We start from the raw sequence: 57671 nt of genomic DNA on the forward strand, positions 1-57671 counted from the left end.
GAGTAGCCTGCCGTCACTGCGAGGCCATGGGCCGAAGCAGTCCACGCCACAAGCCAAGTCCAACCAACGAAATGCCGTCGCCGCGAGGCCGTAGGCGGAAGCAGTCCGTTTCAGGTACCCGCTCACTTCAACCTCGCCAAACCTGGTCCTGTAATTCCATATTCAAATGCGGCGTTGACGTCCTCCCAAAGATCCCGCCACTGTGGGTTCAACCCATTAATTCTGTTGATTTTTGCTTTTCGCGATCCGGCCTTAATCAACTTCTCTATCCGTATCGCTTCAAGTTTACTGTGGTAGTATTCAAACCAAACTAACTTGTCCACGCTGTATCGTGCGCTGAAACTGTTGGGATAGTACTTCGTTTTGTGCTGCGCGATCCGTTTGCACAATTGAGACGTAACGCCCGTGTAGAGCACTGTTTTTCTTTCGTTTGTAAGGATATAGACATACATTTTCCGAAGGTAGGGGATGTCGCCCGGATGGGATTACGGTTTTTCCGTAAAACAATCCACAACTTTGGAGGTGAGATGGGTTTGCTTCGGCCGCTGGCCTCGCAAAGACGACATTTCGACCACACACAACTCGTCACGAGATCATTCTGCCCAACGAACTACCGTCACTGTGAGGCCATAGGCCGAAGCAGTCCACCGCAAGCCAAGTCCAAACAACGAACTGCCGTCACTGCGAGGCCGTAGGCCGAAGCAGTCCACGACACAAGCCAAGCCCAACCAATGACTTACCGTCACTGCGAGGCTATAGGCCGAAGCAGTCCACGCCACAAGCCAAACCCAACCAACGACGTACCGCCACCGCGAGGCCATAGGCTTAAGCAGTCCGTCCCCTATAACCCATAATTAGCGCGTCGCCGTCGTCCTAACTTCAACCGTTTGGAGCGCGACATGGACGGGTCAAGGACGGGTCATAAAGTATAGATACTGTATGGATACTGTATGGATACTGTATGGATACTGTATGGATACTGTATGGATACTGTATCACGAATGTATGAAAACGATTTGCACGCCTTATTCCATATAAGGATACCCGATGACGCCGATTGCCAATCCCTGCCTGACGAATAGCAAACTATCCGAATCGCAATCATGGTTCAGAGTCAGGGTTCAGGGTTGAGGGTTCATGGTTCATCGTTCATGGTTCGAAGTTTAGAATCCACGTCCCACTTCTTGCCTCTTTCCTCTCTCTTCTCTCCTCTATCTTCTTGCTTCTTCTCAAAAAAAAAATCCCCACTCGTTAAAGTGGGGATTCCGTGACCTCGACAGGATTCAAACCTGTAACCTTCTGAGCCGTAATCAGATGCGCTATTCAGTTGCGCCACGAGGCCTTGTTGCGGGTGCAAATATACGCAAATCCCCGACCGATGCAAATCATTTTTTCAAATAAATGCGCGGAAACACTCAGGAGGCTGAAAACCAATCACTCGCAAAACACCAAAAAAGCGGGCGTCGGCACTTCCACAGCCAAAAACCGAGCAGGCGACATCAGGGCGCTTCCCCTACACTTCCCTCCTAACCCAAAAATCCTATAAAAAACGAGGTCCTCCGTGTAAAGCGCTCCACCCACCGACCCGTTAACTTGCGTAAAAAAAGAAACCATGCCCTGGTACCACGGCGACTATCCACCCTCCTATAAAAACCAACCGCGTGCGCTGCGTGAAAAAGCCGTCGAGATCGCGAACGCCCTTTTGAAGGAAGGGATGGAAGAAGGCGTTGCCATCGCCACCGGACTCAAACGCGCCCGGGAAGCGATGCAAGCCGATGAGAAGGATACCAGAAACGACACAACGACGAAAAAGAAAAAGACGTAGTCCGGTACGAAGATGACGGGCCGTCAGTTCGTCGAGGAGGCTGTAAACGGTGTGTGCACTTTCCGCCCGTTCGTGCACACTCAAACACCGAACGCCGGCGCTTACACAAGCGGAAACCGGCCAGCAACACGACGGTCCGGACTACGAAAAAAGGCTGCCATTGGCAGCCTTTTTGCTTTTGATGGAGGTTTCGGGGAGTCCCTTAGCTCCTGAGCTCCTTAGTCCCTGAGTGCCTTAGTCATTGAGTACCTTAGCTCCTGAGTCCCTTAGTCGTGAGTCACGAGAAATACGCTCTCCTCATTTGCTAATGCCCTAAGCTCCGAGCTCCTTAGTCCCTGAGTGCCTTAGTCATTGAGTACCTTAGCTCCTGAGTTCCTTAGTCCGTGAGCCACGAGAGATACGGCCTCCTCATTTGCTAATGCCCTAAGCTCCGAGCTCCTTAGTCCCTGAGTGCCTTAGTCATTGAGTACCTTAGCTCCTAAGTCCCTTAGTCCCTGAGCCACGAGAAATACGCTCTCCTCATTTTCTAATCCCCTTAGCTCCTGAGCTCCTTAGTCCCTGAGTGCCTTAGTCATTGAGTACCTTAGCTCCTGAGTTCCTTAGTCCGTGAGCCACGAGAGATACGGCCTCCTCATTTTCTAATCCCCTTAGCTCCTGAGCTCCTTAGTCCCTGAGTGCCTTAGTCATTGAGTACCTTAGCTCCTGAGTCCCTTAGTCCCTGAGCCACGAGAAATACGCTCTCCTCATTTTCTAATTATCTCATTTTCTAATCCCCTCAGTTACTCAGTTACTCAGTTACTCAGTTACTCAGTTCCTCTAATTATCTCATTTTCCAATTCGCTAATTAACTCATTCGCTAATTACGCCTTCTTCAACGCCGCCCTCGCCTTCTCCAATTCCACCTTGGCCTTTTCCAACTCGTCTTTGGCTTTCAGCATCTCTTCCTTGGCGCGTTGCATTTCCTCGCGTTCTTTGGCTAATTGTGCGTCACGGTCGCCCTCCATCCGGGCACGGGCTTCGTCCATTTCCTTACGCATCTGTTCCATGCGCGGACGTTGTTTTTCGATCTCGATACGGGCCTTCTTCATTTGGAAACGCGCGTCTTCCATCGCCTTTCTCCGGATCTTGTCGGCTTTCATGATGTAGACATCGCCCTCTGAACCGTCACCGGTTTCGACCCGTATGCGGCCGTCCTCATCGATGACCTTGATGCGCGCCCGTACCTTCGGGTCAAGATCGGCCATGGCTTTGTCAAGGTCCTTAACATCGATCCGTTTTCCGTTGACGATGACGATGGGCTCTTCACCGTCCACATCCGTCACGGTCACGGAACTGCTGAAGCTGTCCGACCATTCCTCAAACTCAGGGGCCTCCGGGGCTTCTGGAGCCTCTGGGGCTTCGAACGCCTCTGGCGCTTCCAGTGCTTCCGGTGCTTCAGGAGCCTCTCCGAATGCGAAATCAAAATCGCCGGCATGGAAGTCCCTTGTATCGATGATCATCGGCGCACGACGGTCGCTGAAACCAATCCGGTCGTCGTCCTTATAGAAGAAGATCGGATGGATGGGTTCGTCACTGCTGATCTGCGACACGCCCTTACGGCCGTTTTTGTCTTTATACTCGACCTTGATGCCGGTAATCTCACCCCGACTGTTGCGTTTCACCTTCGATACCTTTACGGTAATACCGTGCTCTTTCCGGATAGCCTCGGTTTTCTCTTTGATCTCGGCATCGGTAGTGTTCTTGTCGATGACGAGTGTCAGTGGGTCGCCGATTTGGTTCAATACCATCGACGGTACCTCACGGGCGATGAGTTTCACCTGGAAACTGACTAGGAAAGCCGCCAGCAACGGCAAAATAAGAGCGTACTTCCAAAGATTCTTTTTGCTGGATTCGCGTTTGTTTAACATAACGATTCGTTTTTTGATTAATGATTGATAAAAGGGATTGGTAAGCGATAGATTGCGATACGAGCTGGCCACCCGCAACAGGGCAAACTGGTAGGCGCGGCGGTCTTCGACGACGGAAACAGCCCGTCGGTCGGCGATATATTCCAGGTTCTGGGCAATGGCTTTGCGGTACATCCAGATAACCGGATTGAACCAGAAAACAATGCAAAACAGGCGAGTAAACAGTACGTCAAATGAATGGTGTTCGCTGCTGTGCACCCGTTCATGGCTCAGGATGCTGCGGAATTCCTGTGCGGTATACAATGAGGAGTTCAACACGATGTAACGGAAAAACGAGAAGGGCGCGATTTCTTCCTCTACATCTACCAGGGCATACTCGGGGTGGCGTCGCACCTGCCGTTTGCGTAACAGGCGGTAGAGTGAAAAAAGCGTACACAACACGTGCAGCACCAACAGGCTGCCCACCACGACATACACATACCACATGACCGCCGTCCAGTCAACGGTCGGTGCGGCCACGGGTGCTGTCGCCTCAGTCGCTTGCGATACCTGTGATACGGGTACGGACTGCGGCACCTGAGAATCCATTGACACCGGAAGTGGTTCCATAACCGGCTGGGCCTGCACCACCTTTGGCAGGGCCACCTGAACGGGCTTCTTCACGGTGATTTCCCGTTGTATCGTGCAAAGCGGCAGTATCGTAGCAATCACGAGTCCGCTCAATAAAAACACCCGATTGAGGTTAAAAAATGTCTCTTTGCGAAGCAACAGGTGGTAGAACAGGAAAAAACCGGCGAGCAACCCGCCCGATTTGATGATGTAAAGGAGTAGTGGTTCCATAGCCTACTTTTTTTCGATCAGTGCCAGTATCTCCCGTAGCTCCTCCGCCGAAATCTTGTCTTCCTGCGCGAAAAACGACACCATGTTCTTATACGAACTGTTGAAATAGTTGTCGATCGCGGTTTTCATGAACTTCTTCCGGTAGTCTTCGATCTTCACGATCGGAAAATACTGGTGCGTATTGCCGTAGGCGTTGTGCGACACATAGCCCTTCTCCTCAAGGTTGCGGACAATCGTCGAAAGGGTGTTATAATGCGGCTGCTCGTGCTTGATCTCGGCCTGTATGTCTTTGACGAAGGCCTTCCCCAAACGCCACAAAATCTGCATGATTTCTTCCTCTTTATTGGTCAGGTTCTGCATGTTGAAAAGATTTACCCAAACGTATAACTATATTTTTAGTTACGCAACTAAATTTTTAGTTATTTAACTAAAATTTAAGGACTCGTGTTATCGCGAACTTTCGCCTCATCACGCTACCTTTACTATAAAAACCATCATGATGGATACGAACAACCTGGACGACCTGCTTGACGTCGAAGACCGGCAGTTGCGGAAACTGCATAAAATCGTGGCCGACACGATCCGCGAGGAAAAACTGATTACCGGAAAGCTGCTCCACGAACCCAAAGAGATCCTCACAGTGGGACAACGCGTCTCGGATCGCATTGCCCGTTTCGGCGGTAGCTGGAAGTTCATCATCTGGTTTGGCGTCACGCTTGCCATCTGGATTGCGTTCAATGCGGCCGGCCCCGGACAAACGCGCTTCGACCCCTATCCGTTCATCCTCCTCAACCTTATCCTGTCGTGTATCGCCGCCCTCCAGGCCCCGGTCATTATGATGAGCCAAAACCGCCAGGAGGAGAAAGACCGCATGCGAAGCGAAAACGACTACCTCGTCAACCTCAAAGCCGAAATGGAAATCCGCCGCCTCCACCAGAAAATGGACCTGCTGTTGGAGGAACACCTCAAAACGCTCTACGAAAGCCAGTCGTTACAGATGAAAATCCTGAACGAACTCAAAGAGAAACTGGCCGCGCACGAGAACAAAGACCTGAACGCTCCTGACCTTTCATAAAAAAGAGGGAAAAACAGAAAATACTGACATACGTCATCCTTTTGCTGGTACCGGTAGCTGAATTTTGCCTAATCGGGAGTAGTGGCTTCCGTGCTACGATAATGACAGTAGATTCTACCCTCCGGCGCCTGATACGGCAGCACATCCTGCGCACACCGCAACTGGATACCGCTGAAATAGCGGTTTCGGTCACGGATGGTATCGTGCGCCTGCGCGGACGGGTGGAAAACCCCCTGCTCGAACGTCTCGTCGTCGGATTATCCAAACAAGTGCATGGTGTGCGCGATGTCTACTCCGAACTTTCCTATGGTGCGGCCAACCCCGACTACCTGACCCGGCTGACCCTTGAAAAACGACTGCGGGATACATTAGAAGTGCCCGATGGCCGTGTTTCGGTGGTCGTGCAGGATGGTGTGGTGTCACTCAAAGGTATCGTACGCTGGAACTACCAGAAAGAAGCGGCCCTGGAAGTGGGACGCTCGGCCGGACTTCCACTCGAAGACGACATCGAAGTCAACCCGCGAAGTACGAATGACACCGATAAAGAAAGCGTATCAGACGCCCTGCGCCGCGACGGTCACATCAGTTGCGAGGATATTGAAGTCGTGGTATCCGGCCAAACGGTCATGCTCGTCGGCTCGGTTCCTTCCGAAGAGGAAAAAGAAACGGCCGAAGAGATCGTACGGACGATCCGTGGGGTCAAAGACGTGAAAAATGCGCTGTATGTGAAGTAATCACACCCGCTCGAGTCCGCGTCGGTTTTTCAAAAACAAGAGATTGCCCCGTTTTTCTACCAGTCCTTCGTCGGCAAAATCCGTAAGGGTACGACTGACGGTTTCCGGCGCGGTGCCCGACATAGCCGCAAGGTCGGAGCGGCTGGCGGCAATGCCCTCCCCTTCTCCTTTTTGTTTGGCATACCGCAACAGCGCTTCGGCAATCCGCTGTCGCACCGTGCGGTAGGCAATCTGCAACAGGTGCTCTTCACGGGCCTGCACTTCATTGGCCAGGATGCGGATGAAGCGTCCGGCGAGGTCGGGGTACTTACTGACCAGGTCTTCGCAATGGCTTTTGGGGAAGAACACCAGTTCGGCTTCTTCTATAGCGGTAGCGGTATCGGCAAAATGGCCTTCCGAAAACAACATATTGATGCCGGGGAAATCATCCGTGCCGTAAATACCCGTTACGATGTCGCGTCCTTCTTCTGTGAGGCGTGTGGTTTTCACCCGTCCGGAAAGAATGAGGTAGAAGCCTTTGATTCGGTCGCCTTCCTCATAAATGACTTCTTTCTTCTTGTATTTTTTGGGCTCGAGCTCGGCAATCGTCTGCCGAAAGGCATCGAGTCCCTGGTCTTTGGCGACAAGTTGGTTGAGTTCCGACAACGCCTTCGAGTAGTACTCCCGTTGGCGGTCGCGGCGCTTCAGGCGTCCGGTGACGGCATTCAGTAACTCGACATCGTCAAAGGGTTTGGTGAGGTAATCGTCCGCACCCAGTTCCATCCCTTTCCGGATGTCGGGGCGTTCGGTCTTGGCCGTGATGAAAATAAACGGAACGCCACAGGTCGCATCGTGTTGTTGCAACGCCTGTAATACATCATAGCCGTCGGATTCGGGCATCATGATGTCACTCAGCACCAGGTCGGGCGGTGTTTTGAGGGCTAGTTCGATACCGGCTTTTCCGTTAGGGGCGGTCAGCACGCGATACCCGGCCAATGTCAGGATTTCCTGGATGTTCTCCCGGATATCCTCATGATCTTCAATTACCAGTATGGTTGTCATATACAGGCAAAGTTAACGTAAATTCTGTTCCTTCCCCCGGACGGGAGACAAACGAAATCGTCCCGCCCATGAGTGCGGCATAATGTGACACAATTGAAAGTCCCAACCCCGTGCCCGGTATCAACGACGCATTCGCCGCCCGGAAAAAGGGTTCGAACAGGTGCACCTGGTCTTCTTCAGGTATGCCGATGCCCGTATCGCTGACGGAAATCGTACAGCCCGTTTCGGAAATAGCCGTGTGTATGGCGATACGGCCGTCAACCGCTGAATACTTGATCGCATTCGAAACGAGGTTCAGGATGCAGTTGCGTAACAGGTTCGCGTCGAGCTCGACGGTGGTGTTGGTGCCGGAATGCCGGGTTGTAACCTGCTGCTGTTCCTTGGCCATCATTTGCATTTCCTCTGCAATTTCGCGCGCCAGTTCTGGCAGGTTCACCGAAGAGGCCTGCACCTGTATACGGCCTGATTCGAGTTTTTCAAGATGGAGGAAGTCGTTAAGGATGGCGGTCAGGTGGCCCACCGCATTTTTGATCTTCCCGACATGTTTGGTGATCTCCGGACTCTCCAACGATTCGGCGTATTTCCCGATGAGGGAAGCCGACAGTTGCAGGGCGTTCAGTGGTGTGCGGAATTCATGTGACGCCATCGAGACGAAGCGGCTTTTCAGGCGTCCGAGTTCTTTCTCGCGTTCCAGCGATTCAATGATCTGGGCTTTTGCCTCTTCAAGGTCGTGTACGCTTTTGTGGAGCGACTCGGTGCGGCGCTCGACCAATTCTTCAAGGTCGGACGCGTATTGTTTCAATTGGGCCTCATCGGCTTTCTGTTGGGTGAGGTCGTGGATGAACCCGACATACAGGGTGACGCCCTGATACACCACTTCGCTGACGCCGAGTTTTACGGGAAAAAGGGTGCCATCACGGCGAACGGCCGTTACTTCCCGGCCGATACCGATGATGCGGGGCACATGGCTTTCGTGGTAGCGGCGCAGGTAATCGTCGTGGCGCTGCCGATCGGGTTGTGGCATCAGCATTGAAACGTTCTGCCCGATTACCTCCGACGGTTCGTATCCGAAGAGGCGACAGGCCGACGGGTTAATCGTCGACACGATGCCGCGGTCGTCAATGAAAATGATGCCGTCAATGGCATTGGTAACAAACCCTTTTAAGGCTTCTAAATTCTCCAAAATAGGTTATCAATCATAGTTAGGGGGAATTCCTGCTCAATCAGGCAACAGGCGCGTTACCTCGCTTTTTAGTACCGGCAGGTTGTTGACTATAATTCCCCAAATTACGTCATCGGACACGTCATCATAGCCGTGTATGATTCTGTTTCGTGCATCGACAATCTTCCGGGAGTTTGATATTGGGATTTCTGGCGAACGTTTCAATATCCGGGTCATCGCCTCACCGATTATCTCGATATTTCGCTCCACCGCCCGTCGCGTCTTCAAGTCACTGCGATATGCTTCGAATACCTTTCCATCGGGGAAAAAACTATCAATTTCTTCAATCGAAGTCTTTATATCGAACAGCCAGCTATTGATGTAATCATCCATAAATGAGACGCTTTGTACGGTCTACCGCGTTCCTAAAATACGGATTCTTGATCGCTTTATCCTCTACCAAATCTATAGGTCTTTCGAGGATTTTTTCCAGCGAAAATTTTAAATCGAAGTAGTTGTCAGAATAGTCCAACACCTGCATTTCCTCAAAATCCACAATAAGGTCTACATCACTATGCTCAGAAAAATCATCTGTCAATACGGATCCAAACGCATACAAACGACTTACCCTGTGGGATTGGCACAACGTTTTTATAGCATCAAGATGTTCGCGGATAAGTTTCATGTTGTCCAAATATACGAAAAACGGTATCAAGGAAACGACAGCACTTTAGAGTTGGTCGATCTCATCCTGGATATTCAACCGCGCCCTTCGTTCAAAACGGTCATAGAAGTACTCGGTTGAAAAAATCCGATCCATGGACAGGAAGTGCCTCAGGATTTTCTTCCGTCCCGTGTTGTAGAGCAAATCCGGAAAGACGCTGTACTCTTCCCGCACCCCATCCGCGTACTGACGGTATACATCAGGTGCGGCGCCCAGTACCGCCATATCGGCATCCAGCAGGAAGGCCGTATCACCGGATGCGGGCAGGTGCTCTTTGGTAGCAAGGATCATGGCGGCACAGGCTTCGATACGGTCGGCCGGAAACCCGATTGCCTGCAACCTTTGCCGGGCGAAACGTGCACTCTCGGCTTCGTTCTGCAACGAGGTAGGTTTATAAATGACGTCGTGGTAAAACAAAGCAAACAGCACCGCATCCCAGTCGTCGATCTGCGGACGGAGCGGCGTCAGTTCGGCTGCCATATTTTCCAGATGGGAAATCGTATGGTAGTGCCGTCCGGGTTCGGCATAATGGGAAAACAGTTCGAGCCACAGGTCGTTGGCCTGTTCCTTGTCGTCGGTATACCGTGATACCAGGGTCAGAAAAGTTCCGGTTAGCATTACCTAAAGGTACGGCGTGCCATAAAAAAACGCAAGCCAAATGGCGCAATTATCGCCTTGTCATTCTGCAAAAAACCCAGATTAACATGTAAAACCTTCACTTCCAGAATCCCGACCTTTATTTAAAACGCCATGTCCTCCCCCTCGTTCTCCCTGCTCCTCGCCCAACTCGACGCCTACAACCAGAAAAAATGTGAGCTCGACGAATCTAAAATCCGGGCTATTTTTGCGTATATCGGCCTGCAACCCGACGACTACCACCATGATCGCTGCTTTACCTGGGACCGGATCCTGATTTCCGTTCCCGACCAGGATAAATTCCTCGAATTGCAGCAGCTCCAACGCGTGTGCGACCGCATCGAATTCATCCTGAACCGCCACAGCGAGGCCTACTTCGTGTGCGATTACGACGACTGGCGCGCAGCCTCTTCCGGCAAAGACCAGACCGAGCTCGTCAACCTGCTCCGCACGGGTTTTGGTCGCTTTTCACAGAATTGATGCCGGCGGGTTGGAATGTCGGGATAAGAAACGTGCGGCATTACCTTTCGATTCTAATAAGCGGAAAACCAGCGAGAGCCCGTTCTTTCCTAGAAATCGTTTCATAAAAAAGCCCGGCGTGAACCGGGCCTTTCCACTATTGTTGCTCTTCCTCCGCGGCCTCGAAATTGATATTGTTGTAGGCGTTCTCGGTGAGTTCCACGTCGGCCTCTTTTTCTTCGGCAAGCGTTTCCTCCAACAAGGCGGCTACTTCCTCTTCACCCAAGGTGCGGGCAAAGGCGGCCAGTGTGCCATACGAAGCGATTTCATAATGTTCGATTTTCTGCGCGGCTGAGATGATGCCGGCGTCGCGCACAGGTCCGGGTTGGCTTTCTTCCAGGATGCTCTCTCCTTCTTTGATCAGCCCTTCCATTGCGTCGCATTTCTTACCGCGTGCCGTTTCGCCGAGTAGTTCAAATACTTTTTCGAGTCGGGCGATCTGGCCTTCGGTGACGGTCAAATGCCCTTCGAGTGCGCTGACGAGGTTCGCTGAACTGGCATTCTTTGCCATTTTGGGAAGCGCCTTTGTCAGGGCCCGCTCGGCATAAAGGATGTCTTTCAGTTCGTCAACGAATAATTCGCGTAGTTCCGCCGCGGCGGTTGATTTTGCTTTCACGCGACCGCGTGTGCCATTGTTTGCTGTTGTTGCCATTGGATGTTGTATTACTTTTTGGTGAAATTACGACGACCGAAGCGCCACGCTCTTACAGGATTGTTTCTACGTGTTGCAAGCACACGTTTAGGCCAACGGATCGAGTACGACCTTTACGCAGCCGTCTTCTTTGTTTTTGAAAATGTCATAGCCATGGGCCACCTGCGACAGAGGCAGCCGGTGGGTGATGATGTCGTCAAGACGCACCCTTCCTTCCGCTACATACGCCAGGAGCGGGTCGATGTATTTATGGGCCGGCGCCTGTCCTCCTTTCAATATAATCCCCTTGTCGAAAAACTGTCCGACAGGGAAATTATCATAGAACACGGGGTAGACGCCCAATACCGATACGATACCGCCACGTCGGACGGCGCTCATACAGGCTTCGAGTACTTTTACCGATCCTTTTTCAAAGTTGACGACCGATTTGACACGGTCCAGGAAATTACGATCGGGTTCGAATCCGACCGCATCCACCACGACATCCGCGCCGCGTCCGCCCGTATGGTCACGGATTTGTTCGATGACACTCTTTGATCCGTCTTCCCAAAGCAAGGTTTCGGCTCCGGTGGTTTCACGTGCTTTTTCCAGGCGATAGGCTTCCGTATCGACGATGAATACCCGACCCGCACCCCGAAGCCAGGCCGATTTGGCGGCCATGAGACCTACGGGTCCGGCACCGAAGATGGCTACGGTTTCGCCGCCTTTCACTTCTCCCCAATCAATGCCGGCATATCCCGTAGGGAAAATATCCGTAAGGAATAATACCTGTTCATCGGTGAGTTGTTCCGGCACTTTCCGTGGCCCCATGTTCGCATACGGCACGCGTACGTATTGGGCCTGGCCTCCATCGTACCCGCCGTATAGATCGGTATAGCCAAAGAGCGCACCTCCTTTTTCGGTCAGCACACCGCCCTCGGGTCCGTAATGGTCGGGGTTGCTGTTTTCGCAGTGCCCCGGAAGTTCGTGGTCGCAGAAAAAGCAGTGCCCGCACGCAATCGGAAAGGGAACAACCACTCGGTCGCCCCGTTTCAAGTGCGTCACGGCGTTGCCAACTTCTTCCACAATGCCCATGAACTCGTGGCCCATGACCATCGGACGCGGTTGGGGAAGCCCACCGGAGTAGATGTGTAAGTCGGACCCGCAAATGGCAGTCGCCGTTACTTTCAATATGATATCATCGTCGCTTTTGAGGATAGGGTCGTCTACCGTATCATAGGTAATTGCGCCCGGACCGTGCATCACTGCTGCTTTCATGTCACTTGGATTTTAAGGGTTTACGGACGGCGCTTTTTCGACGGGGCCGGCACCGTTGTCTTCGGCTGCGTAGACGGATCAATCGTGCCGTTTTTCAGTTTGCGGTTCTCCGGATTGGTATTCCGCGGATCGATCGGTGTTAGGGTGTCTTTGCGGGGAAGGCTGTCGGTGGGACGTTCGGGATACCGCGTATTCGGTGCCGGTTGCATTTTGGTAGCGGGACGCGTTTGACGCGTGGTGTCGGTTTGGGCGGATGCACCGCCGGCGGCCATCAGGAAGAGGGCGGCCATGATCAGTCGTTTCATATTAGTAGGGGTTTATTTGTTCATGTGGAAAGCCGTACCACCAGGAAAAGGCGGCGGCACCGGCAGCGAAGAAAAGGTGGGCAATGAATAACTGCAGGTAATACGACGGCCCGATGGGTGGACGCTGGTCCGGTATCCGTACAAAAATCATCCAGGTAAGGATGCCTGCGATGCCGGCCACGGTTCCGGCTATTGCCGCCGTTTGCAGCGAGAGTCCGTCGCGGAGCCAGTACCACTCGAAGGCCGTAGCGAAGAGGCATCCGGTCAGGAAATGCGCGAGCCAACCCCATACCCGTGGATAACTATCCCCTTCCATCCCCAGACGCCGGAAGATGATGGAGAGCAGGATGGGTTCTTCGTATAACTTCCGAAAGGCAGCGGAAACGAGATACGAGAAGGCCGTCATGAGGACGGTGCCGAAAAAGGCGGATAAAAGAATGCGGATGACATCCATACGACAGTGGGGGTAGGTCGTGTTGGTTTTCAAATGTCCGACGAACCGCGCCGGATGGCCTTACATGATGCCCGAGAAGGATTACAGCATTCGCCCGACGCTAACGGCACAAATTCCGTCGTTGTGCCGTATCTTTGGGAAACGCCACTATGATCCGAAAAGTTACCCATTTCGCCGGCAGCACGAATTTCAGCAATGCCACCAAAGTGACGCTGGCAGCGGTACTTCCGGTGTTGCTGCTCGGTCACTTCGGTTATACCGATATCGGGTTTAATATCGCCATCGGGGCCCTTCTCACCTATCCCAGCGACATCCCGAGTAATTTTCGGCACAAGGTCAAAGGCGTATTCGCCGCGGCGGTGCTGGTAGCGGGCAGCAACCTGTTGGTCAACCTGCTGGTTCCCTATCCGGCGCTGCTGTATCCGTTGCTGGCCGGCGGCGTGTTCTTCATGGCGATGATTTCGGTCTACGGGCAACGGGCCACGATGGTATCGTTTTCCGGCCTCCTGGCGGTGTCGCTCGCTTTCGCCCACGTGCATGAAGGCTGGGAGATGTGTGTGTATGCCGGGCTCTTGCTGGCGGGTGGACTCCTCTATCTTTCGATTTCCCTATTGTATGACGTGCTCTTCCCGCATCGGTATGTGCAACTACAGATCGCGGAATGCATCCGCCTGACGGCCAAATACATGAAATACCGGGGCGACCTCTGGACGCTGGGGGCCGACCGCGACACCATACTGGAACGGCAATTGCACCTACAGGTAGAACTCAATACCATACACGAAAACCTGCGGGAAATCCTCATCCGGACGCGATCGACATCGGGTATTTCGAGTGAAAACCGCCGGATGCTGCTGGTCTTTTCGTCCTGTGTCGACATCCTCGAACTGGCCCTTTCCACCGCCTTCGACCACTCGAAACTCCATCGGCAATTCGGGGACTTTCCCAAAGCCCTGGCCGTTTATCAGGACCTGGCCTATAACCTTGCCTCCACCCTGAAAAAACTCTCGAAGAGTATTTCCGGCAACCGCAATTATGTGTCGAAACGCACACTTTTACCGCGACTGGAGGCACTTGAAAGTGTGATTGCCGAATACGAATTGCGGTACGGCGACGAGGCGCGCGAAGGGGTGCTGATGCTTTCGAACATGCGGCATTACGCCGAGAAGCAGATCGAGAAGATCAAAATGATCGAACGCACCATCTCGACCAAAACCGACCTCGAGGTGAAGGAACGCGATCGTGGACTGGAGCGCATGATGGCGCCGGAGTATTACCCGTGGCGGACGTTTCGGGAAAACCTCAGCTTCTCCTCCAACTTCTTCCGCCATTCGCTTCGCCTGACGGTAACCGTGATGGCGGGTTTCGTCCTGGGGAAACTGCTGCTGTTTGAAAACGCGTATTGGATCCTGATGACGATAGTGGTCATCATGCGACCCGGTTATGGACTTACCAAACAGCGCTCACTTGACCGGCTGGCCGGAACCGTCGTGGGGGGGCTCATTGGCTTCGTCATCCTGAAAATCACGGGGGATGCGACGTGGCTTGGCTCGCTGGCCATCCTGTCGATGTTGCTGGGTTTTGCCTTTACGTCCATTAATTATAAGATAGGCGCCGGTTTTGTGACGATTTATGTGATTTTACTGTATGGCATCCTGGTGCCCGGAAGCAGCAAGTATGTCGAATATAGGATAATCGACACGCTGGCGGGGGCGGCCCTTGCTTTTGCCGCGAACCATTTTTTGTGGCCGTCATGGGAGTTCCTGAGCATACGTACCTACATCCGGAAATCAATCGAGGCGAATCGGGCCTATCTTGCCGAAATCGCGCAGTATTATATTACGAAAGGCGAAGCCACGCCGGCCTACCGTACCTCGCGTCGTATCGCGTTCGTGGAAATCGGCAATCTTATGGCGTCCTTCCAACGGATGACACAGGAGCCGAAATCAAAGCAGCGGCAATTGGCACCTTTGTATAAACTGGTCGAACTTAACCACTCGTTGTTATCGGCCTCGGCCTCGCTGGGCACTTACATCCAGACGCACCATACCGGCAAAGCGACGGAAGCCTTCAACGTCGTAATGTCTACCATCGGCCGCAACCTGGAAGCGGCGGTCGACTTTTTGGACGAAACTCCACAATTGACACATGCGCTGCCGGCCGAAAACCTCGAACTGCGGTTCACGGAACTGCGCGAATTACGCAAGCGCGAACTGCTGGAGGCGGGCCGACAGGAAAACGAATGGCTTTTACAGGAAAACCAATTGATTGTGGAGCAGTTGGTGATGCTCGTCAGCCTTTCGGAAGGCATCGTCAAGGCGGTGCGGAAAATCGACAATATTTAAGAGGAGGCCAATACGAGTCGTTTGATGGTCTCCGTCACACCAAACCCATTATTGTCTGACTCGGTGACATGCGAGGCTGCTGCCAGTATATCGGCATGGGCATTGCGCATGGCATAACTGAGTCGGGCTTCCTGCATCATCTGGAGGTCGTTCAAGTAATCGCCGAAGACCAACGTTTCCTCGCGACTGATCCCAAAATGCGCTTGCACATGACGGAGTGCCGTGCCTTTGTTGGCGGTTTTGTCGGTGATATCCATCCAGTAACGCCCGGAAATGACCACATTGAAATGAGGGGCAAATGCTTCGAACCGCGGCGCTGTATTGGTGACGATATCGCCAAAATCCGCTAATGTGAATTTCAACACATCGTCCTCAACCTGAAGGAGGTCGTCAACGATTTCGAGCGCATCATGATGGCGGATGACTTCGTCTACAAACCTGGGTTCGCGGCTTTCGATATACGCCGCTTTTTTACCCGACACCACCAGTCCGGCCCCTTCCACCTGGCGCCCGATCCGGATGAAATCATGCACGTGTTTGGGGTCGAGTGCAACGCGGAAAATCTCTGTTCCGGCATGATAGGCATAGCTGCCATTTTCGGCGATGAACACCGTGCGATCGGCAATCCGCTCGAATACTTTGGCGATGTTGTGGAACTGGCGTCCGCTGGCCACCGTAAACAGGATGCCTTTATCGACCAGTTGTTGTTCGACCTCCCAGAAATCAGGGCTGAGTCGTTTTTCGTCATCCAGAAGGGTACCGTCGAGATCGGTTGCAATCAGTCGTATCATAGTAGGAAGGCACATGAAAAAGGCCGGCGCAAAGATACAGACCGACGGTAGAAAAAGGGAATATCAAATCCTAAATAAATGTAACGGAAGGGTGTCGCCAGCGTTACCGACGGTTCAGGTAGTCCTGCAATAAAATGACGGCGGAAATCTCATCAACCAGCGCTTTGTTCTGCCGTTGTTTCTTCTTCAGTCCACTGTCGATCATCGTCTGGAACGCCATTTTGGAGGTAAACCGCTCGTCCATCCGCACGACGGGCATATCCGGAAACCGGGTCTTGAACTGGGTCAGGAAGGCTTCTACCCACACGGCGCTTTCCGATGCGGTGTTGTCCATCTGTTTGGGTTCGCCCAATACGACTTTTTCCACCTTCTCCTGAGCAAAATACGCCGCCAGGAAATCGAGCAGTTTCGGCGATTCGACCGTCGTCAGTCCGGATGCGATCAGTTGCAATTCATCGGTGACGGCAATGCCCGTGCGTTTATGTCCGTAATCAAGGGCGAGGATGCGCATTATTTTTTCTCTTTTTTAATCGCACGTTCGGGAATGCGTTCACCGTCGAGTTGCCGGATCCGGATTTCATGCCGTACCCTTTTTTTGCTCATCTCGTTGTACAAGGCGCCTCCCATTATTCCAAACGACACGGACATCGCACCTACTTGCTCCCCATTGGGTCCGACGATCACATCTCCTTCAAAATACAACTCGCCCTCCCTTTTGTAAAGTGTCTCCAGTTTTCCTTCGTGAACGATATACGCTATGCCGTTTTCGACAATGGCATACACTTGCTCCAATTCCATCGGTATGAAGTCGCCTTTAAAATCCTTATAGCTGATTTTCTTTAGTTTCCCTTTTGCATTCCGTTCCACCTGAAACGAGGTAGTTGAGGGCTCCATCATGCGAAGACGATCAAAAGAGGTGTAGAGGCCATCTACGTACTGGTCGGACGAATATAACGGTGACTTTCTTTTTTCATAGTCGTCGATGGCCTTTATATCGTCCCAGGAAATTACAGGATAATCGGACGAAGGGCGTGCCATGGTGGACGCAAGAAAATCGTTAACCACCCGACTGGCAACGACAATATTGACGTCAAACGGCTTGTCGGTAACAACAGCCGTAGTTGTGTCGATGGTAGCCAACAGGTGATAATCGGCTTTGGAACGGCCGTAGGCATACGCTTTGAAGAAAAATCGGGCGGTCGTCTTACCATCGCGCCATTCTTCAGAAAAACCAAAACGACGCACCTGGATAACAAGCGTGTCCGACGTTCCCTCCGCTTCTTTCAATATGTCGAAATTAGTGGCTATCCCTTCGGCCAATGAGGGGATGGGAAAATAATATCGGGGCTCGCGCAGTCCGCCGGGAAAGGTGTAACCGTAATTCGGGATAACCGGTGACTCGAAAGCCCGACACGCACCGTAGCTACTCTTTACCTTGTAACCCGGTTTGAAAAACGAAAAGTCGGCATTCTTCTGTGCCACGCAGGTACCGATTGAGAATAGAGCAAGCGCTGTTAGGAGATGGAAAAACCTGTACATCTTATTTGTTTTTACCCACCCGCAAAAGTAACGGAAAAACCACTTCCCTCGGCCCGTCACCCCATACTTCCAGAAGCGTTTGCCGGATTTGGTCAACGGGGTTTTCATTGAAATGGGCTTTGTATTGTGTCACGGCCGACCAGGTTTCGAGATAGCCCAGTATCTGTTCCGCGGTACGGCTGACCTTATAACTCATGGGCTCGCACGGAATTTCGTCGAAGGGGAAGGGAAGCGTACGGTATCCTTCATCGATCCAGTGGCGCTCCGGGTCCCAGAACGGCCCCACGACGTCATGGTAAAAAGGTCGGACGATGGCATCGGCTTCGGGAAAACTATGGAACAACTGATACCCGAGCAGGGCGATGATACCGCCCGGTTGCAGCACGCGCGTCGCTTCGTCATAAAACAGGTCGAAATCGAACCAATGCACGGCCTGTGCCACGGTCAGGAGGTCGAAGGAAGCATCAGGAAAATCAAGTCGCTCGGCCGGCATCACATGGTAGAGGATATTCAGCTCGTTGTGTGCATATTGCAGTTGGTTATGGCTGATATCCGTCGCATCCACATGATGGAAATGCGGGGCGAGTTTGGATGCCAGTTGCCCGTTTCCCGTTGCGACATCGAGCGCGCGTTCACGACCCGGTGTCAGGGCAAGGATGCGCGCCACGAGCGCCCCGGGATAATCCGGACGGAAGGCAGCATACCCCCCGGAAACGCCTGAAAAATGATCTTTCATACGAAAATGGTATACGGCAAGCTACGAAATTCTGCCCAGTCGAACGCACCAAAATCGCGTATATTTGCCGTAAAATTACAACTGCATGGACACACTCCGCTCCCTCATCGAAAGCGCCTGGGAAGACCGTTCCCTTCTCCAACATACCAAAACAACCGACGCCATCCGCACCGTCATCAACCTGCTTGACGAAGGCACCCTTCGGGTTGCCGAACCGACCGCAAAAGGGTGGCAGGTGAACGAATGGGTGAAAAAAGCCGTGGTGTTGTATTTCCCGATCCAAAAAATGGAAACCCTTGAAGCCGGCATCTTTGAATACCATGATAAAATGCCCTTGAAGCGCGATTATGCGGCGAAAGGCGTGCGGGTCGTGCCGAATGCCGTCGCTCGTCATGGGGCGTATATTTCGAAGGGCGTGATCCTGATGCCGAGTTATGTAAATATCGGGGCCTATGTTGACGAAGGTACTATGGTTGACACCTGGGCCACCGTCGGCAGTTGCGCCCAGATTGGTAAGAACGTCCACCTCAGCGGAGGCGTCGGTATCGGCGGTGTATTGGAACCGTTGCAGGCCGCGCCGGTCATCATCGAAGACGGGGCCTTCATCGGATCGCGCTGTATCGTTGTGGAAGGCGTGCGCGTGGAAGCCGAAGCGGTATTGGGCGCGAATGTCTGCCTGACCGCCTCCACCAAAATCATCGATGTCACGGGCGACACTCCCATTGAAATGAAAGGCGTGGTACCGGCGCGCTCCGTCGTGATTCCGGGAAGCTACACCAAATCATTCCCTGCCGGCGACTACCAGGTGCCCTGCGCGCTCATCATCGGCAAACGTAAACCTTCGACAGACTTGAAGACGAGTTTGAATGAAGCGTTGCGGGAGTATGATGTGGCGGTGTAATGAACAATGAACGATGTACAAGTAACAATGAGGGGTGGACAGAACGTTGAAAGCCGTCGGAATGAACTCGCTCATCGATCCTTGCTCCTGACTCCTAACTCCCAACTCCTTCCGTGAAAATCCTCGTCATACAGCTTAAAATGATTGGAGACGTCCTCGCGACCTCCATCATCTGCAACAACCTGCGGAAGGTGTATCCGGACGCGCGGATCGATTATGCGATCTATCCGTTCACGAAGCCGGTGGTGGAAGGAAACCCGAACATTGACCGGTTGGTGTTGTTTACGGAGGAGATGCACAACAGCAAACGGGAACTCCTACGGTTCCTGAAAACCATCCGGAAGGAGCGGTACGATGTGGTTATCGACGCCTACGGGAAGCTAGAGAGCAACCTGATGGCGCTGGCATCCGGGACAAAGACGAAAGTGGCCTTCCATAAAGGGTATACGTCTTTCTTTTATACCAAAACAGTCCGGGAACTGCCAGCACCCCGCACTACAGCCGGAACGGCGCTCGAAAACCGGATGAATCTATTGGGGCTCGTGGCACAACGTCCGGACTTCGATATCCGCCCCACTATCTGGCTGTCAGAGGACGATTTGGCGATGGGACGCGAGCGAATGGCTGCAGCCGGAATCGATCCGAACGCCACCGTTTATATGATTGGGGTCATCGGCAGCGGAAGGACAAAAACGTACCCGACGGCCTACATGGCCCAGTTGCTTGATACGATTGTAGTCCACACCCAGGCGACCTTACTTTTTAATTATATGCCCTCGCAAGCCGCGGAAGCACAAGCGATTTTCGATGCCTGTTTACCTGCAACACAGACACACATCCGACTGGACCTCATTCCGGGTAGCATCCGAGAATTTCTTGCGCTTACCGCACATTGCGATGCGTTGATTGGCAACGAAGGTGGTGCGGTGAACATGGCAAAAGCCATCAGCATCCCGACCTTCACAATTTTCTCTACGTGGATCAAAAAAGAAGCGTGGAGTTCCTTCGAAAACGGCAGCACCAATGTCTCGATACACCTGAAAGACGTTAAGCCTGAACTCTATGGCGACAAATCACCTAAGGAGATGAAGTCCCAGGCGCTGGAATTATATGATGCGTTCACACCCGACCTTATCGCACCCGTGCTGGTCGACTTCCTCCAAAAGAACAGAAAATAAAAGTTAGGAAGTCGGTTTTTCGCCTTTGACGATACCGAAAGGTGTCCAGTTGAGTTTACGCTCTTTCACTTCCTTCCGGATGGCCAGGTTGGCGGCGAGTCCTTCAGGCGTTTTATAGCCCCGTGCATGGTCCAAATGCAGGCAGATCGCTTTGTGGCGGATCTGGAGTCCACGGATACCATTGTTTTCCAAACGCTCACCGAACTCGCGATCGGGTCCACCGTACTTCATGCGTTCGTCGTAGCCGTTGATCGCAATCATGTCGTCGCGGAAAGCGGACGAATTGCAGTTATTGAACGAAGGATTAGTGGGTGTCACGGTGTCCAATACACTAGCCAGTGTGGCATCGGCCCGGAGTTTGAGCGTTTGTGAGAAACCGACCTTACCGAATTTCTTGAGCCATTTCACATCGAAACACCGTCCGGCGCGGATATCATCCGGTTCGATAGCAGTGCTGGCCTCCATATTCAGTTTACAGTAGCCCCCGGAAAGGAATCGTCCACGTTGTGCGTAACGGGCGTGTACTTCCACAAAATCCTTACGCGGAATGCAGTCGCCGTCGGTCATGATGATATACTCGTGCTGCGCCTCCATGATGGCTACGTTCAGGATTTCCTGCCGGCGATAGCCGAGGTCTTCGTGCCAAAGGTGGCGAACAGGGACTGGATAATGGGCGGCATACTGCTCGATCAGCTCACGTGTGGCGGGGCGTGACCCGTCGTCGGCAATGATTAGCTCGAAGTCTTTGTATGTCTGCACACTGTATCCGATCAAAACTTTCTCCAACCAATTCTCGGCGTTGTAGGTGCTGACGACTACGGAAATTTTCATAAATTTTGGCTTCGGGCTTTGCAAAAGTACTAAATAAATTATATTTGTTGCACAATTGCTAATGAATGGACTTAACCCGTAAGGCCCCCATTTCGGTTCTTATCATAACGCTGAATGAAGAGTCCCACATGAGGGAACTTTTGACTGATTTGGACTTTGCAGACGAGGTAATAGTAGTCGATTCATACAGTAAGGACAAAACGAAGGAGATCGCACAATCCTTCCCGTACGTCACATTTATAGAACACCCTTTCCAGAATTTCACGGCCCAACGGAATTTCGCGATCGATATGGCGCGAAACAATTGGATTTTGTTCATTGATGCCGACGAGCGTCTGACGCCCGAACTAAAACAGGAGATCCTGGAGACGGTCGAGCGCAACGAACCCGTAAACGCCTACCTGTTTTACCGGAAGTTCTTTTTCAAGCGAAAAGTACTTCATTTCAGTGGCTGGCAGACCGATCGTATCTTCCGGCTCTTCCGCAAAGACAAAGCGCGTTACACCGCCAAGCGCCTCGTGCACGAGAAACTCGATGTTGACGGACGCATCGGGGTGTTCCGCAACAAGTTGATACATTATTCCTACGCCGATTACGAAAGCTATAAAGGCAAAATGCTCACATACGGCAAGTTAAAGGCAAGGGAAAAATTCCAGAGCGGTTTCAAACCGACCTTTTTCCATTGGCATGGCCACGCGCTGTATAACTTCCTCTACCAATACCTGGTGCGACTGGGTATCCTTGACGGCCAAAAAGGATTCGTCATCTGTTACCTGAATGCCCTGAGCGTCAGGGAAAGGTACCGCGAGTTGCGGAAACTCTACCGCGACGATAAAAAATAACAGCCATGGCAGCGCAATTCGATCATTTCCTGATTACGCGGTTCAACCTTCGCAATCCGAAATGGGAATTGACGAAAAATCGCGAAACCCTGTTAACCGACCAGTGGATGACGGAGCGCCTGGCCCTATTCGCCAATTTTTGCCTGCCTTCCGTGGCGGCACAATCCAACAAAGATTTTCGCTGGCTACTGTTCTTCGACGACACCACGGCACCCGCTTTCCGACAGCAGATGGCCGAGATGACAGCCCCGCATCCGTTCATCGAAATCCACTATATAGCCGGAATGGCGGCGTTCTACGACAGCATCGCGCAACTCGTCGGACGCTCGGAAAAGCCCTACCTCATCACGTCCCGGCTCGATAATGACGATTGCATCCACCGCGACTTCATCGCAGAAGTGCAGCAGCAATTCGACCGCCAGGACTATCTCGCCATCGACGTCCACAAAGGCTATTCACTGCAGGTCGAGCCGGTTATGATGCTTGGCAAAAAAGAACACGTTTTCAATCCCTTTATCAGCCTTATCGAGAAAAACGAGCAGCCACGTACGGTATGGGCAAACGACCACAACCATTGGAAGAAAGAGTCGCGCGTGCGTCCCCTGACTCACCGTAGGCTGTGGATGTCAATCATCCACGAAAAGAACAAGGTGAATGAATTCGACGGATATGGAAATGTGGATTGGAACGACTTACGGCAACAATTCATCGTCTCAGAGGCCATCGATACACGCATTCAGCATACACTGTTACCGGTCTCGAAATGGCGCTTCCTCAGTTTCCGCAACCGCCTGTATGTCAAATGGGTGATGCTGAACAAACTGTTCAAAAAATCACTCGGACTCTACCGGGTCAAGAAATAGGTTTAGCTTTTGCGACTAGGATAACGGTCCAAAACCTCCTGCAATTCATCAATCATCTGCTTGGATATGACCTCTTTCGTAGAGGTCGCCATCAGGAAGCGGTAGCCGTTTTCAACGCAGCGGTTGCGCAATTCAGCGTCGTCCAGCATGCGCTCTACGTTGTCGGCAAAATCGACGGGATCGGCCACTTGGGCCAACAACCCCGTCACTTCATGTTCCACTATGGTGGGTATGCCACCGGCCCGCGTGGCTACGACTGGCACATGACAGGCATAACTCTCCAGGATTACACCACCTGTCGGTTCATTGTCAGACGTGAAGAGAAGTAGGTCAAATTCCGGTAAGACATCGGGAATATCGCGACGGAATCCGGTGAAAACAACGTGTTTTTCGATGCCAAGTTCGATTACCATTTCACGGATCTGTTTTTCGAGTCCGCCCTCACCCACCAATACAAAGGTCATCTTGCGCCCCCGTTTCAGCAATTCGGCTGCCGTCCTGACCCAGGTCGGTATGTCTTTCATCGGCTGGAAGGCCGAGATATTGCCTACGATCGCGTGATCATCGGGGATGCCGAATTCGCGTCGCAGCAGGCCGTCGGGTTGGGTTTTGGGGAAACGCGCCACATCCGTAACGCTTCCGACGATGCGAAGGCGTGAGTGGTCGCGTACGGCAAACTTCAGGATGTCGACCACCGGCTGTGAGACACAGATGATCTTATCGATACCTTTATAATTGTATTTCCACTTGCGGAAAAAATTGGTATCAACCCGTTCAATCATCGTACGGCACAGCACCAGCGGGATGTCAAGACCAAAGAACATCTTGGCCAGCACGGCGATGGTATGCGCCTTGCTGCTGTGTATGAAGACGATGTCGGCGCGTAACTCGCGGCACTTCTGGGCCAACACCTTCGCGAACTTCAGGTCGTATTCGGATTTGAAATCATACCCGAGTGCCTGCAATCCTTTTTCGCGCGACACCCGCAAGACGGCCGAGTCGTTACGGCAGACGATCCATTGATCTTCCACGTAGCCGAAATCGCGAAACGCCTCATAGAGGTAAATGATTTTTTGTTCGTGTCCGCGCCATCCGTCCGCGGCCGTAAACTGTAGTAATCTCATAGCATTCTTTGCACTGCAAAGGTACAAAATTACCTCGACGAAATGCGATGTTTTCGTTGGAACCGCCCTATTTCGGCAGGAATACAAGGCGTTTTTCATACTTTCGCAAGAAAAAGAACGTGGAGCTTATTTCCCAGGAAGTGCACAACGCCTTTGAGGTGATCCAAAACGGTGGCCTCATTCTCTATCCCACTGATACGGTGTGGGGAATCGGCTGCGATGCCACCCAACCCGAGGCGGTGGCGAAGGTATATGCCCTGAAGCAGCGGGCCGAGGCGCACAGCCTGATCTGCCTGGTCAACGGCGATCGCATGCTGCACCAGATTTTTCGGGAAATACCCGAGGTCGCCTGGCAGATTATGGATTATGCCGAACGACCTACCACGCTCATTCTTGACGAACCCCGCAACGTGGCGCCCAATATCATTGGGGCCGACAACAGTCTGGGCATCCGGGTGGTGAAGTCGCCTTTTTGCTACAAACTGATGGAACGGATGAAAAAACCGTTGGTTTCCACTTCCGCCAACCTATCCGGGCAAGCCACTCCGAAAAGCTTCAAAGAAATCAGTCCGGAAATTATCGCGGGCGTTGACTATGTCGTAAATTTGCACCACGATACAATCTCCGGACGTCCCTCCTCTATCATCAAACTAACCAAAGATGCGCAGGTGAAGATCATCCGGAAATGACGCATGAAAACAGGCACTTATTTCCTTCCGGCACTCGACACACCTTTATTTACACTGGTTTCGAAAGCCGCCCGTGAACTTGATCTCGACGCTTACGTTATAGGAGGCTTCGTTCGCGATTTACTTTTGGAGCGCGAAACCAAGAAAGACATCGACATCGTAGCTGTGGGAAGTGGCATTTCGCTTGCGGAAAAGGTGGCGTCGCTGTTGCCCCACAAACCGAAAGTACAGGTGTTCCGGAATTACGGTACGGCGATGTTGCGGTACCACGACACCGACATCGAGTTTGTAGGCGCCCGAAAGGAATCATATCGTGCCGACAGCCGGAACCCGCTGGTGGAAGACGGCACGCTGGAAGACGACCAAAACCGGCGCGACTTCACCATCAACGCACTCGCCTTGTCACTGAATGCCTCCAATTTCGGGGAATTGCTCGATCCGTTCGGCGGACTTTCCGATTTGGAAGCGAAGTGCATCCGGACGCCGCTCGACCCCGATATCACCTATTCAGACGACCCGTTACGGATGTTGCGCGCGATTCGTTTTGCCTCCCAACTCGATTTTACGATTGATGCGGATTCCCTGGCGTCCATCCAACGCAACAACGAACGTATTTCAATCATCTCGGGCGAACGCATCGTAGAGGAGTTGCATAAAATCCTGGTGACGAAACGTCCTTCACAAGGCTTCCTGTTGTTGCACCAAACAGGGTTGCTCGACCGCATCCTGCCCGAACTCACCGCGCTGAACAACGTCGAGGAGATCGAGGGACATACCCATAAAAACAATTTCTACCATACGCTTGAGGTAGTGGATAACATTGCTGCCCACACAGACGACCTTTGGCTGCGCTGGGCCGCCCTGCTGCACGATATTGGCAAGGCCCCGACACGGCGGTTTTCGAAGCGGCAGGGTTGGACGTTCCACGGACATGAATTCGTGGGAAGCAAAATGGTGCGAAAGATATTCGAACGCCTGCACATGCCGCTGAACCACAAGATGAAATATGTGGCGAAAATGGTGTCACTGAGTTCACGACCGATTGTGCTGTCACAGGATATCGTGACCGACTCCGCCGTTCGTCGCCTGGTGTTTGACGCCGGAGAAGACGTCGAAGACCTCATGGTGCTTTGTGAGGCGGATATTACGACCAAAAACCCGGCTAAATTCCGGAAATACCATAGCAATTTTAAGATTGTACGCCGTAAAATCACCGAAGTGGAAGAACGCGACCACGTGCGCAACTTCCAGCCGCCGGTGACCGGAGAAGAAATCATGGCTTATTTCAGCATCCCGCCGTCACGCGAGGTCGGCATCCTGAAAGAAGCCATCAAAGAGGCCATCCTCGAAGGAGATATCCCGAACGAGCATGGCGCAGCCTTTGATTTCATGCTCCGGAAAGCGGCCGCCATCGGACTAAAACGTTAACCCCATGAAACGCTTTACTTTTTTCGCCCGCACCTCCCTTATTTTAGTTTATCTGGTGATTGTGGCCGGGGCACTGGTGCGCATGACCGGCTCTGGAATGGGTTGCCCTGACTGGCCAAAATGCTTTGGTTATTATATTCCGCCTACCGACATCAAAGAGTTGACATGGGCACCGCATCGCGCTTTTGAAGACGGACAGGTGATCATACACGACGAAAAACTGCTCGTGGCGGAAGGCGATTTCACAACAGGTGACACCTTCGATGCTGCAAACTGGCGTCCGTATACCAAACACGATTACGCGATATTCAATGCGGCCCACACCTGGACCGAATACCTGAACCGCCTGGTAGGGGCTTTGGCGGGGCTCGCCGTCTTATTGATGGCGGTGTTTTCCTTCAAGACCCAAAAACGACGCATCATACTGCTGTCGTGGCTGACCGTTGGCCTGATGTTTTTCCAGGCGTGGCTGGGCGCACGGGTCGTCTATTCCGTCCTGAACCCCGCGAAGATCACGATTCACATGCTGGTGGCTCTTTTGATTGTGGCCGTTATTTTATATGTCATCCACCTGGCAAAAGACGCCGCGACCAGCCGTTTCCGCTACGACCGCAGTTTCCGTACCGCCCTTTGGATTGGGTTGGTACTGTCGATCCTCCAGATTGCAATGGGTACGCAGGTGCGACAGGCGGTGGATGCACAGGGAACGGAAGACTTCCTGGCCGATTCCGGACTCTTGTTCTACATCCACCGGTCGTTTTCGATACTTGTGTTGCTGGTAAACGGCCTGTTGTTGTATCGCAACCGCCTGCTGCAACTCGGACATTCGAAAGTGCGTTGGATCGTGGCGCTTATCCTGTTGGAAATTGTCACCGGGATTGCGATGTATTACTTCGATTTCCCGTTCAGTAGCCAGACCTTCCACGTCGTCGCGGCGGCCCTGTTGTTTGGTTTGCAGTTTTTCCTGTTGCTCGAATCAGGGAAAAAACCAAAAGCAGTTTCTACTACTTAACCGATCCAGGTTTTAAATTCCGATACGCGCTCCCGGGCTACGATGACCTCATCGGCTTTGTAGGATGGGAGTATCACTTTGAGGCGCGAATTCGAATAGAGCAGGATCTCGCGGATAGCTTTCAGTGGCAGGATGAATTTCCGGCTGACGCGGAAGAAATCGGTCGGGTCGAGTTCGCCTTCCAACTGCTCGAGGGTTTGGTCGAGTAAGTAATCGCGGTTATCGAAGGTGTGCAGGTACGTGCCTTTGTTTTCGCTGTAGAAGCATTCCACCTCCTCGATTCCGATCATTTTCAACTGTTGCCCAACCCGGATCGTAAAGCGCTTGCGGTATTCTTTCTGCGTTCCCCCGTCGAGTAATTTCCGGATGGCCTGTAGGTCGAGTGAAGCCGGCGTACGGCTGTTTTGCCGTTCTATGAACTTGTCGATGGCTTTCTGCAGGTCGTCTTCGTCGATGGGCTTGAGCAGGTAATCGATGCTGTTCAGCCGAAAGGCCCGCAGGGCATACTCGTCGTAGGCGGTGGTGAAGATAACCGCGCTTTTGATCTCCACCGTTTCAAAGATCTCGAACGACAATCCGTCCGATAACTGTATATCGAGAAAAATCAGGTCGGGATGCGGCTGTTCGCGAAACCAATCAATCGCTTCGGCGACGGAATGCAGCATATCTGATACCGGATAACCGAGTTTTTCGATCTTCCGTTGCAGCAGTCGCGCCGCCGGCTTTTCGTCTTCAATGATAAGGATTTTCATAGGGATCGTAAGGTATGGCGGGCTATTCCCACTTTTCGCGTTTTTCCTTCTCCATATATTTCCGTATCTGCTTCTCCTCCCAATTCGATCCGAAAATGAGGTTCAGTCCGAATACGCTGAAGGCATGACCGGCGAGGCCTACACCCCAAAAAATGGCAGTCGAGAAATTCCAGATGCGGAAGATACTCTGGTCTTCCGGCGTGTAGTACATATTGATGCCGATCAGGACGCAATTGATGATGATATAGACCACCAGGTGCCCGTAGAAACTCTTGATGCGTTTGACCTTTCGTTCCGCGATGCTATAGCGATCTTCCGGAAACGTGCTTTGAAATCGTCTTCTCATCATTCAAATGTTTTACGGCGACGTTCTTCCTGTTCCATGAATTCCCGGACTTTCCGTTCTTCCCAGTCTTTTCCAAAGGGCGAATAATTGAATACTTTCATGCCGTGAAAAAAGACCCCGATTCCCCAACCCAGCATCGGCCAGAAAAACCAAAGCTGGTCGGGCGACGTCATAAGGTTGATGACAAGGAAAAAGATGTTAAAGGCGATGTAAGCCGTGAGGTTTCCGTAAAAACCGCGGATTTCTTCCACGCGTTTCTTGGCGCGGCGGTATTTCTGTTCGTCTTCGTTTTGATAGGTTTCCATTGGTTCTAATATGTTTGGTTATGTATTATTTCCAGGTACGTGTTTGTTCTTTTGAAAGCAATTTTCGAATCTGCCGCTCTTCCCACCGCGCGCCGTAGCCGAAGATGGAAAACGTATGGAGGACGAGCCCCATACCCCATCCGCACACCGGAAACCAGAACCAGTAAAAGTCGGGCCCATAGCTGAGATTGATGTAAATCAACAGCGGAACGATACAGCAGTAGGCAATCAGGTTGGCGTAGAAGCCTTTGAGGTCTTCCACCCGTCGTTTCGCCCGGTAATACGCCGTATCGGTTTCAAAGGCATCGTCGAGGGAAAGGAAGGTGAGTTTCGACAGGATCGGAAGGCGTACACTAAAAAGCGTCTCCGTTTCCTGGATGGTCATCTGTCGGTCGGTCAGGATGGCATACCGCTCAACGATGTTGCGAAGGCCGACGCCTTTCCGTTCCGACAGCACCTCTTTCTTTTGCAGGCTGTTCTCGACGACCAGTTCATTGGCTTCGATGGAAATCCGGATGTGCAGCGGGCGTTTCTCTGATACGACGTTGTGTTTGACAGCGTTCTCCAACAGCAACTGAAGTGACAAAGGCACAACTTTTCCATCCGGATTTTCAATCTCCGTTGGCAATTCGAACGTAATGCTGTCTTCGAACCGCATATGCAGTAATTCCATGTAGGTGCGGGCAAACGACAATTCCTCTTCTACCGGCACCAGCTCTTTGTTGCGCTGGTCGAGTACGTAACGATAGACCTTTGCCAATGACGTAGTGAAGCGCTGCGCCATTTCCTGGTTTTCCTCGATCAGCGAACTCAATACATTGAGGCTGTTGAATAAAAAATGGGGATCGATCTGGTTCTTCAGGCTTTCGAACTGGGCGGAAGCCGTTCCGGCGATGATCTTCTGTTCTTTTACCCGGTGTTCCTGATAGGCTTTGTAAAGGGTAATGGCATAGACCGACAGCGTAATGACCAGCGTAATGATGAAAAAGAAAAAGTAGTTCGTTATGTGCTCTTTTGCCAGAAAGTCGTCGAATGACATCCGTTTGACCGCCACGGCATCGATAGAGCGGATGACGAACACGATACCCATCGACATCACCATAGAAGCTGCCACACCACTGATGATCGAGCGGGCGGAGAAACCGTCGCCGGTTCGCGCCACGGCCCTGAAAAGAAACGCATTGGCCATATAGATTACCACCGTATACACAAAGGTGTAGGTCAGGCTTTTTCCTAAATCGGCCACCGACGGAAGGGCCCCGTTAAACCCATAATCGACCAGTGTGAGGATCACGAACAGCGCCATCGACAACCATACGGCTTTTACGAATTGTCTTCTGTTGGAGTGTAAAGTGGCTTTCATATCAGAGCGCTATCGGATGAAACAGATTTATTTTTTGGCACACTGCGCCTGTGCTTCCTTGGCGCGGTCGAGTCCCCACTGCGGGTAAAACGGCACATCCGATTTGAATGTCGCAAACAGTTCGATCGCGCGGTCAATCTGCTGGCACATGGGGGTGATGTCTTTCCCGAAGTACTTGGCGCCACCGATTTCAAACTCGGCCTTACCAAATACGACGCGCGGGTTATTGGGCGCGAGCTTCTCTCCTTTTTCATATTCCTGCATCGCCATGCCCGAGTATTTCATGCCATTGGTCATGGGGTCGTAGACAATCCAGGCGGTGTAAATCAGTGCCTGCAAGACGTTGAGTTCGGCGTTGTCGGGCGAAACCAGAAATGCCTGGTCTAGTGCGTCCTGGGCTTTGGTCAGCAAGGCGGTGATTACTTCTTTGTCTTTGGTTTTGAAAGCCGAGGTGGCGTTGACCAAGCCGACATAATACGTAGGAATCCAGTTGCTCTTTTCGGCAGAGGCGATGCGCTCGAAAAGATCTGATGCCTCTTTGTCTTTTCCTTCGTCCCAAAGGGCAAAGGCTTTTTTCATGCCGTCCTGGTAACGGTCCTGTGCCGATGCGAGCAGGGTGCAGAGGAACAGGGTAAAGGTAATGATGGTACGTGTCATAATCGTTTGATTTAAAGGTTGTAAGTATGGTTCAAAAGTACGGTGTCTGTGCAATGGCTACTAATAAAGTGGGACGAAACGTCGTTTTTGGATGACCAACCGTCGTAACCGATGCGCATTTATAAATTATTCAACTGATTGCTTTTCTTGTCTTCGCTGATCGACCAAAAGAAGCCCACGAAAAAGAAGCGATCGGCCGTGGGTTCAATGGCCCGGCGTGGGAAACGTCCGGAACCATCGGCCGTGTTGGCGTACTGATACCCGAACACATTTGCCACATTGAAGAGGTTCGAAATCGAGAAGTAGAGTATCTTCTGCTGGCTCAACAAATACGCCCAACCGAGGCTGGTGTTGTGATACGGCCGGGTGCGGTCTGACAGAAAACCCGATTCATTAGGATTGGTGTACGGCCTACCCGACGTGTAACTATGGGTAATCCCGATCTGCGACCGCCATTCGCTCACAAAAAACTTCGTTACCAGCGAGAAATTGTGCTTGGTCGCAAAACCCGGCATGGTCTCGGTCGGATAATTCTGGTACTCCCGCTGGGTATCCAGAAACGAATACGACACCCAGTACTCGAGGTTCTTGATCAGCTTGCTGTCGCGCCAGAAGATATCGAGGCCTTTTGCATAGCCAAACCCGTCGTTGCGGAAAACCGAGTTCGACTGTGACGTTTCGGTATCATACGACACAAGGTCACGATAGTTTTTATAGTAGGTCTCGGCCCGAAAGGTACGCCCGTCGCGGGCATACTGGAAATTCAGGATATAGTGTCCCGACTTCTCCGTTTCAAATGCGTCCTCGTATTTCAGGTAGTCCTGACGGGGTGCTTGTGAGAACCGTCCATACGCCAGCGCAAACTGTCCGAAACGCGAGACTTTATACGCCAACGACGCCCTCGGTGACAGATCCGTCTGGTTGATGTAGTGGTTGTCTGTGGCACGAACACCCGCCTTGAATGCGAATTTTTTCGACAGGAAGACATCCATTTCCACATAACCCGCTGCGATGCCGCTGTCGTAGCCCGACTGGAAGGTACCACCGGAATTCCCCAAATACGACTCGTCGAACTTCGTACGGAAGTAGTCACCGCCGACCGTCAGCTTCACGCGATCGGAGAACTTCTTCTGGAGTTTCAGTTTCACCTGTCCGGCCGTTTCTACGTTCGACACGTCATCCAGGTTGATACCGATTCCGTTTCGGCTGTAGCCAAATCCGACTCCGGCGTGTATCGACCAGTTGTCCCACATAATGCCTTTGTAGACCGAATTGAAGTAAAAGTTATTGTTGGCCAAGTCAAAGCGCACTTTTTCGGGTTGGTTGATGTCGACCTGATTCAGGTCAAACCGGGCGGCATCGAACGCTCCGTAGACCTTGAGTACGCCGTCGTTGAAGTGGTGCCGGTACACCGCTTCTCCCGACAAACTCTCATACGGGCGGTTCCAGTCGACAGCCTGCGGTATCGCCACCTGATACGGCGCCAGGTTGATGTAGGCCGTATTAAGACTAAACGAATCTTTCTTCCATTTTTGGGTGTTGCCGACACCCAGGCCAACCGTCATCAGCGACACATCCGTTTTCTCCTGGTCGGGTTCATCAATCGTGTTCAGCAATAAGACACTTGACAAGGCTTCTCCGTATTCGGCAGAATAGCCGCCTGTAGAAAAGGAAATCCCACTGAACAAAAACGGCGAGAAACGCCCACGGGTCGGGATGTTGTTGGCAGATGCACCATACGGTTGCGGCACACGAACGCCATCGACAAACGTTTGGGTTTCATCGGCTTCCCCACCACGCACGAACAACCGACCGCTCTCGCCGACGGTTTGCGTGCCGGGGAGCGTTTGCAAGGCGGCGATAATATTTCCGGCTGAACCCGCTGTTGTGACGATGTCAAGCGGCTTCAACACCGATACGCGCGCTTTTTCACCGGCTTCCATGGTGCCCGCGGTAATCACAACGGCATCCAGAGCATTCACGCTTTCTTTCAGGCGAATGGATAGATTCGTAGCGGCCGCCACGTCAACTTCCAGGCTGAACGGTTCAAAGGTCAGGAACGTCACGCGGAGCAGTCGGGTTCCGGTTTCTGCTGTTGCAAACGAAAACGTACCGTCTGCGGCGGTCGAGGTGCCGTCATACGTTCCGTCGAGGAACACATTCGCCCCTTCCAACGGACGGCCTTTCGGGTCGGTAACCGTGCCGGATACCGTGCGTTGCCCGTAGGAGAAAAGAGAAACGAAAAAGAAAAGAGGTAGTAGACACTTCATGTGAGTTGGTTTGATGACGCAAAGTTGGTGTTTTGGCCACGCTTCCAAAAATAACGTTTTCCGAATTGTCTTTTTTTGGGGATGAATTGTAAATTGCTGCCCGAAACCAAACCAACACATGCAATCACGGTTCTTCTTATGGCTCACGCTGTTCGTGGGTACTCTTCAAGCGCAGGTCACCTTCGATCCGGGTGCCATCACCGACGCCTCCGGCAAGACGTTTACCTGTCTTATCCGCAATGAAGGATGGGTCAGCAATCCGGAGGATCTCACCTACAAAATAGGGGAAAATGGCGATGTTCGATCACTTACGCTGAGAGAGATAAAGGAATTCCATATCGACTCGATCGTCTCGTATGTAAAGGCAAAAGTAACCCTTGACATGTCTTCGCCCAATGTAGGGTACTATTCCAAGAAACGTGATCCGGAATGGCAAGACGCCGAAGTGTTACTGAAAGTATTGGTCGACGGCGATAAAGCGCGTTTATATGGATGGCGAAAAGGCAACGTACAACGGTTCTTCTACGCAACGGCAGCGGAGGGTCCCATCGTGGCGCTCGTCTACAAAAAATACGTCATCGAGGAAAAAACAGGCGTCAACAATCATTTCCGCGAACAACTGCGACAACTACAGAAAACGGTAGGGACCGACACCGATCTAAACGTCGACGAAATATCTTATGATACACGAGACCTGACCAAAGCCTTTGTCGTACTCAATGGCATATCGGCAAAAAAAATGACCAAAACAGAGAAAGGCGATTTCAATTTACGAATTGGAGCGGGTATAAGTCTGGCACATGTCGACTACCATTCTACTTTCGGAAGTGCCCAATTCGAGCCACATACGAATGCCTACTTTGCACTGGAAGCCGAATATATCTTCGGGTTCAACCGCCAAAAATGGGCCGCTTTCGCAGGTGTTGGCACTACGAGTTATAAACCCGTACCTGTAAGCGTGTTGGAAGAAAACGATACGCGCATGCACTATGACGCAGTCGAGGTTCCATTTGGTGCCCGCTATTACATGTATCTGTCTAAACGCTCACGACTGTCGCTGGACTTCGGTATAACAGCCGCATTCCTGCGACACGGCGAATTCGAGGATACCTATGGCGATCTACAGATGGAATCAAGCGTCAATGCCTTTGTGTCGGCCGGTTACCAATGGAGCGTACTCGGCCTCTATGTACGCTACAACGGCCAGCGTGAGCTGGTGGACTACAATAGCGATACCGTAAAATACAAAAGCGTTACGATGGTCGTTACGTATAAACTCTTCTAAAATATGAGATTACTATTACTACTACTTACGTGCGTCACGGCAAGCCTGTACGCCCAAGTACGCTATGAACCCGGTTACTTTATCGACAACAACGGCAAGCGCACCGATTGTCTGGTTCGTGATATCGGCTGGTTCTACAGTCCGAAGAAAATGGACTACAAACTGACAGAGACAGACGAAAGCAAAACCATCGGAATGGAAGAACTCCGCGCTTTTTCAGTCGGGGTAACAAAATTCGAACGCTATACGGTCGATATCGACGTATCCGGCTCGAGTGCACAGACGCTTAGCACCGAAAAGCAACCGAAATGGGAAAAACAAACCGTCTTTCTAAAGGTAGTAATAGAAGGCGAAACGACGCTTTATTCCTATACGACGTCAAGCACACAGCGCTTTTTCTATGCCAAAAAGGGCGAGACCCCTGTGCAACTGGTATATAAGGAATACCTGAAAGAGGATAATTCCATCGGTGCGAACAATTTCTTCCGGCAACAACTTTTTCTACTCGCCGGAAGCCCGGCATCAGATAAAAAGACCATTGAAAAACTGAATTACACCGAAAAAAGTCTTTCTGCTTTTTTCTTATCCCTCCAACCGCAAGCGGTAACAGCCACAGCGACAGTTGACCGGCGTAGTGCCGGGAAGACGAATTGGCAACTACGGCTCAAAGCGGGCGTGTCGTTTGCCCAGTTGAAAGGCTCAGACTACAATAAAACCTTTTCATTTTCAGCCGCCGCCGTGGTACCGGTCGTCGCATTTGATGCCCAATACACGCTCCCATTAGGGCGTAATAAATGGTCACTATTCGTATCGCCCAATTTCGAGCGGATCAATCAGGACAACGACTATACCCATCAGGCAAAAACGGTAAGGGTGAACAGCCATCTCAACAGGCTCCAGCTTCCTCTCGGCATGCGGCACCATTTCTTTTTCACGCAAACCGATGCCGTTTTTATTGGCGGGCAACTCAATTTCAATATCCCTTTCCGATCGTCCCTCGCCGTTGACGCACCGGGTTCCGTACCGGATCTCAACCGTTCCGCCATTGCTGTCGGCAAAACGATCTCATTTGGTTTGGGCGCCGGTTGTACGATACGAAAATGGTCGTTTGAAGCGCGTTACGAAACACCAAACAAGATTTCACGGCTTTGGGAAGATTGGAATATCGATTATAGCGGCTTTAGGTTACTGCTCGGATACCGTATCTTCTGAGTCGTTAAAGTATTGATAACCCGCTTCCGTCTCTCAGCGTGACGCTGTATCTTAGAAAACAAAAATCGCCATGAAGATTCCGTCACATTATCTTCCGGTCATGCCCTACCTCATCGTAAACGACGCACAGACGTTTTTCACGATGGCAGTAGAAGTATTCGGAGCCAAAGAGCAATACCTCTCGCGTCTCGGCGACGGCACCATCCGGCACGGTGAAATTCGCCTGCACGATGCGGTCATTATGTTTTCACAAGCCAATGAGAAATTTACCGCAAAGCCGGCCGGGATGTTTCTCTATGTTGAAAATGTCGACACGATATACAATAAAGGCCTCCAACACGGCGGCATTTCCCTGATGGCACCCATGACCCAGGAATACGGCTACACCGCCGGCTTCGAAGACCCTTATGGCAACCAATGGTGGATCGTCGAAGGCGCTTCCTCCTGATATCCCACACCAAAATCCCTCCACATGAAAAAGAACCTGTACCTCTACTCGACCCTCATCGCACTGGCTTTCGGCTGCAAATCGCCCAACGAGCAGGCGGAAGAAGCCCAAGACGACTTGAAAGAAGCCCAACAAGAACAGGCCGAAGCGCAATCGGAATACGACGCTACGCAGGCGACCGATACCTCTGATTACGCCAAATTGAAAGCCGGAACCAAGAAAATCATCGCCGACAACGAGCGCCGCATCGCCGAGTTCAAGGTCAAGCTCGCCAGCGAAAACGCCGAGAGCCGCAAGAAACTGCAAACGAAAATCGATACCCTCGAGGCCCGTAACGAGCGCCTATCCGAACAGCTTGACAGTTACAAAGCCGAGGGTGAGGCCAAATGGAAATCGTTCCGCAGCCGCATCGAGAAAAGCGTCGACGACATCGAACGCGACATCGACAACTATAAAAATAAAAAGGAGTAGGTTCATGAGATTCCTTTTACCCATTGTCGCCCTGACGGTACTGTTTTCCGCCTGCGGCAAGAAAGAGGCGTCAGTACCACCCGCCGAAAAGCCCTCCCGCAAAGCCACTTCGCTCCTGAATGCGGCCTCCTGGATGGAAGGCCGTTGGGAAAACCAATCGAAAGACGGTGTGTTGTCTGAAATCTGGCAAAAAGAAAGCGACTCACTCTTCAAGGGCGCGTCCTACTTCGTCGCCGGAAACGATACGCTCTTTGCCGAAAGCGTCGACCTGGTGCTGACACGCGATGGATACCTTGACTACATTGTTTCGGTTCCCGGACAAAACAACGAAAAGCCGGTTGCTTTCCGCCGCACGTCGGGCACCGAGACACAAATGGTGTTCGAGAATCCGCAACACGACTATCCGACCAGAATCGTCTATGAGCGCCGTCCGGGCGACAGCCTGGTGGCTACTATATCCGGTCACAAAAACGGCAAAACCGCGGCGGAGGTATTTCGTTTGAAGAAAGTAAAATAAGGGGGGCAGCTTTCCGGCTGTCCGCTTACGCCTCGGCCGCCCGGTGTTCCGGCAACGGGCTTTCGCGGCTTCCGTTGGTCGCCGCGCCCTCCCGGCCGTCACAACCGTCTGGCCTTCGTTGTGCCGCTTCCCATCCGGGCTGCATACTTCACAAAAAAAACCTCCGGAGTTCGCCGGAGGTTTTTTGCTTTTAGGACTTCTCTATGCTTTCGCAGGGATGTTCGCCAATATCTCAAGTACCAATTTCCAGTATTTCTGGGCGGACGAAATGCTGGCCCGTTCATCCGGACTGTGCGCACCACGAATCGTCGGACCGAAGGAAATCATGTCCATACCGGGGTAATTCGTCCCGAGAATCCCGCATTCGAGTCCGGCGTGGCAGGCCACCACATGCGGTTTGCTGCCGTTTTGCTTTTCGTATATCGACGTGACGATGTCGAGTATTTCCGATTGCACGTTCGGTGTCCAACCCGGGTACGAGCCCGAAAAGGTTACCTCGCATCCCATCAGTTCAAAAGCCGAGCGCAGGGCATTGGCGAGGTCGAACTTCGAACTTTCGACCGACGAACGCGTCAGGCATTGCACTGAAATCTGTCCGTTTCCGACCACCACACGGGCAATGTTATTCGACGTCTCCACCAAATCCGGCATATCCGCACTCATACGATACACGCCGTTATGCGCCGCGTAAATCGCACGCAGCAGGCCTTCCTGCACACCGAGATCCATGACTTTAGCCGGTAATTCCGACTTCTCGATCCGAATATCAAGATTCGGTTCTGTCGTTTTATATTCCGCCTTAATATCGTTGATGGTTTCCTGCATATCAAACACATACGCCTCATCATACATCGATGCGATGATTACCTTGGCCACGCTCTCCCGTGGGATCGCGTTGCGCAGGCTGCCGCCGTTGATTTCCGCTACCTGGAGACCGAAATTTTCAAATCCGTCGAACAGCAGTCGGTTCATGATTTTGTTGGCGTTGCCGAGTCCTTTGTGGATATCCATCCCAGAGTGCCCGCCGTTGAGACCTCTGACCGTAACCGTGTAACCCACCGAGTGTTCCGGGGTATCCTCCTCTTCATATTCCCGCACGGCCGTAACGTCGACGCCACCGGCACAACCGATGTCGATCTCGTCGTCTTCCTCCGTATCGAGGTTCAGCAGTATGTCGCCGGTGAGAATGCCGCCTTTGAGTCCGAGCGCGCCCGTCATACCCGTCTCCTCATCGATTGTAAACAATGCTTCGATGGCCGGATGCGGAATATCGGTGCTTTCGAGTATCGCCATGATGGTCGCGACCCCGAGTCCGTTATCAGCGCCCAAGGTCGTACCGCGAGCCCGCACCCAATCGCCGTCGACATACATGTCAATGCCCTGGGTATCGAAATCGAATACCGTATCGTTGTTTTTTTGGTGCACCATGTCGAGATGCGACTGCATGACGATGGTCTTGCGGTCTTCCATTCCGGGCGTGGCCGGCTTGCGGATGATGACGTTGCGGACGTCGTCTTCAAAGGTTTCGAGCCCCAGTTTCTCGCCAAACGCTTTCATAAACGCGATGACACGGTCTTCTTTCTTCGAAGGACGCGGCACGGCGTTCAGGTCGGCAAATTTATTCCAGAGGGCTTGGGGTTCGAGGTTGCGGATGTCGCTCATATAGAGGGTTGATGGTTGATAGTTCACGGTTGATGGTTCAGGGTTGATAGTTCGGGGTTGAGGGTTCAGGGTTGAGGATCAGGGTTGACGATTGCACTTTGCTCCTTTTCAACTTCTTTTCTCTTTCTTCTCGCTCCTCACTCCTTGCTCCTTCCTCCACAAAAATACTACCTTTACACCATGCCGCACAAAAAATATTGGTTGTCGTTATTCCTGGTGCTGCAGGTAGTGGTAGTCAAAACGCTTTCGTTTTTTCCGGAGGTGGTGGAGTCATTTTACAGCTGCGGACTCTACCCGTATCTCAGTTCGTTCTGGCGTTTGTTGTTAGGCTGGGTGCCCTTTTCGGTGGGGGACCTGCTTTATGGTATTTTGATCGTGACGGTCGTAAGGTGGCTGTGGCGCATCCGTAAAACCTGGAAAACGGATGGGAAAGCACACGTCCTTCGGATGGTGAATATCGTGTCGGTAGCATACTGCTTGTTTCATATCGGTTGGGGGCTCAACTACTACCGGTTGCGACTGCATGAGAAAATGGGGTTTGCGACCGAATATTCCGAGGCCGATTTGGCGGCGTTTACCGAACGGTTGATTGAGCGCACGAATCAGGCGCATCTTGCCGTCACGGGTGACAAAAACATAAAAGTATCGGTGCCTTATTCACAGGATACCATTTTTGACAGGGCGACGACGGCCTACGAAACACTCTCGGTCTCACATCCCTATTTTTCGTTTGAAAACCAAAGTACCAAGACATCGCTCATCAGCCTGCCCCTGACCTATATGGGATTTGCCGGTTATCTCAACCCGTTTACGGGCGAGGCACAGGTCAACCGCTTGGTGCCGATGTATAGCTTTCCGATGACGACCTGTCATGAAATGGCCCATCAGATCGGCTATGCGTCGGAAAGTGAAGCCAATTTCATCGGTTTTCTGGCGAATGTCTCGTCGTCTGATCCGTACTTTCAATACAGCGGCTATGCGTATGCCCTGCGGTATTGCCTTTCGGCGCTTGAAAAACGCAAGGAAGGCAGTTCAGCACCCTATCTGGTGAAAATCAACGCGGGCATCAGGGCGAACTATAAAGAGTCGCGCGACTTTTGGGACGCGCACCAAACCTTCCTCAACGACGGTTTTGAGGCCTTCTACGACACCTTTCTGAAAGCCAACAGCCAGGAAGACGGCATGGAAGGGTATAGTAAGTTTGTGGATTTGCTGGTGAATTATTATCGGACGAAGCCGCTGTAGACCGTTACCGCCGAACAGGTGTAGCGCTGTGCCTCAATTACATAAAATGATTTAATTATCAGCAACTTACGAAACGGTCCGTTCACCATCTGAAATCAGTTTTTCTACCCTCATCAGCGTTACGTAAATCCAAAACTTTAACAAAAGATGCGGTTTTCCCGTTTGCTCCATTCCTGGATTTTCCGTAAGGGATGCATCCGCCCCTTCCCTGAAGGCAAAATACGTTTTCCCGACGAGACCCTTTTACGGGAAAACCACCGAAAATGTTAAAAGTGGGGGGTTGAGGTTTTGGGTTTTGGGTTTTGGGTTATTGGATACTCCTTCTTAAGGGAGGCTATTGATAAACCGTCGTATACCCTTCTTTCCTTTTTCCTCCTCCCCTCTTTACTGTTTCCTCTTTCTTCTTTCTTCTTCTCCCCAACTCATGGTTCATCGTTCCCTGTTACTCGTTCATTCTCCCGCGTGAGGGATGGAAGCGGCAGCCCCTGACGGACCGCCCGACATTTTACACCGCAGCGGGGGCGACCGCAGGAAGCCCATGGCGCGGATGGCAAAATGCGGGGCGGGACAAAGGGCTATAGCGGACAGCCTGACGGCGCCCTGCGGGAAGTTGAATATAGAAATATACTGCATACTGCTACTGCATACTGCTACTGCCTACTGCAACTGCCTACTGCCAACTAAAATGGCGCCGGCACGCCCCACCAAAAAATCACATCTATTTTCGTAATTTCACCGCTGGCGTGTAACAAATGACCGGCGCGCCTTACTAACCCGACGTATGTCAGCAGAACTGGAGAAATCGTTTGTGCAGCAATTGCAGGCCAACCAGAACATTATCCACAAGATATGCCGGTTGTATACGAATGGAGAGGACGCCCACAAGGACCTCTTCCAGGAAATCACCATTCAGTTGTGGAAGGCCTTCCCGAAGTTCAGGGGCGAAAGTAAGTTTTCGACCTGGGCCTACCGTGTGGCGCTGAATACGGCGATTACGCTCTACCGCAAGAGTACCCGCAGCGTCGCTACGACGGAATACGACGGTACGCGGCATTTCATCCGACAGGAGGAATACAATTACGAGGAAGAGGAACAACTCAAGTTGTTGTATCAGGCGGTGCAGCAATTGAACGACATCGAGAAAGCACTCGTGTTCTTGTATCTCGAAGACAAAGACTACGCGGAAATTTCGGAAACATTGGGTATCACGGAGGTCAACGCCCGGGTGAGGATGAACCGTATACGTACCAAATTAAAAAAATTACTCAACCCCTGAAGTACACATGGAAGAGTTGGATTTATTAAAAAAAGCCTGGAAAAACGACCACGGGTTCACGGCGTTCGACGAGCGGGAGATCTATGCGATGCTCCACCGCCGATCGTCGTCGATCGTGAAGTGGATCCTGATTATCAGCATACTGGAGGTGGCCCTTTGGCTCGGACTTGGACTAACGGTTAGCCAGGACGATTATATGAGTAAAACGGTTCCGCAATGGATCAACGTTTCGTACATCGCCCTTAACGTATTGAATTATGGGGTCGTATTGCTGTTCGTTTACCTCTTTTACCGGAATTACCGGGCCATCTCAACAACAGCCTCTACACGCAACCTGATGTCGGCCATATTGAAGACCCGTCGGACGGTGCAGTGGTATGTGGGTTTCCAGTTGGGAATGATGGGGGTCGGACTGATCATCGGTATGGTGTTGGCGTATAACTATAACCCACAGACCGAGAAACTGCGCGAACTCCTCGGCGACGGCAACCACCAGGGATGGGCCATTGTCTGTGTATTTGCCGCCATCGTCTTCATGGCCGTATTCATCGGATTCGCCTGGCTGTTTTACCGACTGCTATATGGTATCCTGCTTCGAAAACTTTACCGTAATTACAACGAACTCAAACGCATAGATACACTATGAAACAGTTACTGGCCTTTATTGCCCTGGGCAGCAGCCTTTTGGCCAGCGCGCAGACGTTGGAGAAATCGCTCTTATGGAGGATATCGGGGAATGGAATCCAAACGTCGTATCTGTATGGAACCATCCACATGACGTGCGACAATACGCTTGACGACGCTACTAAAAAAGCCATTGCCACTACCAAACAACTGTATCTGGAGTTGGATATGGACGACCCCGGTATGATGCCGGGTATGATGAAAGGCATCAACATGAAAGACGGCGTAACGATGGACCGACTGGCAAGTGCTGACGACTATAAGCTGGTGGACGCCTTCTTCAAGAAAAAGATGGGCGTTGGCATCGATGCCATGAAAACGATGAAGCCCATGATGCTAAGCGCCATGCTCCTGCCCGCCGCATTGGGATGTACGCCAAAATCAATCGAGGAGGCGCTGATGACCGAAGCGAAAAACTACGGAGAGGAGACGTTCGGACTCGAGACGGTGGAAGAACAACTGGCTGTATTTGATGCGATACCCTACAAAATCCAGATGGAAGAGTTGGTGAAAACCGCGCGCGGCGACGGCCAGAACGACATGGACGAGTTAGCGGAACTGGTGAAACTCTATGGCGATAAAGACCTCGACGCCCTGGTAGCAGCCAGCGAAAAATCAGAAAACCGTACCACAGCCGAGTTTGGCGACGTCTTACTCAAAGACCGAAACAAAAATTGGATTCCCCGCATCCTGCGCCTTATCAAAGAAAAGCCGACGTTCTTCGGAGTCGGCGCTGCCCACCTCGGCGGACCTGATGGCGTTATCCGGCTGTTGCGGAAAATGGGGTATACGGTGGAGGCTGTTAAGTAGCGAATGTGAATTAGCGAATGGATGAATTAGCGGATTAGCGAATGAAATAGTAAGTCTCGGGAGATGGAATGTCAACCGGGACTTTTTTATTGTGGGAAGAGGGACGGATCGCGAGGATGGGACGTTACGTCAGCAAATTAGCGGATGTGGGAAGTAGCGTATTAGCGAATGAAATATCGAGTCTCGGGAGATGGAATGCCAACCGGGACTTTTTTATTGTGCGAAGAGAGACGGATCGTCGTGAGGATGGGACGTTAGTCAGCACATTATCGAATGTGTGAAGTAGCGGATTAGCGAATGGAAGATAAAGTCTCGGTACGTCGAATGTCAACCGGGACTTTTTTATTGTAGGACGAGGGACAGATCGTTGTGAGGAAGGGAGGTAATGTGAGCAAATTAGCTGATTACCGAATGGAACAGCGCGTCTCCGCAGACAGATTTGAAGCCGAACTTTTAATTGGTAGGATGATCAGTGAATAGCGGTATCATCAACGAATTCGCTAATGAAGTGACAGATCGCAGGCGAGCAACGTCGATCGACAGTTATTGTGCTTTAACGCGAGAAGTAGAATAAATAGCTGGCAAGAAGTGTACCATTCGCTAATCCGCTAATTCACACATTCGCTAATTCGCTAATCCACCTTCCACTCCCGCAACTTATCCAACTCTTTCTCCGTTTCGATCTCCTCCGGCGGAATCACTTTCAGGAACGACGGATGCTGCTCAATCGCAAACTCAATCTTTTCTACGATCGATTCGATGGATTCATTCTCATAATCGATCTGCAGCGGTTCCTTGATGACCAGCGATTGTAGGATGCCTTTCTTCTTGACCCGAAGTCCTTTTTTATCGAATGACCGCCGAAACCCATCGATTACAATCGGCACCACAATGGGTTTGTGTGCTTTGATGATATGCGCGGTCCCTTTTCGCACGGGTTTGAAGGATTTCGTCGTGCCCTGCGGAAACGTGATGACCCAACCGTCGTCAAGCGCTTCACGGATATTCTCGGTATCGTTCGGGTTGACCTCGCGTTTGACGTCCTGCCCTTTCGCCCGCCAGGTGCGTTCAACTGTAATGGCACCAACATAGGCCAAAATGCGTGGCAACAAGCCCGACTGCATCGTTTCCTTGGCCGCCACGTAATAGACATTCAACTTCGGACGCCACAGGTAACCGATGTTGCGGATGCTGTCTTCGCGACCGTTAAGCGACGCATAAAACACGTGGAACATGGCCACCACGTCGGCGAAATACGTCTGGTGATTCGAAATAAACAGCACATTTGTCGGAGGAAGGTCGCGGATAATCTCCGAACCTTCAATCTGTAACTCGTTGAATCCCCGATAACGACGATGCGTGACAGCGCCCACCACCAAAATCAGGATGCGCTTCAGGAAAAGAATGTGGCCGAAGGGGTTTCGCCTAAATAATGCCATAGTCGTCGGAGACAAGATTGCAAACTTACGAAAATCCGGCGTCGCGTCTCACAACTTCCAATACTTCCCGCAATTCCGCCAGCATCATGGCCGTGGCACCCCACACCATACGACCCGAGATCCGGAAGCCAGGCACCGGAATCGCGTTGCTGTAGGACGTATCCATTTGCGCGACCTCCATCGTTGCGGGATCGAGCAGAACGGCCAACGGCACTTCCAGCACCTCCGCCACCTCCGCCGGGTCTGCCAGAAAATCAGGGCGATCGGTGCAGTAACCCAAAAACGGATGCACGAGGAAATTACTGGGTGGTATGTAAATTTCAGAGAACTTGCGTACCACCCTAATCGCATGGGAAGGCACTCCTACTTCTTCAAATGTCTCGCGCAATGCTGTTGCCTCGAAGTCGGCATCGCTGTCTTCGCGTTTTCCACCCGGAAACGCCACCTGTGAGGAATGAACGCCAGGGTACGTGTTCCGTACGATCAACACGAAATGCGCCACCTCTTCTTTCGGATACACCAGCATCATGACCGCAGCCTTTCGGGTTTGGGTCGTGGCAGGGTCAAACGCCTTCATCATCCGGGCCCGCTCTAATGGTGCCATGCGTTCATGGGCATCGGCCCCGGGCAGCGTTTCTTTTTCTATCTTTGGAACGAGCCGAAGAAAAGACGTAAAATCCATAGTCTGAAATAGTGTCAGAAAGGTACGCTTTCCGGTTGAAAATGCCAATCGATGTACAGTAAAGAAGAAACGCAACGCCTGAAACGGGAATTCTGGACAGCCTTCGCCGAACGCTACCCGCGGAAGTGGTTGTTATACGACACGAAAATCAAGGATGTGTCGCTCAAGTTCCATGTCGACAACAAAAAAGCGATGGTGCTGCTCGACATCGAATCGCGGGACGACGAAAAACGCGCGGCCTACTTCGATAAGCTACAATCGCTGCAAAGCCTGTTGGAAAGTGACTTCGGCGACGATTTTGTATTTGAAAAGGACCATTACCTCGAAAATGGCAAACCGATAAGCCGTATTTCGACGACACGTAACGGACTCAGCCTCAGCCGTCGCGACGACTGGAATGCCATTTTTGACTTTTTTGCGGACCGGATGAACGCGCTCGAATCCTTTTTTCTCGAGTACGCAGATTACATTCGGGATATCTGACAAAAAAAAATGCACCTCCGATAAAAATCACGTAGAAATACGCATATACAGGTCAAAAACACGTTTTACCTTTGGACTGTACTTCTTACATAGTTCAATGGTGATGGAAGCTAACATAGTAAAGGGGTTTCTATGTTCCATGTAAATCCAACCTTAATACCATCGTCCTAACGGTGGTATTTTTTTGTGTCCTTAACTTTTTAGCACGTCGGTCATTGCCGTGTGGTAAAAACGGCTATTTTTGAGGAAAACCAAACAACATGAGATATTTCGCAGCCATACTACTCAGTATGTGCGCCGGTACGGTCTTCGCCCAAAAAGACTACACTTTTGTTTACAACACCGACTCTATCATCCACAAAGGCATTACGTTACACGATGCGGGCAACTACGCCGATGCCATAAAAGAGTACGAGAAAATTGCAAAACTAGACCCCAAGTACGCAACGGCACAATACGAAAAAGCGCTCGCACTGGCCCAAAGCGATAAGGGCGACGACGAAAAGGCCGTGCTCGAAACGTTATACCGGGAGGGGTATTTTCCGGAAAACCCCGATCTATACGTACTTTATGGCAGTTACCTGAGTGACGCTAAAGCCTATACCGAATCGGAAAAGATTTTCACGGAAGGTGCCAAGATTACCCCACGTTTCTCCCGTCTTCTATACAACCAGGCATTGTTGTATATCAGGATGGACAAACAACAGGAAGCGGTTGACATCCTCGAAGATATCATCGAGCACGATCCGCTGTATGCGTCACCACATTACATGCTGGGCGTACTGGCGCTCGAAAATGGCCGACCCACCGAGGCGACACTATCGCTACTGACCTACCTGATGATTGCCCCAACCGGACAAAACGCCGCGAAATCGATCAGCTTTCTCGATAAAAAGTTCAGCGAGAACTTCCTCGAGAAAGGGAAAGTCGTATTCTCAAAAACCGGCGATAATTTCGGTGAAATCGAAACCATCCTCCAAAACGGCCTTCCCCTTCGGAGCGCCTTTAAGGTAAAATCGGATTTCGACGAAAAGATCACACGCCAGGTCCAGGCGGTATGCGAATTCATGGCTTCCCAACCGGCTGGCGACGGCTTTTATGAGCGCACGTACGGTCCGTGGATCAAGAAAATGATGGATACGAACCAGTTCGAACCGATGAGCTACTATATGCTGCTGGTCCTGGAGGATGAATTGGGCAAAAAACTAAAATCCCAGGAAAAGAAAATCGTCAATTTCGCCAAAAAGAACCTGACGGATGACCTCGTCCCACTCATGACAACCGTCACTACCGATTTCTACGGCACAGGCCAGGCTATACGTTATGTTTATCAGGACGGACACCCTATTTTCGCGGGCCCCACCAAAGACGGAAAACTCGATGGAAAAGTGATGGCGTTCAATTCGTTTGGCGGTAAGTCGGGCGATTTGAATTTCAAGGGAGGAGACTTCGACGGACTCCAACGTTACTACGACTTAAAAGGACGTTTGACCGTAGAGAAAAACATGAAGGACGGTAAAGCCAACGGCAAGTGGACGAACTACTATGATAATGGGGAGATATCGTTGGCACAGGAGATGAAAGACGACAAGCGACATGGTGCGTTGACCAGCTTCCTACCCAACGGAGGCAAACAATGTGAGGGCAACTTCGTGGATGGTAACCGCGAAGGTGTCGTAACCTGTTACTACGCGGACGGAACGATCGAAAGCAAAGCGTCCTATAAGAAAGATATGCGCGACGGCCCCTTCACGTCTTATAACGAGGTGGGCGATATCAAGGTAACGACGTCTTTCATTGAGGATGAATACGACGGAAAATACGTATCCTACTACGATGGAAAAGCCATCGAAAGCGAAGCAGTGTACGCCAAAGGCAAAATACAGGGCGAACTGAAGTCGTATTACGAAAACGGCAAGGTAAAGGCCGTCACCACCTACGTCAACGGAAATCCTTCGAAATCGGAAAGTTACGACCCGAACGGCGTATTGTCGCAAACCACGGCCTTCAACGACAAAGGAGAGACACAGGTGGTCACCTACTACGACGACCACGGCGAGCGCTACTTCGACCATAATTTCAAGTCCGACGACCTGAAAGCCGGCGTCCAGTATACCCGCAACAACCCAAAACCGGTACCCGTCAGCCTTTCCAAAAAGCCCTTCATCATCAAAGACCTCGACGGACACGTGCTCACCAAGGGCGAATACGAAAAAGGGATGCGCACCAAAGTCTGGGAATACACCGATCGTTTCGGGAACCTGGTATCCAAGATTCCATATAAAAACGGCGACATCGACGGTGTACTCTATTTTTATAACGACGACGGCTCGCTGGCCTCTATTGAAGCGCGCGATAAAGACGAAGTAAGCGGTATTGACGAGGGCTACAATTATGGCGTCCTCTCCTCTGTCGAGCATTACGAAGCCGGAAAAACAAATGGGCCTGCGACCTTCTATAATCCCGACCGATCTATCCGCCGCGAGCGCTTTGACGAAGCAGGCGAAACCCTCCGTGATGTCGAATATTGGTCAACGGGAAAAATGCGTGAAAACGACTACCTGATTGAAGACGAAGTATACAAGCGGGATATCTTCAATCCGTCGGGCGAAAAGGTAACCACCGTCGACTTCCGGAAAATGAATGGTAAATTCTCCTACCGCTATACCCCGAAAAGTGAAGGCTACGACATAACACTGGTCAACGGAAGTTTCCACGGCCCGTTCAAAACCACTGAGCCGGACGGCAGCATAATCGTTGACGCCCAATTCCGGAATGGTCGCCTGAATGGCACTTACAAGCGAAACGGACCCGCGAACGTTCCCATGAATGAATACGCGTACTACAACGGTCTCCTACATGGTGAGGTCCGGATGTATGACCTGAACGGCAACCTCCGCACGATACACCATTATACCTACGGCAAAGCCTATGGAGCGGTGCAGCGTTTCTACCTTAATAAGAATAAGTTATTTGAATATACGGAATTCGACGGCAAGCAAACCGGCGAGATCACCTATTATAACCAAAAAGGCGAACCGATCCTGAAAGTATACGACACGAACGACCATCCGGAATACTACATCCGGTTCGGCAAATCCGGACAACTTGACGAAAAGGTTGAGATCAAAGACGGTACCGCCGATATTGTCTCTGTCTATCCAAACGGAAAAACAGCCGCCTCCTTCCGTTATATCAGGGGGATGATTGACGGAAAATATGCGATATACAATGCCGATGGCAAACCGGCCCTTGAAGCAGACTATAAAATGGGATTGTACGAAGGAAAACGCACTGAATACTACGCAAACGGAAAACCCGCCCGCATCGAGCGTTTCGTCAACGGCGACCTTGACGGACTATACGAAAGCTTTGGCGAGGACGGAAAACTGCGCCTTCAGGCAAATTACAAAAACGACAACCTGCAGGGCGATGTGCTGATTTACACAAACGGTGTCGTCACTAAAACAAAAAAATATGATTCGGGTTTCCTTGTGGAGGTCAAATAACAACGTGCTATACAGCTTTTTGCTGCTTGTTGGAAGCGTTTCCTATGCACAGGAACCGCTCGAACAACTGCGAAAACAATACGAAGGTTTCAACGAAGTCGTGCTCGATGATTCGCAGGTCTACGACATTTCGATAGAAGACCGCAAATTGAAAATTCTGCTCGACAACCGCTATGAGTCGATGATCCTGTCGGAAACGGGCATCGGCAATAACGAAGAGTCGTTTTCGTATTCCGACCTCGTAAAACTCAAGCGATATGAGGCCTGGTCGGTCATTCCGAACAACGGCAAAGAGAAGAAAATAAAAGTAACGCAGGTCACGGAAAAAGGGGCCCGGCAAAGTTCGGTGTTCTATGACGATGTGCGCGAGCGACGCCTCGTGTTCCCAAACCTCGAAGCCGGAGCCAAGAAAGTATACGAATACCAGACCGAGTTCACCGATCCCCATCTGTTGCACAAATTCGTCTTTGGCGGCGGACTGCCCGTACGACAATCCACACTGGAAATCAGGGCAGAAAAGGATATCGAAATCGGGTACAAGGTATTCAATGACCCTGACAACCGTATCGAGTTTACGACCACCGAGAAGAAAGGAAACAAGATTTACCGGTGGACGTTGCGGGATGTAAAACCCATGAAGTACGAGGACAATACACCCGGCTTCCTCTACGTGATGCCCCACATCAATGTTTTCGTGAAGGAATATAAGGTCGACAACAAACGTATCGACGTACTGAACGACACAGATCGCCTGTTTGCCTATTACCAGGGATTTGTGAAAGACCTCAACAAAACGGAAGTGCCTGCGCTGAAAACACTCGCGCTCGATATCACAAAAGACTGCGCGTCGGATGAGGAAAAAGTGAAGGCTATTTTTTACTGGGTAAAAGACAATATCAAATACATCGCTTTCGAAAACGGCTACGAAGGGTTTATCCCCCGGGAAGCGGGCACCGTATTCGAACGCCGTTTTGGCGATTGCAAAGACATGGCCAGCATCATTACCTCCATGAGCCATTACGCCGGTGTACCCGATGTATCGATTGCCTGGATCGGTACGCGGTCGATTCCCTATACCTATTCCGAACTCGCCACACCTGCGGTAGACGACCACATGATCGCCGCATATCGAAAAGACGGCACCTACCTTTTCCTGGATGCTACGGACAAAGACACGCGATACGGCATCCCAACCGCATTTATCCAGGGGAAGGAAGCCTTGGTAAACAAAGGTGACAGCTATGAAATCGTGACCGTGCCCGTCGTGCCCGCTGTGCAAAACCGCATTTCCGAAACCGTAACCCTCACGCTTGAAAAAGACAAACTCTCCGGCTCCGGAAAGGTGTCGTATGAAGGCTATAGCCGAAGCCACCTGCTCGCACAAATCGGCGACGCCTCTAAAAAGACGCGGTTCGACATGATAAAAGGACTCGTGTTGAAAGGCAACAACAAATTCCAGTTGAAGGAATTCACGGAAGCGAACCTTGCCGATCGCGAGAAACCCTATGTCATCGACTATAGCTTTGACCTTGACAACTATGTCGTGAAAGCCGATAACGACATCTATATCAACCTTTGCCTCGACAAATACTATGAGCGGGCGGATATCGAAAAAGACCGCGTGAGTCCCTACGAGTTCGACTTCCTCACGGCTACCCAATCGCGCTATGAACTGGCGCTGCCAGCGGGCTATACCGTACAATACGTTCCGAAAGACCTGCTGCTCGACAACGACCTTCTGGTGGCTTCGTTGAAATACCAGACAACGCCCGGAAAAGTGACGCTTGACCTCAACATCCAACAGAAAAAGATGTTGTTTACGAAAGACGATTTCTCGAAATGGAACGACATCGTCAAAACCCTTCGAAAAAACTATACCGAATCGATCATCCTCACCCAGAAAAAATGAAACGACTTTTGTTCGCCGCCGTGCTGATAGCGGCATCCTGTTTGCCCGTTATGGCCCAGGATTATTCCTTTACTACCTATGACTGGGTACCGAAACCCGGCGTCATCTCCATCCCCGAAAAGTATAAGACGGAAAAAGAAGCCATTCTGGACCGCCATGTAAAAATTGAACTGTCCGTTTCCGGCAATGTGGCGAAACAATACTACCTCTTCCACGAACAGCGTTTCGTGAACTCGCCCGATGCCGTCGAACGAAACAACCGCATCTACATCCCTTTCAACATAGACGAAAGCGTGCTGGCGAACAAAGCGCGTGTGATCCTGCCAAACGGAAAGGTCATTGTGCTCAAATCGGACGATATTAAAGAAGAAGTCGATGAAGAACGCGGCGTCAAACTGCACTATTTCGCTATAAACGGACTCGAACAAGGCGCCATTATCGAGCGACTGTTCGTGTTGGAAGAAGGTCCTGAATTAAAAGGCAAAACCGTCCGATTGCAGGCAGAATACCCTATTGCGGCACTCGACTTCCAGTTCATCTATCCCAAACACCTGAAGTTCAAGACGAAATCCTACAATGGCGTAGCAGAACCCGTGGAAGATACAGCCAGCGTAAAAGAAAAAGTCGTATTGGGAATCAAAGACACCGACATCGCCGGATTATCAGAAGACGAAGCGTACTCCAACCTCAGCGCCAACGTCCGGATGTGGCGCTATAAGCTACAGGCCAACTATGCCAACGGCGCCAACAATATCAATAGCTTCAAGGAGTTCGCCACGAACCTCTACGAGCGGATGAACCCCGAGTTTTCAAAGAAAGACCAAAAAGCCATTGACGATTTTGTGGCGCAGATTCCGAAGTCGTCCGATCCCGAAGAACAGATCTGGCACGTCGAGAACAAGGTGAAGAAGTCGATCAATTATAACCGCTTCCTCGAGTCGCGCGAGAAATTTGCTGACATCCTCACATCCAAGCAAGCCAACCAGACCGAACTTTTGATGCTCTACCTGGCGCTGTTCAAAAAAATGGGCATTGAGAACCAGGTGGTATTCACCTCGGATCGCGAATCGGTGCCGTTCGACCGCGATTTTGAAAGCTATGAAAACCTCGATGATTTCCTCTTCTATTTCCCGGCGGTAAAGCATTATTTGGCGCCGCTGTCAGTGGAATACCGCATTCCGTTATTCCCAACCGGACTGGGGCATAACAACGGCCTTTTCGTAAAAGGAAAAACATTCGCCGGCGTGGCGATGGGTATCGGTGAAATTGGGTTTATCGAACTCCCGGGGTCGGATATCACCCATGATTACCAGGACATCACCATCGATCTCACGAAAGATATGGACAGTCCGCACGTCACGGCAAAAATGACCTATGGTGGGAATTCTGCCATCAACTTCCAACCCATAAAAGATTTTGTGGACGCTGAAAACTATAAGAAGTTCCTCAAACAAATAGCCGAAAACTACACCGCCCAGGCCGAATATGAAACGTTGACAACTGAAAACGACGGCCTTGACAACGTCGGACGGAAACCGTTTATCATGAACCTCACGTTCGACGGGAAAGACCTGATGCAGAAAGCCGGAGGCAACCACCTTTTGTCGGCCGGACTCGTGATCGGACGCCAAATGGAATTGTACCAGGAAACCACGCGTGTACTGCCTGTTGAGATCGACTATCCGCACTATTACACCCGCACCATCCGCCTGTTGCTGCCGAAAGGGGCAAAAGTGAAGAACCTCGAGAAGTTCGACATGGACTATAAATGCGAATTCGACGGGAAAACACAGTGCGCCTTTACCAGCAAATGGAAACAGGAAGGTGACGTGGTGACCATCGAGAATGTGGAGTATTACAACGCTGTAAAATACCCGCTGGCCTCTTTCGAAGCCTATCGGAAAGTCATCAACGCCGCCGCTGACTTCAACAAAGTGGTCTTGGTCGTGACAGAATAAGCAGATCAGCGCGCGAGATCCCGCAGATGAAAGTGCACCACAGACTAATTTGGAACGTAGCCCTTCCGGATGACATCGGTGGCGTGGTGGCCTTCCTCTGTTCGGAAGCCGGACGCTGGGTCAATGCCCAACGGATTGAAGTATCCGGCGGACAAATGCTTTAAAACGAATTAGTCGATCACACCCTTATCCCGCAAAAACCGGCGGATATCTGTGAGGGACGTACACTTCTTGAGTACGGTTTCACCCTCCTCCACAATCGGAAGCACGACGGTTTCGACACCGTCGAGGTCTTCCCCCAACCACGCGCCAATGTCAGAGAGTTCAAAATACCACACGGTGTCAAACTGGGTCTTGCGGATCAGTTGGTCTTTACGTAGGAATTCTTCAGAAGGAAGTTTGCGTTTCAAAAGAAGGAGTCAGAAATTAAGAATGGAGTGATTAGGGGGTACCCCATGAACCATGAAGCATGAAGCAAGAACCAAGAACTATGAACCATCAACTATCAACCCTCAACCATCAACTATCCACCTCTCCCTACCCAAACACCTCCTCCACCTCTCCGTCATAACTGGCAAACACCATGGTCGGATGTGAATCGAGGTGGTACATCGCACCTTTCGCATCCAGGGCAATGGCACCGGCGAACCCGTCGAAAGGTTTGAGTTCGGAAAAGGTTTTGGTGCAGGCGTCCTGAAGGGAAAAACCATCGGTGACGCGGGTGGCGATCTTCGCTGCAACGGCACCACTGACAATGTCTTCGCCCACGCCCGTGAGACTGACGGCACAATGCGTATTGGCATAATTACCGGCCACGGTTGCCGAATCGGAGATACGTCCGGGAATCTCAAAGCCTTTGCCGCCTGTAGAAGTAGCCGCTGCCAGATGGCCGTTTTGATCGAGTGCGACACATCCCACGGTACCCGTTCCGGTGGCAGCCAGCTTAGCCTCATATTCAGTACGGCGCTGTGGGATTTCCGTAGAAAATGGCTCAAATCCCTGGCTACGGGCAAATGCTGTCGCACCCTCGCCGCCAAGCACGCGGTCGTCGACTTCCATCAATTTCAAGGCAACGGCAACCGGGTTTTTGACCTCTTCGATGTTGATGACGCCGGAAAACTTCTGGGTGCGCCCGTCCATAATGGAAGCGCTCATCCGGATTTTCCCATCCGACTGGATCTGTGAGCCGATACCCGCATTGAACAACGGATCGTCCTCCAACAACTGAACAGCGTATACCACTGTTTCAAGCGCAGAATGGTCGGTGAGGTAAGCATACGTGTCACGTACAATCCGTAACAACGCGTCCTGTTTGGCTTTTTTGGTTTCGGCACTGGTCGACGATTCCGAGAAGAAACCGCCGTGGATCATGACTTTCATCAGACGTATTGGGAAGATTGGATATGCATTTTGTGCGTCCGAAGGTCGTAGGTATCGTATTTACTCATCACGTGCGTAACCAGATGGTTGATCGAAATCGGTTGCCCGAGTTCGACCTGCGTAAGGTTGGTGTCTTTGATTTCACGACCGTCCACGAGAATGACAAGTCCGGAACCAATGGCCTCCATCTCCGTATTATTTCGAATGAGGAGTCCGGTATCTTCTCCCAATCCCACACCCAAAATCCTCGGATTACCGACCACCGCCTGGAACAACCGCCCGATACGGCCCCGTTGCACGAAGTGCGTATCGATGACGACACCGTCGATCAAGCCGAGTCCGCTGGTAATCTTCACCTCTCCTTTTAGCAGCGCTTCTGAACTGCTTCCCTGGTAGATCATGCTTTGTGACGCCGCAGCAGCACCGGCGGATGTGCCGGCATAGATGAACTCTTCGTTATGGTACTTATCCAACAGCAAATCATGAAATGTCGTGCCGCCCAGGATAGACGACAGCCGAAGTTGGTCGCCACCGGTAAACATCACTACATCGGCGGCTTTCAAACGGTCGATCATCTCGCCCGACATCGCCATTTCCCGCTTGTCGAGGTGCATCACATCGACGTTGGTCGCGCCGAGATACTGCAACGCCCGCTGGTATTCAGGGCCTATTTCACGCGGTATTTTCGAGGCGGTAGTGATGACCTCAAAGCGGGATTCCTTTCCGTGTTTCGCCTCGCTCAGGATGCGTTTCAGGATGCCCGTTTCAAAAAAGTTGAGATTATTGGCGACGTTGGTATCAAAATCGGTTTCGGTAAAACTTCCTTTGTCAACTGCCCCCCCGATAATGATAAGTTTGCCTTTAATTTCCATAAATATAATGTGTGGTGGGTAAAAATAGGAAAAAGTTGGGAAGTTCGGAAGTGGCGAAGACCGGAAGTTCTAAAGATAACAAGACGGTGACCGCGACGGATAACAAGCGAACTAAAATTTTTTTTCTTCCACCAATTCCCCTATTTTAGACAACGTCTTTCATCCTTTTTCTTAAAATGATGAAAAGAACTACTACATCCACCAAAAACAAAACACCCGGTAGAACATGAAAATACTTAAGATTCAGGCGCTTCGCGGCCCGAACATCTGGAGCGTCCAACGCAAGAAACTCATCCAAATGCGGCTCGACCTCGAGGATATGGAGGAAAAACCGACCAATAAAATCCCTGGTTTCCGCGAACGCATCGAAGCCCTGATGCCCACACTGATCGAACACCGCTGTTCAGAAGGCGAACGCGGCGGCTTCTTCGCCCGCATCGACCGGGGCACGTGGATGGGGCACGTAATCGAACATATCGCGCTCGAAATACAGACGCTGGCCGGCATGGAAACCGGATTCGGTCGTACGCGTGAAACCAAAACACCCGGCATCTACAATGTGGTGTTCTCCTACACAGAAGAAAACGTCGGCCTTTTTGCGGCAGAAAGTGCCGTCCGGATTGCGGAAGCGCTCATCGAAGGTGTTCCGTATGATTTAGACGCCGACATCCAGAAGATGCGCGAAATCCGCGAACGGGTACGGCTCGGGCCTTCCACCGGCAGTATCGTCGAAGAGGCTGTGGCCCGCGACATCCCCTGGATCCGTTTGGGCACAAATTCATTGGTACAGTTGGGATACGGTGTCAACCAGGTACGTTTCCAGGCCACCATCACCCAAAATACCAGCCATATCGCCGTTGACATCGCCTGCAATAAAGAAGAAACGAAACGGATGCTCGACCTGGCCTCCATCCCGGTTGCCAGCGGTAGTATCTGCGTAGACGAAGAAGACCTTGATACCACCATCCGCAAGATCGGTTATCCGATTGTGATCAAACCCCTTGACGGCAACCACGGAAAGGGCGCTTCGATCAACGTGACGAACTGGGAAGATGCGAAAGCAGGACTCGAGTACGCCAAAAAATACAGCCGTCGGGTCATCGTCGAAAAATTCATCACCGGCTTCGACTTTCGGGTGCTCGTTATCGACAACAAACTCGTTGCCGCCGCCAAACGGGTACCGGCGCATGTGGTCGGCGATGGGAAAAAACGACATTGAAAAACTGATTGCGATTACGAATGAAGATCCGAGACGCGGATACGGACACGAAAACGTCCTGACCGAAATCGAAGTCGACCGCGATACCGAAGATTTGCTCGAAAAACTGGGCTACACGCTGCAGACCGTCCCGAAAGCCGGGGAAATCGTCTACCTGAAATCCACCGCCAACCTGAGTACGGGCGGCACTTCCGTGGATGTCACCGATCTCATGCACCCCGAGAACATCTTCCTTTGCGAACGGATCTCGCGCGTCATCGGTCTTGACATCTGCGGTATCGATATCATGGCGGAAAACCTCACCCAACCGCTCAAGGAAACGGGAGGCTGTATACTGGAAGTCAACGCAGCACCGGGCTTCCGGATGCACCTTGCCCCGTCGGAAGGACTTCCGCGCAACGTGGCCGCGCCGGTCATCGATATGTTGTATCCACCGGGTAAACCAAGTCGCATCCCGATTATCGCGGTGACCGGAACCAACGGAAAGACCACCACGACCCGCCTGCTCGCGCACATCGTCAAAAACAACGGTTATCGCGTCGGGTTTACGACATCGGATGGTATTTACATCCAGAACCACATGATGGAAAAAGGAGATACCACCGGACCTCTTTCCGCGGAATACATCCTGAAAGACCCGACGGTGGAATTTGCCGTGCTGGAGACCGCACGAGGCGGCATCCTCCGCGCCGGACTTGGGTTCAGCCGTTGCGACATCGGCGTCATTACCAACATACAGGAAGACCATTTGGGCCTTAATGATATCCATACCCTGGAGGACCTCATGCGCGTGAAGGCGACGGTGGTCAAAGCCATCAAGAAAGACGGTTGGGCCATACTGAACGCAGAAGACGACTACTGTATGAAGATTGCAGCCGACCTGCACTGTAACGTAGCCTACTTCGCGATGGACGAGGAACATCCTGTTGCCAAACGCCTGAGTCGCGAGGGCAAGATCGTGGCCGTATATGAAAACGGTTTCATCACCATTAAGAAAGGCGAATGGAAAATCCGCGTAGAACGCGCCAGCCACGTGCCGCTGACCATGGGAGGCAAAGCCCGTTTCATGATCGCCAATGCGCTGGCCGCCACGCTGGCGTCTTATCTGTGGGGCTTTAAGACCGATGATATCAGCCTTTCACTCCAAACCTTCATCCCAAGTGTCGCGCAGACACCGGGCCGTATGAACATTTTCGAATTCAAGCGCTTCAAGGTGATGATTGACTTCGCCCACAATCCGGCCGGTTATCGGGCAGTGGAGGAATTCATGGGCAGCGTGGAAGCCAATCGGAAAATCGGCATCATCGCCGGTGTAGGGGATCGTCGCGACGAAGACATCCGCGATTGCGCCACCATTGCCGCCCGTATGTTCGACCACATCATCATCCGGCAGGAAAAACACCTTCGCGGACGCACCGAAGACGAAATCAACGGACTCATACTGGAAGGAATTGCGGCAGCGAATAAGTCGGTCACCTACGAAATCATCACCAAGGAAGTCGAAGCC

Annotated in this window: 56 protein-coding genes, 1 tRNA gene and 2 pseudogenes (2 of these 59 only partly in view); 28 read left to right on the forward strand and 31 right to left on the reverse strand. The window is 51.6% G+C overall.

Annotation, left to right across the window (positions count from 1 at the left end; all coding sequences use genetic code 11):
• On the forward strand, positions 1-6 hold the 3' portion of the coding sequence (locus MKO97_RS13160; RefSeq protein WP_241103673.1) for a helix-turn-helix domain-containing protein. It extends 393 nt beyond the left edge of the window; 6 of the gene's 399 nt are visible here — the last part of the coding sequence; its start codon lies beyond the left edge, outside the window; the stop codon is at positions 4-6.
• A gap of 116 nt (positions 7-122) precedes the next feature.
• Here MKO97_RS13160 and MKO97_RS13165 read toward each other — a convergent pair whose 3' ends face one another.
• On the reverse strand, positions 123-452 hold the full coding sequence (locus MKO97_RS13165; protein ID WP_241103674.1) for a GIY-YIG nuclease family protein: 330 nt from the start codon (positions 450-452) through the stop codon (positions 123-125).
• A gap of 816 nt (positions 453-1268) precedes the next feature.
• Positions 1269-1342: transfer RNA gene (locus MKO97_RS13170), tRNA-Arg, on the reverse strand.
• A 270-nt stretch (positions 1343-1612) separates the two neighbouring features.
• Between MKO97_RS13170 and MKO97_RS13175 the strand changes: the two genes are divergently transcribed.
• Positions 1613-1825, forward strand: coding sequence for a hypothetical protein (locus MKO97_RS13175; protein ID WP_241103675.1), 213 nt, complete (start codon positions 1613-1615; stop codon positions 1823-1825).
• 860 nt (positions 1826-2685) lie between these two features.
• On the opposite strand, the gene MKO97_RS13180 is transcribed toward MKO97_RS13175, so the two are convergent.
• Positions 2686-4572 (reverse strand): M56 family metallopeptidase, encoded by a 1887-nt coding sequence (locus MKO97_RS13180; RefSeq protein ID WP_241103676.1) that lies wholly within the window; start codon positions 4570-4572, stop codon positions 2686-2688.
• 3 nt (positions 4573-4575) lie between these two features.
• Positions 4576-4932, reverse strand: a complete 357-nt coding sequence (locus MKO97_RS13185) for a BlaI/MecI/CopY family transcriptional regulator (RefSeq protein ID WP_241103677.1) — start codon at positions 4930-4932, stop codon at positions 4576-4578.
• Between the two features lie 139 nt (positions 4933-5071).
• On the opposite strand from MKO97_RS13185, the gene MKO97_RS13190 reads away from it, so the two are divergent.
• Both MKO97_RS13190 and MKO97_RS13195 read left to right on the forward strand, forming a co-directional pair.
• Positions 5072-5647 (forward strand): DUF1003 domain-containing protein, encoded by a 576-nt coding sequence (locus tag MKO97_RS13190; RefSeq protein WP_241103678.1) that lies wholly within the window; start codon positions 5072-5074, stop codon positions 5645-5647.
• 101 nt (positions 5648-5748) lie between these two features.
• On the forward strand, positions 5749-6381 hold the full coding sequence (locus tag MKO97_RS13195; RefSeq protein ID WP_241103679.1) for a BON domain-containing protein: 633 nt from the start codon (positions 5749-5751) through the stop codon (positions 6379-6381).
• Here the strand turns inward: MKO97_RS13195 and MKO97_RS13200 are convergent, their stop codons facing one another.
• From MKO97_RS13200 to MKO97_RS13220, 5 genes are read right to left on the reverse strand one after another with little or no spacing between them, the layout of a single operon-like run.
• Positions 6382-7422 carry a response regulator gene (locus tag MKO97_RS13200; RefSeq protein WP_241103680.1) on the reverse strand — a complete coding sequence of 347 codons (1041 nt, stop codon included), beginning with the start codon at positions 7420-7422 and terminating at the stop codon, positions 6382-6384.
• Complete coding sequence (locus MKO97_RS13205) at positions 7400-8605, reverse strand: PAS domain-containing sensor histidine kinase (protein WP_241103681.1); 1206 nt, start codon at positions 8603-8605, stop codon at positions 7400-7402. The genes MKO97_RS13200 and MKO97_RS13205 overlap by 23 nt, the downstream gene beginning before the upstream one ends.
• A 36-nt stretch (positions 8606-8641) precedes the next feature.
• Positions 8642-8977, reverse strand: coding sequence for a DUF86 domain-containing protein (locus MKO97_RS13210; protein WP_241103682.1), 336 nt, complete (start codon positions 8975-8977; stop codon positions 8642-8644).
• On the reverse strand, positions 8970-9269 hold the full coding sequence (locus tag MKO97_RS13215; RefSeq protein WP_241103683.1) for a nucleotidyltransferase family protein: 300 nt from the start codon (positions 9267-9269) through the stop codon (positions 8970-8972). The genes MKO97_RS13210 and MKO97_RS13215 overlap by 8 nt, the downstream gene beginning before the upstream one ends.
• Before the next feature lie 45 nt (positions 9270-9314).
• Complete coding sequence (locus MKO97_RS13220) at positions 9315-9926, reverse strand: hypothetical protein (RefSeq protein WP_241103684.1); 612 nt, start codon at positions 9924-9926, stop codon at positions 9315-9317.
• 132 nt (positions 9927-10058) lie between these two features.
• Between MKO97_RS13220 and MKO97_RS13225 the strand changes: the two genes are divergently transcribed.
• Positions 10059-10424, forward strand: a complete 366-nt coding sequence (locus tag MKO97_RS13225) for a hypothetical protein (protein ID WP_241103685.1) — start codon at positions 10059-10061, stop codon at positions 10422-10424.
• Between the two features lie 136 nt (positions 10425-10560).
• Here MKO97_RS13225 and MKO97_RS13230 read toward each other — a convergent pair whose 3' ends face one another.
• The 4 genes from MKO97_RS13230 to MKO97_RS13245 all read right to left on the reverse strand — a co-directional run bounded on the left by MKO97_RS13230 (position 10561) and on the right by MKO97_RS13245 (position 13131).
• Positions 10561-11115 carry a ferritin-like domain-containing protein gene (locus MKO97_RS13230; RefSeq protein WP_241103686.1) on the reverse strand — a complete coding sequence of 185 codons (555 nt, stop codon included), beginning with the start codon at positions 11113-11115 and terminating at the stop codon, positions 10561-10563.
• Between the two features lie 87 nt (positions 11116-11202).
• Positions 11203-12372 carry a zinc-dependent alcohol dehydrogenase gene (locus MKO97_RS13235; RefSeq protein ID WP_241103687.1) on the reverse strand — a complete coding sequence of 390 codons (1170 nt, stop codon included), beginning with the start codon at positions 12370-12372 and terminating at the stop codon, positions 11203-11205.
• A 20-nt stretch (positions 12373-12392) separates the two neighbouring features.
• A complete protein-coding gene (locus MKO97_RS13240) occupies positions 12393-12677 on the reverse strand; it encodes a hypothetical protein (RefSeq protein ID WP_241103688.1) in 285 nt (94 codons plus the stop codon).
• Position 12678: 1 nt separating this feature from the next.
• The gene (locus MKO97_RS13245; protein WP_241103689.1) at positions 12679-13131 is read right to left on the reverse strand and encodes a hypothetical protein; all 453 of its coding nucleotides are present in this window, start codon (positions 13129-13131) and stop codon (positions 12679-12681) included.
• A 149-nt stretch (positions 13132-13280) separates the two neighbouring features.
• On the opposite strand from MKO97_RS13245, the gene MKO97_RS13250 reads away from it, so the two are divergent.
• Positions 13281-15476 carry an FUSC family membrane protein gene (locus MKO97_RS13250; protein WP_241103690.1) on the forward strand — a complete coding sequence of 732 codons (2196 nt, stop codon included), beginning with the start codon at positions 13281-13283 and terminating at the stop codon, positions 15474-15476.
• Here MKO97_RS13250 and MKO97_RS13255 read toward each other — a convergent pair.
• The 4 genes from MKO97_RS13255 to MKO97_RS13270 all read right to left on the reverse strand — a co-directional run bounded on the left by MKO97_RS13255 (position 15473) and on the right by MKO97_RS13270 (position 18542).
• Positions 15473-16267 (reverse strand): HAD family hydrolase, encoded by a 795-nt coding sequence (locus MKO97_RS13255; RefSeq protein WP_241103691.1) that lies wholly within the window; start codon positions 16265-16267, stop codon positions 15473-15475. The two genes, MKO97_RS13250 and MKO97_RS13255, sit on opposite strands and share 4 nt — an antisense overlap.
• Before the next feature lie 103 nt (positions 16268-16370).
• Positions 16371-16781: a Holliday junction resolvase RuvX gene (ruvX, locus tag MKO97_RS13260; protein WP_241105531.1), complete on the reverse strand. Its 411-nt coding sequence runs from the start codon at positions 16779-16781 to the stop codon at positions 16371-16373.
• Positions 16778-17806: a hypothetical protein gene (locus MKO97_RS13265; protein ID WP_241103692.1), complete on the reverse strand. Its 1029-nt coding sequence runs from the start codon at positions 17804-17806 to the stop codon at positions 16778-16780. Before MKO97_RS13265 ends, ruvX begins: the two co-directional genes overlap by 4 nt.
• Before the next feature lies 1 nt (position 17807).
• Positions 17808-18542, reverse strand: a complete 735-nt coding sequence (locus MKO97_RS13270) for a class I SAM-dependent methyltransferase (RefSeq protein ID WP_241103693.1) — start codon at positions 18540-18542, stop codon at positions 17808-17810.
• Between the two features lie 85 nt (positions 18543-18627).
• Between MKO97_RS13270 and MKO97_RS13275 the strand changes: the two genes are divergently transcribed.
• Both MKO97_RS13275 and MKO97_RS13280 read left to right on the forward strand, forming a co-directional pair.
• On the forward strand, positions 18628-19443 hold the full coding sequence (locus MKO97_RS13275) for a 2,3,4,5-tetrahydropyridine-2,6-dicarboxylate N-succinyltransferase (RefSeq protein WP_241103694.1): 816 nt from the start codon (positions 18628-18630) through the stop codon (positions 19441-19443).
• Between the two features lie 140 nt (positions 19444-19583).
• A complete protein-coding gene (locus MKO97_RS13280) occupies positions 19584-20621 on the forward strand; it encodes a glycosyltransferase family 9 protein (RefSeq protein ID WP_241103695.1) in 1038 nt (345 codons plus the stop codon).
• Between the two features lie 3 nt (positions 20622-20624).
• Here the strand turns inward: MKO97_RS13280 and MKO97_RS13285 are convergent, their stop codons facing one another.
• Positions 20625-21452 carry a glycosyltransferase family 2 protein gene (locus tag MKO97_RS13285; RefSeq protein ID WP_241103696.1) on the reverse strand — a complete coding sequence of 276 codons (828 nt, stop codon included), beginning with the start codon at positions 21450-21452 and terminating at the stop codon, positions 20625-20627.
• Positions 21453-21517: 65 nt separating this feature from the next.
• Between MKO97_RS13285 and MKO97_RS13290 the strand changes: the two genes are divergently transcribed.
• Positions 21518-22294: a glycosyltransferase family 2 protein gene (locus tag MKO97_RS13290; RefSeq protein WP_256463644.1), complete on the forward strand. Its 777-nt coding sequence runs from the start codon at positions 21518-21520 to the stop codon at positions 22292-22294.
• A gap of 5 nt (positions 22295-22299) precedes the next feature.
• A complete protein-coding gene (locus MKO97_RS13295; protein WP_241103698.1) occupies positions 22300-23157 on the forward strand; it encodes a glycosyltransferase in 858 nt (285 codons plus the stop codon).
• A gap of 2 nt (positions 23158-23159) precedes the next feature.
• On the opposite strand, the gene MKO97_RS13300 is transcribed toward MKO97_RS13295, so the two are convergent.
• Positions 23160-24281: a glycosyltransferase family 4 protein gene (locus tag MKO97_RS13300; protein WP_241103699.1), complete on the reverse strand. Its 1122-nt coding sequence runs from the start codon at positions 24279-24281 to the stop codon at positions 23160-23162.
• Positions 24282-24400: 119 nt separating this feature from the next.
• Here MKO97_RS13300 and MKO97_RS13305 point away from each other — a divergent pair, with 119 nt between their 5' ends.
• Genes MKO97_RS13305 through MKO97_RS13315 form a run of 3 tightly spaced genes read left to right on the forward strand, consistent with a single transcriptional unit; the run spans position 24401 to position 27410 of the window.
• Positions 24401-24970, forward strand: coding sequence for an L-threonylcarbamoyladenylate synthase (locus tag MKO97_RS13305; RefSeq protein ID WP_241103700.1), 570 nt, complete (start codon positions 24401-24403; stop codon positions 24968-24970).
• Positions 24971-24973: 3 nt separating this feature from the next.
• On the forward strand, positions 24974-26398 hold the full coding sequence (locus MKO97_RS13310; protein ID WP_241103701.1) for a CCA tRNA nucleotidyltransferase: 1425 nt from the start codon (positions 24974-24976) through the stop codon (positions 26396-26398).
• Between the two features lie 4 nt (positions 26399-26402).
• A complete protein-coding gene (locus tag MKO97_RS13315) occupies positions 26403-27410 on the forward strand; it encodes a heme A synthase (RefSeq protein WP_241103702.1) in 1008 nt (335 codons plus the stop codon).
• Here MKO97_RS13315 and MKO97_RS13320 read toward each other — a convergent pair.
• From MKO97_RS13320 to MKO97_RS13345, 6 genes are all read right to left on the reverse strand, one after another.
• Positions 27407-28162: a LytTR family DNA-binding domain-containing protein gene (locus tag MKO97_RS13320; RefSeq protein WP_241103703.1), complete on the reverse strand. Its 756-nt coding sequence runs from the start codon at positions 28160-28162 to the stop codon at positions 27407-27409. The two genes, MKO97_RS13315 and MKO97_RS13320, sit on opposite strands and share 4 nt — an antisense overlap.
• Positions 28163-28184: 22 nt before the next feature.
• Complete coding sequence (locus tag MKO97_RS13325) at positions 28185-28508, reverse strand: 2TM domain-containing protein (RefSeq protein ID WP_241103704.1); 324 nt, start codon at positions 28506-28508, stop codon at positions 28185-28187.
• Entirely contained in the window at positions 28508-28813 is a 306-nt protein-coding gene (locus tag MKO97_RS13330) for a 2TM domain-containing protein (protein WP_241103705.1), read from the reverse strand. Before MKO97_RS13330 ends, MKO97_RS13325 begins: the two co-directional genes overlap by 1 nt.
• Positions 28814-28838: 25 nt before the next feature.
• Positions 28839-30176 (reverse strand): histidine kinase, encoded by a 1338-nt coding sequence (locus MKO97_RS13335; RefSeq protein WP_241103706.1) that lies wholly within the window; start codon positions 30174-30176, stop codon positions 28839-28841.
• 27 nt (positions 30177-30203) lie between these two features.
• Positions 30204-30833 (reverse strand): M48 family metallopeptidase, encoded by a 630-nt coding sequence (locus tag MKO97_RS13340; RefSeq protein WP_241103707.1) that lies wholly within the window; start codon positions 30831-30833, stop codon positions 30204-30206.
• 119 nt (positions 30834-30952) lie between these two features.
• A complete protein-coding gene (locus MKO97_RS13345) occupies positions 30953-33103 on the reverse strand; it encodes a TonB-dependent receptor (protein WP_241103708.1) in 2151 nt (716 codons plus the stop codon).
• Between the two features lie 118 nt (positions 33104-33221).
• Here MKO97_RS13345 and MKO97_RS13350 point away from each other — a divergent pair, with 118 nt between their 5' ends.
• From MKO97_RS13350 to MKO97_RS13370, 5 genes are all read left to right on the forward strand, one after another.
• Entirely contained in the window at positions 33222-34388 is a 1167-nt protein-coding gene (locus MKO97_RS13350; RefSeq protein ID WP_241103709.1) for a hypothetical protein, read from the forward strand.
• Between the two features lie 3 nt (positions 34389-34391).
• Positions 34392-35600, forward strand: a complete 1209-nt coding sequence (locus MKO97_RS13355; protein ID WP_241103710.1) for a hypothetical protein — start codon at positions 34392-34394, stop codon at positions 35598-35600.
• Between the two features lie 70 nt (positions 35601-35670).
• A complete protein-coding gene (locus MKO97_RS13360) occupies positions 35671-36048 on the forward strand; it encodes a glyoxalase/bleomycin resistance/extradiol dioxygenase family protein (RefSeq protein ID WP_241103711.1) in 378 nt (125 codons plus the stop codon).
• A 24-nt stretch (positions 36049-36072) separates the two neighbouring features.
• Entirely contained in the window at positions 36073-36519 is a 447-nt protein-coding gene (locus tag MKO97_RS13365; RefSeq protein WP_241103712.1) for a hypothetical protein, read from the forward strand.
• Between the two features lie 4 nt (positions 36520-36523).
• The gene (locus MKO97_RS13370) at positions 36524-37036 is read left to right on the forward strand and encodes a DUF6265 family protein (protein WP_241103713.1); all 513 of its coding nucleotides are present in this window, start codon (positions 36524-36526) and stop codon (positions 37034-37036) included.
• 201 nt (positions 37037-37237) lie between these two features.
• On the opposite strand, the gene MKO97_RS13375 is transcribed toward MKO97_RS13370, so the two are convergent.
• On the reverse strand, positions 37238-38698 hold the full coding sequence (locus MKO97_RS13375; RefSeq protein WP_241103714.1) for an aminoacyl-histidine dipeptidase: 1461 nt from the start codon (positions 38696-38698) through the stop codon (positions 37238-37240).
• Positions 38699-38878: 180 nt separating this feature from the next.
• Here MKO97_RS13375 and MKO97_RS13380 point away from each other — a divergent pair, with 180 nt between their 5' ends.
• The 4 genes from MKO97_RS13380 to MKO97_RS13395 all read left to right on the forward strand — a co-directional run bounded on the left by MKO97_RS13380 (position 38879) and on the right by MKO97_RS13395 (position 42713).
• Positions 38879-39943: a DUF3810 domain-containing protein gene (locus MKO97_RS13380; protein WP_241103715.1), complete on the forward strand. Its 1065-nt coding sequence runs from the start codon at positions 38879-38881 to the stop codon at positions 39941-39943.
• Positions 39944-40724: 781 nt separating this feature from the next.
• Positions 40725-41219, forward strand: a complete 495-nt coding sequence (locus tag MKO97_RS13385) for an RNA polymerase sigma factor (RefSeq protein ID WP_241103716.1) — start codon at positions 40725-40727, stop codon at positions 41217-41219.
• Between the two features lie 7 nt (positions 41220-41226).
• On the forward strand, positions 41227-41865 hold the full coding sequence (locus tag MKO97_RS13390) for a hypothetical protein (protein WP_241103717.1): 639 nt from the start codon (positions 41227-41229) through the stop codon (positions 41863-41865).
• Positions 41862-42713, forward strand: a complete 852-nt coding sequence (locus tag MKO97_RS13395) for a TraB/GumN family protein (RefSeq protein ID WP_241103718.1) — start codon at positions 41862-41864, stop codon at positions 42711-42713. The genes MKO97_RS13390 and MKO97_RS13395 overlap by 4 nt, the downstream gene beginning before the upstream one ends.
• A 632-nt stretch (positions 42714-43345) precedes the next feature.
• Here MKO97_RS13395 and MKO97_RS13400 read toward each other — a convergent pair.
• On the reverse strand, positions 43346-44152 hold the full coding sequence (locus MKO97_RS13400; protein WP_241103719.1) for a 1-acyl-sn-glycerol-3-phosphate acyltransferase: 807 nt from the start codon (positions 44150-44152) through the stop codon (positions 43346-43348).
• A gap of 25 nt (positions 44153-44177) precedes the next feature.
• Entirely contained in the window at positions 44178-44834 is a 657-nt protein-coding gene (locus MKO97_RS13405) for a CoA pyrophosphatase (protein WP_241103720.1), read from the reverse strand.
• 51 nt (positions 44835-44885) lie between these two features.
• Between MKO97_RS13405 and MKO97_RS13410 the strand changes: the two genes are divergently transcribed.
• The 5 genes and pseudogenes from MKO97_RS13410 to MKO97_RS13430 form a co-directional block, all read left to right on the forward strand.
• A complete protein-coding gene (locus tag MKO97_RS13410; protein WP_241103721.1) occupies positions 44886-45317 on the forward strand; it encodes a DUF4268 domain-containing protein in 432 nt (143 codons plus the stop codon).
• Positions 45318-45577: 260 nt separating this feature from the next.
• Positions 45578-48826: a toxin-antitoxin system YwqK family antitoxin gene (locus MKO97_RS13415; RefSeq protein ID WP_241103722.1), complete on the forward strand. Its 3249-nt coding sequence runs from the start codon at positions 45578-45580 to the stop codon at positions 48824-48826.
• Entirely contained in the window at positions 48795-50735 is a 1941-nt protein-coding gene (locus tag MKO97_RS13420; RefSeq protein WP_241103723.1) for a transglutaminase domain-containing protein, read from the forward strand. Before MKO97_RS13415 ends, MKO97_RS13420 begins: the two co-directional genes overlap by 32 nt.
• A complete protein-coding gene (locus MKO97_RS13425; protein WP_241103724.1) occupies positions 50732-52693 on the forward strand; it encodes a DUF3857 domain-containing protein in 1962 nt (653 codons plus the stop codon). The genes MKO97_RS13420 and MKO97_RS13425 overlap by 4 nt, the downstream gene beginning before the upstream one ends.
• A 56-nt stretch (positions 52694-52749) precedes the next feature.
• Positions 52750-52857: pseudogene (locus MKO97_RS13430) on the forward strand (short-chain dehydrogenase); the annotation flags it as partial.
• Between the two features lie 6 nt (positions 52858-52863).
• Here MKO97_RS13430 and MKO97_RS13435 read toward each other — a convergent pair.
• The 3 genes from MKO97_RS13435 to MKO97_RS13445 form a co-directional block, all read right to left on the reverse strand.
• Positions 52864-53103 carry a hypothetical protein gene (locus MKO97_RS13435; protein ID WP_241103725.1) on the reverse strand — a complete coding sequence of 80 codons (240 nt, stop codon included), beginning with the start codon at positions 53101-53103 and terminating at the stop codon, positions 52864-52866.
• Positions 53104-53230: 127 nt separating this feature from the next.
• Positions 53231-54073 carry an isoaspartyl peptidase/L-asparaginase gene (locus tag MKO97_RS13440; protein WP_241103726.1) on the reverse strand — a complete coding sequence of 281 codons (843 nt, stop codon included), beginning with the start codon at positions 54071-54073 and terminating at the stop codon, positions 53231-53233.
• Positions 54073-54945 (reverse strand): cyanophycinase, encoded by an 873-nt coding sequence (locus MKO97_RS13445; protein ID WP_241103727.1) that lies wholly within the window; start codon positions 54943-54945, stop codon positions 54073-54075. The genes MKO97_RS13440 and MKO97_RS13445 overlap by 1 nt, the downstream gene beginning before the upstream one ends.
• A gap of 226 nt (positions 54946-55171) precedes the next feature.
• Here MKO97_RS13445 and cphA point away from each other — a divergent pair.
• A pseudogene (cphA, locus tag MKO97_RS13450) lies at positions 55172-57671 on the forward strand (cyanophycin synthetase); it runs 126 nt beyond the window's last position.

It is taken from the genome of Flavobacterium sp. HJ-32-4 (genome assembly GCF_022532105.1).
GTDB lineage: Bacteria > Bacteroidota > Bacteroidia > Flavobacteriales > Flavobacteriaceae > Flavobacterium.

Excerpts from the sequence above, each read along its gene's own strand:
- MKO97_RS13285 (WP_241103696.1), bottom strand. The coding sequence starts at position 21,452 with ATGAAAATTTCCGTAGTCGTCAGCACCTACAACGCCGAGAATTGGTTG.
- MKO97_RS13165 (WP_241103674.1), bottom strand. The coding sequence starts at position 452 with ATGTATGTCTATATCCTTACAAACGAAAGAAAAACAGTGCTCTACACG.
- MKO97_RS13245 (WP_241103689.1), bottom strand. The coding sequence starts at position 13,131 with ATGGATGTCATCCGCATTCTTTTATCCGCCTTTTTCGGCACCGTCCTC.
- MKO97_RS13225 (WP_241103685.1), top strand. The coding sequence starts at position 10,059 with ATGTCCTCCCCCTCGTTCTCCCTGCTCCTCGCCCAACTCGACGCCTAC.
- MKO97_RS13240 (WP_241103688.1), bottom strand. The coding sequence starts at position 12,677 with ATGAAACGACTGATCATGGCCGCCCTCTTCCTGATGGCCGCCGGCGGT.
- MKO97_RS13395 (WP_241103718.1), top strand. The coding sequence starts at position 41,862 with ATGAAACAGTTACTGGCCTTTATTGCCCTGGGCAGCAGCCTTTTGGCC.
- MKO97_RS13175 (WP_241103675.1), top strand. The coding sequence starts at position 1,613 with ATGCCCTGGTACCACGGCGACTATCCACCCTCCTATAAAAACCAACCG.
- MKO97_RS13380 (WP_241103715.1), top strand. The coding sequence starts at position 38,879 with ATGCCGCACAAAAAATATTGGTTGTCGTTATTCCTGGTGCTGCAGGTA.
- MKO97_RS13335 (WP_241103706.1), bottom strand. The coding sequence starts at position 30,176 with ATGAAAGCCACTTTACACTCCAACAGAAGACAATTCGTAAAAGCCGTA.
- MKO97_RS13280 (WP_241103695.1), top strand. The coding sequence starts at position 19,584 with ATGATTGGAGACGTCCTCGCGACCTCCATCATCTGCAACAACCTGCGG.
- MKO97_RS13385 (WP_241103716.1), top strand. The coding sequence starts at position 40,725 with ATGTCAGCAGAACTGGAGAAATCGTTTGTGCAGCAATTGCAGGCCAAC.
- MKO97_RS13185 (WP_241103677.1), bottom strand. The coding sequence starts at position 4,932 with ATGCAGAACCTGACCAATAAAGAGGAAGAAATCATGCAGATTTTGTGG.
- MKO97_RS13215 (WP_241103683.1), bottom strand. The coding sequence starts at position 9,269 with ATGAAACTTATCCGCGAACATCTTGATGCTATAAAAACGTTGTGCCAA.
- MKO97_RS13230 (WP_241103686.1), bottom strand. The coding sequence starts at position 11,115 with ATGGCAACAACAGCAAACAATGGCACACGCGGTCGCGTGAAAGCAAAA.
- MKO97_RS13290 (WP_256463644.1), top strand. The coding sequence starts at position 21,518 with ATGGACTTAACCCGTAAGGCCCCCATTTCGGTTCTTATCATAACGCTG.
- MKO97_RS13340 (WP_241103707.1), bottom strand. The coding sequence starts at position 30,833 with ATGACACGTACCATCATTACCTTTACCCTGTTCCTCTGCACCCTGCTC.
- MKO97_RS13265 (WP_241103692.1), bottom strand. The coding sequence starts at position 17,806 with ATGTACAGGTTTTTCCATCTCCTAACAGCGCTTGCTCTATTCTCAATC.
- MKO97_RS13440 (WP_241103726.1), bottom strand. The coding sequence starts at position 54,073 with ATGAAAGTCATGATCCACGGCGGTTTCTTCTCGGAATCGTCGACCAGT.
- MKO97_RS13350 (WP_241103709.1), top strand. The coding sequence starts at position 33,222 with ATGCAATCACGGTTCTTCTTATGGCTCACGCTGTTCGTGGGTACTCTT.
- MKO97_RS13400 (WP_241103719.1), bottom strand. The coding sequence starts at position 44,152 with ATGGCATTATTTAGGCGAAACCCCTTCGGCCACATTCTTTTCCTGAAG.
- MKO97_RS13195 (WP_241103679.1), top strand. The coding sequence starts at position 5,749 with ATGACAGTAGATTCTACCCTCCGGCGCCTGATACGGCAGCACATCCTG.
- MKO97_RS13200 (WP_241103680.1), bottom strand. The coding sequence starts at position 7,422 with ATGACAACCATACTGGTAATTGAAGATCATGAGGATATCCGGGAGAAC.
- MKO97_RS13355 (WP_241103710.1), top strand. The coding sequence starts at position 34,392 with ATGAGATTACTATTACTACTACTTACGTGCGTCACGGCAAGCCTGTAC.
- MKO97_RS13445 (WP_241103727.1), bottom strand. The coding sequence starts at position 54,945 with ATGGAAATTAAAGGCAAACTTATCATTATCGGGGGGGCAGTTGACAAA.
- MKO97_RS13325 (WP_241103704.1), bottom strand. The coding sequence starts at position 28,508 with ATGAGAAGACGATTTCAAAGCACGTTTCCGGAAGATCGCTATAGCATC.
- MKO97_RS13180 (WP_241103676.1), bottom strand. The coding sequence starts at position 4,572 with ATGGAACCACTACTCCTTTACATCATCAAATCGGGCGGGTTGCTCGCC.
- MKO97_RS13220 (WP_241103684.1), bottom strand. The coding sequence starts at position 9,926 with ATGCTAACCGGAACTTTTCTGACCCTGGTATCACGGTATACCGACGAC.
- MKO97_RS13320 (WP_241103703.1), bottom strand. The coding sequence starts at position 28,162 with ATGAAAATCCTTATCATTGAAGACGAAAAGCCGGCGGCGCGACTGCTG.
- MKO97_RS13270 (WP_241103693.1), bottom strand. The coding sequence starts at position 18,542 with ATGAAAGATCATTTTTCAGGCGTTTCCGGGGGGTATGCTGCCTTCCGT.
- MKO97_RS13365 (WP_241103712.1), top strand. The coding sequence starts at position 36,073 with ATGAAAAAGAACCTGTACCTCTACTCGACCCTCATCGCACTGGCTTTC.
- MKO97_RS13375 (WP_241103714.1), bottom strand. The coding sequence starts at position 38,698 with ATGAGCGACATCCGCAACCTCGAACCCCAAGCCCTCTGGAATAAATTT.
- MKO97_RS13330 (WP_241103705.1), bottom strand. The coding sequence starts at position 28,813 with ATGGAAACCTATCAAAACGAAGACGAACAGAAATACCGCCGCGCCAAG.
- MKO97_RS13360 (WP_241103711.1), top strand. The coding sequence starts at position 35,671 with ATGAAGATTCCGTCACATTATCTTCCGGTCATGCCCTACCTCATCGTA.
- MKO97_RS13310 (WP_241103701.1), top strand. The coding sequence starts at position 24,974 with ATGAAAACAGGCACTTATTTCCTTCCGGCACTCGACACACCTTTATTT.
- MKO97_RS13295 (WP_241103698.1), top strand. The coding sequence starts at position 22,300 with ATGGCAGCGCAATTCGATCATTTCCTGATTACGCGGTTCAACCTTCGC.
- MKO97_RS13405 (WP_241103720.1), bottom strand. The coding sequence starts at position 44,834 with ATGGATTTTACGTCTTTTCTTCGGCTCGTTCCAAAGATAGAAAAAGAA.
- MKO97_RS13255 (WP_241103691.1), bottom strand. The coding sequence starts at position 16,267 with ATGATACGACTGATTGCAACCGATCTCGACGGTACCCTTCTGGATGAC.
- MKO97_RS13250 (WP_241103690.1), top strand. The coding sequence starts at position 13,281 with ATGATCCGAAAAGTTACCCATTTCGCCGGCAGCACGAATTTCAGCAAT.
- MKO97_RS13235 (WP_241103687.1), bottom strand. The coding sequence starts at position 12,372 with ATGAAAGCAGCAGTGATGCACGGTCCGGGCGCAATTACCTATGATACG.
- MKO97_RS13300 (WP_241103699.1), bottom strand. The coding sequence starts at position 24,281 with ATGAGATTACTACAGTTTACGGCCGCGGACGGATGGCGCGGACACGAA.
- MKO97_RS13420 (WP_241103723.1), top strand. The coding sequence starts at position 48,795 with ATGATTCGGGTTTCCTTGTGGAGGTCAAATAACAACGTGCTATACAGC.
- MKO97_RS13425 (WP_241103724.1), top strand. The coding sequence starts at position 50,732 with ATGAAACGACTTTTGTTCGCCGCCGTGCTGATAGCGGCATCCTGTTTG.
- MKO97_RS13415 (WP_241103722.1), top strand. The coding sequence starts at position 45,578 with ATGAGATATTTCGCAGCCATACTACTCAGTATGTGCGCCGGTACGGTC.
- MKO97_RS13275 (WP_241103694.1), top strand. The coding sequence starts at position 18,628 with ATGGACACACTCCGCTCCCTCATCGAAAGCGCCTGGGAAGACCGTTCC.
- MKO97_RS13390 (WP_241103717.1), top strand. The coding sequence starts at position 41,227 with ATGGAAGAGTTGGATTTATTAAAAAAAGCCTGGAAAAACGACCACGGG.
- MKO97_RS13410 (WP_241103721.1), top strand. The coding sequence starts at position 44,886 with ATGTACAGTAAAGAAGAAACGCAACGCCTGAAACGGGAATTCTGGACA.
- MKO97_RS13210 (WP_241103682.1), bottom strand. The coding sequence starts at position 8,977 with ATGGATGATTACATCAATAGCTGGCTGTTCGATATAAAGACTTCGATT.
- MKO97_RS13190 (WP_241103678.1), top strand. The coding sequence starts at position 5,072 with ATGGATACGAACAACCTGGACGACCTGCTTGACGTCGAAGACCGGCAG.
- MKO97_RS13345 (WP_241103708.1), bottom strand. The coding sequence starts at position 33,103 with ATGAAGTGTCTACTACCTCTTTTCTTTTTCGTTTCTCTTTTCTCCTAC.
- MKO97_RS13315 (WP_241103702.1), top strand. The coding sequence starts at position 26,403 with ATGAAACGCTTTACTTTTTTCGCCCGCACCTCCCTTATTTTAGTTTAT.
- MKO97_RS13370 (WP_241103713.1), top strand. The coding sequence starts at position 36,524 with ATGAGATTCCTTTTACCCATTGTCGCCCTGACGGTACTGTTTTCCGCC.